The following is a 57,671-nucleotide window of genomic DNA, read 5'->3' as shown; positions in this document are numbered from 1 at the left end:
CGCAATCGTCGCTCCCGTAAAACGCGGCCAGCGCCCGCTCGAGGTCGCGCTGCACCGGACGCTCGCCCGCGACCATCCGGCTCGCGGACGCCGACGTGCCATAGCGGTCGATCGCGGCCTTCGCACGTTCGGATACGGTCGGATCGCCGGCGAGACCGAGGTAGTTGTAGTTCGCGAAGTTCACGTATTCGCGACCGCCGATCCGGGTGGTCGCGCCGGCAACGCCATCGTGCACGCGGAAGAACGGCGAGTCGACGCGCAGCTTCTCGCCCATCTCGCGCATGATCCTGACTTGCTGATATTGCGGCATCGATTCGAAACGGCTGCGCGCCGACGCGGCCTGCGCCGCCGGCGTACCGGGCACGCCGGGCGCCGCGGCGGCTTCCGTCGCGCGCTCGAGTTGCCGTTTCAGGGCTTTCGCCGCCAGTTGCTGGCGAAGGTGTTCTCCGAGTGCCATGTCTTGGGTTCCGGGCAGTCCGTCCGTTACGTCATTGCGTCCGCGTTACGCGGATACGTCGATCCATTCGTACGCGTCGGGCGTACCGAGCAACGCGCTGAGGAGTCGGTAATTCATTTCGTGAGTGGGGCGATGCGCGGTGACGCGCCCAAGCAGCGGCGAGCCCGAGAGCGCCAGATCGCCGACGAGATCGAGCACGCGGTGACGCACGAATTCGTCGGGCGCGCGCAGTCCGCCGATCACGTGATTGCCGATGATCGACGCCGTGCACGACGGCCTCGCGCCGCGCAGGATCGGCGTGCCCGTCAGGTAGCCGACGGCGATCGCCGGCACGGCCCACTTGATCCGCCCGTACGAACGCGACGACGAAATCTCGCTGGCGAACGTCTCCGGCGTGAGCTCGCCGTCCCACTGCATGTCGCCGAACCCCTTGAGATCGTCGCGCACGCTGAATTCGTATCGCTCGGCGGGCTCGACGCGCAATTCGCGCCGTGACGCGCCCTCGCCGTCGGCCACGCCCACCGGCTTCAGCACCCGGAGAAAGCGCTTCGAACGCCGCAATTCGGCACGGCCGCCGGCCGCGATCGCGTCGATCCACGGCCGCGCGCTGCCGTCGAGAATCGGCACTTCTTCCGCATCGAGTTCGACGATCGCGTGATCGATCTCGCAGGTCAGCAGCGATGCAAGCAGGTGCTCGACCGTACGCACGCCCATGCCGTCGTCGGCACGCAGCATCGTGCAGAGCGGCTGCGCGCGACGCACCGCCGGGCCGGCGGCAAGCATCCCCAGTTGATGATCGCCGCGCATGCGGCGAAACACGATCCCGTGCCGTTCGTCCGACGGCGTCGCGGGCAGGATCCGCACCTGGACCCGGCGGCCGGTGTGCAGACCATGTCCGGTCATCGTCACCGGCCGGGCGACCGTGCCTTCGCTCGCCTGCCACCCCTGCGGTGCTTTCACCCGGCATGCACCGGCGTCGACTTGCATGTTGCTGCCCCCTGGTTTTTTTCGTGATCCTGATGACGTGCGAGCGTCGCCCGCGCCTCATCGCCCAATGCATGCCGCGCGACCAGCGCTTGCGCCAGCTCGTCCGCTGCCGCGGCCTTTCCGTCGCCGTGCCGATCATCGAGCAATTCGACGATGCGCTCGGCCAGCGTATGCACCGTCGCGCCTTCCGCGATCGCCATGATCGACAGCTTGACGCCGAAGGTCTCCTCGACGGCCATGCCGAGCTCCATGCCCATCAGCGAGTCCATCCCGAGATCGAGGACCGACCGGCCGGCATCGACGCGCTCCGGCGACATGTGCAGAATCCGCGCGATCTGGCCGCGCAGCGCCGTCTCGACGAGGGCGACCGCCTCGGCAGGCGGCAGCGCACGCAACTGTTCCGGCAACACGCGATCCTCGCTCGACGTCTCGGCCACTCCACCCGTCTGCAACGCCGTGTAGCGCCGAGCGTGCGCGGCCGGCATGCCGCGCGAAACGGCCCCCCAGTCGAGGCGCACGACCGCTTCGCCGGCGGTCCCTTGGGCAAGCGCGCGCTCGAGCGCGGCCATCGCTTCGTCCGACGTGATCGACGCACCGCCAATCCGCGACTGCAACGCCTCGCGCGTGCCGGCGTTGCGCGCGAGGAAGCCGACGTCCTCGATCGGCCCCCAAGCCATGAACACGCCCGGCTGGCCGGCCGCGCGACGATGCGCGACCAGCGCTTCGAGAAAGCCGTTGGCGGCGACATACGCGCCCTGCCCCGGGTTGCCGAGACAGGTCGTCGCCGACGAATACACGACGAAGAAATCGAGCGTGCAACGCTGCGTCGCGCGATGCAGGTTCCATGCGCCCGCCACCTTCGGTTCGAGCACAGCCGCGAAGCGTGCGTCGTCGACGTTGCGCAGCAGCCCGTCGTCGATCTGCATCGCCGAATGCAGCACGCCCTTGAGCGGCGTTCCGCGACGCTCGATCTCGTCGACGAGGCGGTCGAGCGCCGTGGCGTCGGTCACGTCGCATCGCGCGACCGACACGTCGGCGCCGAGCGTGTCTCGCCAGCGGTCGGCTTCGGCCTGCATTGCCGCGCCCAGTGCGCCGCCGCGACTCGCGAGCGTCAGGTGCCGCGCGCCGCGCTCGATCATCCAGCGCGCGGTCGCGAAGCCCAGCCCGCCGGTGCCACCGACGATCAGGTATGCCGCCTGCGGGTCGAGCCGCAGCGTCGGCACCGCGACGCCACGCGTCGGCGCCGGCGTGCCCGACGGATAGGTGACCAGCACCTTGCCGATCTGGCGCGCCTGCTGCATGTAGCGGAACGCTTCCTCCGCACGTGCGGCTGGGAACGCGCGGTATGGCAACGGATGCAGCACGCCGGCGGAGAACAGGCGCATCACTTCCTCGAACAGTCGCGTCGTCAGCGACGGCAGCGCGCCCATCAGCTGGTCCGCGTCGATGCCGAAATAGCTGATGTTGTTGCGGAACGGCCGCAGGCCGATCTGGCTGTTTTCGTAGAAGTCGCGCTTGCCGAGTTCGAGGAAGCGGCCGAACGGACGCAGCGTATCGATGCTGCGCACCATCGCTTCGCCCGCGAGCGAATTGAGCACGACGTCGACGCCTTCGCCGTGCGTGCGCGCACGAATCTCGTCGGCGAACGCGAGGCTGCGCGAATCGAACACGCGGTCGACGCCGAGCAGGCGAATGAACTCGCGCTTCTCGTCGCTGCCCGCAGTGGCGAAGACTTCCGCGCCGAGATACCGCGCGATCTGGATCGCCGCGATGCCGACCCCGCCCGCGCCGCCGTGCACGAGCACGCGCTCTCCGCGTCGCAGTCGCGCCAGTTCGCACAACGCGTAGTACGCGGTGAAGAACGTCGTCGGAACCGTGGCGGCCTCCTCGAACGACATCGTGTCGGGCTTGCGTGCGATCGCGGTCGCGCGCGTGACCACGCGCGTCGCGAACGATGCCGGTGCGAAACCCAGCACCGCGTCGCCCGGTGCAAACCCTTCGACGTCCGCGCCGACCCGCGCGACGCGTCCCGACATTTCCATGCCGATCGTCGCGCCCGCGAAGCCCGTCTCGACGGCTTCGTCGGACAGCAGCCCCATCGCGTACATCACGTCGCGGAAATTGAGCCCCGTCGCCATCGGCTCGATCTCGACCTCGCCCGCGGCGAGATCGCGTGCCGGCATCGCGAACCATGCGAGGTTGCGCAACGAACCCGGCGTGTCGAATGCGAGCCGCGCCCCCGCCCGGTCCGATGCGCTCGACGACGCGTCGTCACGCTCGGCCGCCTGCGCGGCCGGCAGCATGCGCGGCACGTAGCGGCCCTGCGGCGCAAGCAGCACTTCTTCCTCGCCATCGTCGCCGAGCAGCGCCATCGCAAGCTGCGACGCCGGTTGTTCGACGGCGCGATCGACGTCGATCAACCGGAGCGGCAGCGTCGGATACTCGTTCGCGATCACGCGGCCGAGACCCCACAACGTTCCATGCTCGGGGTGTGACGACGTGCCTGCGGCGAACGGCGCGCCGCCACGCGTCACGACGCACAGTCGCCCGCGCTCCGTCGCGCCCGCGGCATCGAGATCGCGCACGATCGATGTCAGCGCGAGCGCGCCACCGTGCTGCGCGCGCATCATGGCCGCACCGTCGGCGGTGTCGAGCGATGCAAGCGGCGCCACGAACACGACATGCGCCGGCTGCCCGGCCGGCTGACGCGCCGCCCATGCCGCGGCGTCACGCACCGCTGCCGACTCGACGCGGCAGCCCAGCCGCTCGAGTTCGCCCGCCAGGGCGATGCCGAACGCATCGTCATCGTCCTGCACGATCAGCCAGTGCGCGCCGTCACGCTGCACCATGCGCGCTCGATCCTCGTCCCGCGATGCGCCGGCCGCCTGCTCGCGGGCAGCCGGCTTGCGCGCGACGACGAACGTCGGCGTGCCCTCGAGATCGAGGCCTTGTTCGGTATCACGCACCACGTCGACCAGTCCGGCGCGTTCGCACATCGACTCGATCGCGCCAGGCGCCAGCGTGCCGTACGCGCCGGCAGCGCCCGCGCCACCGGCCGTGCCGAACACGATGTCGGAGAAGCGGCTGCGGCGCGCATCGGCGATGACGACGAGCCCGCCCGGCGCGAGCCGTTCGGCGATCGCCGTCAGCGCGGCGAGTGGATCCGGATGATCGCCCAGCATCCGGTTGACGATCACCACGTCGAACGGCGTCGTATCGCGGCATTGCGAGAACAGCGGCGCGTCGGTCGCGAACGCCAGCGTCCGTACGTGCGCATGCGCTTCCGCATCGAACCCGGCGAGCTGCTGCGCCGTACCCGCCAGCAGGTATTCGCAGCGACCGGCCGGCACGTCCACGTCGAGCGGCTGCAACACGTCGCCGCTCGCGGCACCGAACTCCAGGACACGCAAGCGGCGTGCGTCCGGCCACGCCGCGACGGCCTGCGTCACGCAGGCGGCGAGCAGTGCGCGCGCATGCGCCCAGGTCGGCGATGCATCGAAGAACTGCTCGACCAGACTGCGCCCGGTCGACGACAGCAGCGCGCCCTCGGGCGACGTGTCGCGCAGCATGCGCGGCAGCGCCGCGCCGACGTGCGCCAGCAGCGTCAGCTCGGCGACATGGGCCGGCGATGCGGCCAGCACGTCGCGCCACAGCGCGTCACGCGCGGGCATCGCCTCGCAGGCTTCGTCGTCGCGAACCAGGCGATCGCCTTCGAAGCGCGCCAGCCCGTCCTCGACGACGATTTCCGCCAGTCGCGCGACCTGTTGCGGATGCGTGTTCGTCAGCAGCGCCGGCTGGGCGAACACGCCGAGCGCATCCAGCGCGTCGAGCGCATGCAGACCGGCAAGCACGTCGAGCAGCGGCAACGTTTCGGTCAGATGCTGCGTGCGGCGCGCGAGGTCCTCACGCGCCATGACATGCGCGTTCGCACGCTCGACGAGCACGCCCGGCGGCGGCAACGCGTCGGCCGTGTAACCGGCCGGCAGCGGCCTCGCTTCGAGCACGTAGGCAAAGCGCGCGGGCGCGCCTTGACGGCGCCCGGCGAGATCGACGCGACGGAAGCGGCACGCGGAAAGGCGCGCGACGATCTTGCCGTTTGCATCGATGAATTCGAACGACGCGACGATCGAATGTGGGCTGCGGCGATGAATGCGCGCCAGCACGCGACGAATCGCTTCGCCGCTCAGGAAATCGACACGACCGATCTGCACGGGGACAAACGCCGAATGCGCATCGTCCGGCGTGGCACCGGCCTGCGCCAGCACCGCGAACAGCGGATGGAAGCCGCTGTCCATCAGCGCGGGATGCAACAGATAGTCGGATCGCGCATGCTCATCGGCAAGAACCGACGGCACATCGAGCTCGGCAAGCGCGTCGTCGCCCGACACGCGCAGCGACCGCACCCAACGGAACGCGGGCCCGTAGCTGAGGCCGATCGCCGTCGTGCCCGCATACAGCGCGTCGCCGGAAAGCGCCGGACGCGACTGCAGACGGGTGACGACGGACGCATCCGGCATGCTGCACGCATCGAGCGTATTGCCGCTTTCGAGCAGGCGCCCCGTCACGTTCAGGTTCCACGGGCCGTCCGACATCCGGTCGCGTGTCTCGATCGTAAATGACGCGGTGCGCACGTCGATCGTGAACCGGAACAACTTCGCGTGCTGCGGCTGGAACACGACCGGCATGCGGATCTCGACGTTCTCGATGGCAACATCCGGTGTGCCGAAGAACCTGCGCGCCGCCGCGAGTGCCATTTCGACATAACCGGCGCCCGGGAACGCGACGCCGCCGTCGACCACGTGATCGGCGAGCATCGGCACGCGCTGCGGATCGAGCTGGCTCTCCCACGCGAACGCATGCTCGTGCAGGCGATAGCCGAGCAGCGGATGATCGACGCGACGATTCACGAGCCCGTAGCCCTCGACGCTCGGCACGAGCCAGTAACGCTCGCGCTGCCACGGATAAGTCGGCAGCGCGGCGTGCGGGACATCGGGAACGAGGCGGTCGAGATCGACGCGCGCCCCCTGCGCGACCGCCGACAGGATCGCATGAGCGAGCATGTCCGCGCTGTCGTGCTGACGCTTGAGCGTCGGCACGACGACGCCCGGCGCGACGCGGGCGGCAAGCGTCTGCTTCACGTAAGTGCGCAGGATCGAATGCGGGGCGATCTCGACGAACACGCGCACGCGATCGTCGGCCAGGCGCGCAATGGCATCGCCGAAACGAACCGGTTCGCGAATGTTGCGCCACCAGTAACCCGCGTCGAGCGCGGTCCCCGGCAACGTGTCGCCGGTCACCGTCGACACGAATCGCGTGTGCGTATCGCGCGGCGCGAGATCGGCCAGCCCGTCTCGTACGACCGGCTCGATCGCATCCATGCGACTGCTGTGGAACGCGTAATCGAGGCCGAGCATCTGATAGAAATGGCCGGCGTCCGCGAGCGCCGCGCCGATTGTTTCGAGCGCGGCTTGCGAACCTGCGAGCGTCACCGAGTCGGGGCTGTTGGTGCCCGCGATTTCAATGGCAGCGGCGAGATCGAGACGCGCGATCCAGTCGCGCGCCGCGGCTTCGCCGATGCCGGCCGCCGCCATCCTGCCCGCGCCGCGCGTCAGGCCCTGGGCACCGCTGCGAATCCGGATCACGCGCACGGCCTCGGCGAGCGTGAGCGCGCCCGACACCCAGGCCGCCGCGATCTCGCCGACACTGTGACCGACCGCCGCATCGAAGCGGATGCCGCGCGCGGTCAGCACACGCGTGATGCCGACCTGCATCGCGAACAGCAGCGGCTGCGCGTTCTCGGTCGCGGCGAGCCATTCGGCATCGACACCTTCGCACATGACTTCGACGAGCGATGCGTTGCCGTCCGCGCGCCACAGCGCATCGACTTCGTCGAGCGCCGCGCGAAACACCGCATCCTCGGCATAGAGCCGCTTGCCCATCCCGGCCCATTGACAGCCGTTGCCCGCGTAGACGAACGCGACGGGCGCGTCGCCTTCGATGGCCTGCCCCTGCACGGCGCATGCCGGCAGCCCATGCTCCGACGGCTCCACAAGTGCTGCGAGCGCCGCCAGGCCTTCAGCCTGATCCGCGGGCGCGACGACCGCGCGATACTCGAGCCACTGGCGACGCCGTGCGGCGGCGGCCGCGAGTGCGGCCCAGTCGGCCCCCGACTGCAGGCGCGCGAGATGGCGTGCGGCGACGGCTGCCAGCGCGGCCGGCGACCGCGCGGTGAGGACGAGCGGCGGCAACGGAGCATCGATCCTTGCCGCCGACTGCGCGACTGGCGCCGGCGCCGGCGCTTCGGTGACGACGACGTGCGCATTCGTGCCGCCAAAGCCGAACGAATTGATGCCGATGGTCAGCGGTGCATCGCCGCGCGCGAGCGGTGTGAACCGATCGACCACGCGCAAGCGGCCGCCTTCGAAATCGATGCCGGGGTTGGGCGTGTCGAAGTGCAGCGAACGCGGCACCGCGCGATGCTTCAGGCACAGCACGGCCTTCAGCAGACCGGCCATGCCCGATGCCGTTTCGAGGTGTCCGATATTGGTCTTGACCGAGCCGATCAGCAGCGGATCGGATTCCGGCCGGCCGCCCGACACCGCGTCGATCAACGCGCGCGCCTCGATCGGATCGCCGACCGCGGTGCCCGTGCCGTGCGCCTCGAGATACGCGAGCGTGCGCGGATCGATGCCCGCGCGCCGATACACGGTGCGCAGCAGGTCCGCCTGCGTCGCGGCTGCCGGCACGTTGATGCCGCCGTGCGAATGGCCATCCGAATTCACGCCCGATCCGGCGATCACCGCGTGGATCGTATCGCCGTCGGCCACCGCCTGGTCGAGCGGCTTGAGCAGCACGAACGCCCCGCCTTCGGCGCGCACGTAGCCGTCGCCGGTCGCGTCGAACGCGCGGCAACGACCGCGCGGCGATAGCATCGACGCCTTCGAAAAACTGACGAATCCGAACGGATGCAGCAGCAGGTTGACCCCGCCGGCAAGCGCCATCGCCGTCTCGCCGGACTGCAACGCGCGGACCGCCTGATGCAGCGCGACGAGCGAGGACGAGCAAGCGGTGTCGACCGACATGCTCGGGCCGCGCAGGTCGAACAGGTAAGACACGCGGTTCGACGCGATGCTGAGCGTGTTGCCGGTTGCCGAATACGGATCGATCGTGTTCATGTCGTCCATATTGCGGTTGCCGTAATCCATGCCCGCCACGCCGACGAACACGCCGCAGTCGCGTCCGCGCATCGCGGCCGGACGCACGCCGGCGTCTTCGAACGCCTCCCACGCGAGTTCGAGCAGCAGCCGCTGCTGCGGATCCATTTGCGCCGCCTCGCGCGGCGAGATGCCGAAGAATTCGGCGTCGAAGCCCGCGACGTCGTCGACGACGCCCGCCGCGAACGTGTAGCTCTTTCCCGGCTCCCGTTTCGATGGGTGCTGATAGAACGCCGTGCCGAATCGGTCCGGCGGAATGGCGGTCACGGCATCGCGCTCGTCACGCAGCAGTTGCCAGAAGTCGTCGGGTCCCTCAACCCCACCGGGAAAGCGGCACGCTATCCCAATAATCGCAATTTTTTTTTTCATCATCACGCCGGCGTCTGAAGCATCCCGGTCGGCGAAGCGGCGCGAGTGCAGTCGACGTGCACCATCGCGCGCTGTATCGCAGCACCGAGACTCTCGACGCGAAGGTTTCGGTGCTCGCCGAAATCGTTCGCGAAGTTGCGCCAAATAAAGTAATCGCTATTGGTCGGTTCGGTTTCGAGCGCGTCGAACACCGAAGTCAGAGCGGGAACGTGATCGCCGTAAAAGCACAGCACGGTCGGACGCTCCCGCTTGCGGAGATAATCAGTCAGCTTGCCGATCATGCCGTCGGCATTCTCGACGTGTCGAAGATAGGCGGTCAGATCGCGCCAGCGCGCGTCGTCGCCGAGCGTATGCCGCGATTCGGATTCGCCCGGCCCGACCGGTTCCAGATGCAGCGGGCCGTGGTTCTCCATCGTGATCGCAAACGCGAACACCGGCCCGTCGCCGTGCTCCTGGAGGGCCGCGATGATTGCATCGGCCACCGGGCCGTCTCCGATATAAGGCCCGACTCGCGCGGCACCGCCGAAATCCCGAATATCCAGAAAACGGTCGAAATGCATGAACCGGAATGCCCGGTTGCGCCCGAAGAAATCGGCGTGATACGGATGAATCGCGAGCGTGCGATATCCGCCTCGCTTGAACCAGCCCGCCAGCGACGCACATGCGCGGCGCACATACATGTACGGGTAAAAGCGCGAATAGCCGAGCGCCGCCGACGGCAATCCCGTCAGCATCGCGAATTCGCTGCGCATCGTATTGGCGCCCCAGGCGGGAACGTCCAGGCTGCCCTGCGTGAATGCCTCGCGGCGGGCGCGATCGAAATTCGCGTACGGCTCCGACGACACGCATGCGCCGAGGCGTCGCGCGTCGAAATAGGATTCGCTCTGGATGACGATCACGTCCGGCGTGCTGTGCGGACGGCCGCCGGCGAACGGCCCGGCGTCGACCGCGCGAAAGAACGCGTTACGCTCCGCACTCCGCAGCCCGTTGACGAGGTAAGCGACGAATGCCGCGAAGAAACCCGTCCGGCGCTGGTCCGCCATCGGGTCGAGCGTCAGCGGCACGCAACGCGACAGCGCGACACAGACCGGCGCGCAAGCGACCGCGATCAGTGCGGCGGCGCCACGCGCCAGCATGCCGGCCGGTTGTTCGAGCAGAAACCCGACCGTCGCGACCGCCACGGCGGCAACGATGCCGAACACCTTACCCGCACTCAGAAACGGCAGATAAAGACGCGGATGAGCGAAAACCTGGCTGAACAGGCTCAGGTCCGTAAAGACAAAGGGTTCGCGCAGGGATTCGTATTTTGCGTTGCTGATGACGGCCAGCAACGCGATCAGCACGAGGGCGACGGATGCCGAGACAAGCGGCCGTGCCGTCACGGCGAAAGTCGCGCCCGCCACGATCGCGAACGCGCAGACATGCAGAGCGATCGCCGCCGGCGAACGGACGAACGACGCGCGCGGATACGCGATGGCCTCTACGAGAAACGAGAGTGCGGCTGCCGCAGCCGCGAACGCGAATCCGGGCAGCACGTCACGCCTTCCCGCGCGGGAGATAGGACAGACGACCGAGAATGGCATCCGCCAGCGTGGCCGGCAGCAGGCGCAGCAACTTGATGCCGAAGGCAAGACTGAACGGAAAGGCAATTTCCACGCGGCGTCGCGCGAGGCGCTTCTTGATGTAACCGGCAGCCTTGTCCGCACTCCACATGAACGGCTTGCTGCCCGGGAAGACGTCGCTCATCGCCGTGCGGACAAAGCCCGGCATCACGACCGACAGGCCGATGCCCTCGCGTGCGAGGATCGGGCGCACGGAATCGCAGTAAGCGACCAGCGCCGCCTTGCTCGCGCAGTAGGCGGGCGAGATGGCCATACCCCGCAACGCGGCGAGCGAACTGACGACCGCGATCTGCCCACACCGGCGCATGCGCATCCGGTCGATGGCCGGCAGCACCGCATGCAACGCGCCGTACAGGTTGGTATCGACGACATCGGCGGTGCGCGCCATGTGCTCCCAGTCGTCCGCGGACTGCAGCGTGCTGGCCACGCCGGCATTCGCAATCATCAATTCGATTGGATACCGCGTATCGAAATCGACCATCCAGTCCTGGACGGTGGCCGAGTCGCGCACGTCCATGCAGCCGATCACGACGCGGGCGCCGCGCGCACGGCACTCCGCGGCGACGGATTCCAGCCGCGCCGAATTTCTGCCGATCAACCCCAGCGTGGTATCGGGCGCGGCATAACTCAATGCCAGCGCACGTCCAAGCCCGGCACTGCTGCCGGTTATCACGATTGCTCGTGGCCCGCTTGCGCTCACCTGCCCTCCCCGGTTGCGAATATTGCTGCTTTCCATCGTTTTAAACAGACATTATTTTTCAGCGGTGTCTGGTTATCGATCTTCAAGCGCGAAGCGCTGCCTGATATTTCGATCAAGCAGCAGACAACATTATCGATTTATTGCGTTCGATTATTTCGTATGATTTGACTACGTCCGCGACACATCACGCATTGGCACGGAACATCGATGTAACGATGTGCGACCGCCCGAATCAGGGTTGCGAAAAAAATGTGCGGGCCATGCAGCGAAACGACACCGCATGGAAATTTGCGCGACGCGAAAGGTTGTTGGCCACGAGCTTACAACGCGCCGACGCGATCATACATCAATATTAATATTCGAGTAATACCTTGCATGTTACGACCGCATACGCCGCACTTGCTCTCGCCGATCGGGACCATGCAAAACACGAAACTCGCATTGCTTGCAATCGTCTGGCACCGGTCGCACGCCGATCCGCGAAGTGCAAACATCGGAAAAAACTGCCGAATCATTTCATTTGACCGTCCGGTAGCGGTCCATTCGCACGACGTTTTAGTCGCGTCGAATGCCGATGATCGCGTCACCGTTCGGCCGGCTGCATACGGCAATCCTGCAAGCCGTTGTTAAAGTTGCCTGGCCATTTGTCAGACATGAATCTCCGACTTGGCGGGTTCGATGAGAGACTGTCTGGTGGCATTCTGCCCCGTCCAATTGGGACGGACAGAATTCCTCGAATCTTCTTTGCAAATCTTGATGATCCTTCGACTCGCTTGATTCGCCGAGCCACGTATGCAAATCGTCAGACGGCACCGCCAGATCGGCGCCGGACCGGGGACGGGAGCGAAGCCAGGCGGCCGCGCCATCGGTAAAAGTGAACGCACGCCCCGATTCGATCGGGCGAGCACCGCCGGTCAACGCATCGGCGGCCTGCGGCATTCGTCGTACAACATCGCTCGTGATCTTGCGCTCCCTCGTCGTGCAAACACCTGCGTTTCTTTCGATGCTGACAATCAGCTTTACGCGAACCATATGCGAGAAAGGAAGGCACCCTTAACAAATCGGCAATCCGTGCCCGCCATTCGGGTCGATTGGACTGCGCTCACGCGGAAATCACGATTGCACGCGGGCACGATGCTCTTGCCATGACCAAAAGAGAACCATACCGAAGCCGACGCAAACCGTTACGTTGAGCGGAATCAAAACATAGTTCTTCTTCTGAATCGCCAGCAAAACCGTCATGAGTGAATAGGCGAACGTGGCGATTTCGCCGGCCAGCAGAACTGCGTTGATGCGAGGCATCGTCGAGCGATAGGCTTCCTTGCCTTTTGGCGTGCGATGAAAGCCGCTATACACACCGAAAACCGCGCGCACGCCCCCCGCGAAGTAATACCAGGCCATCGGCAAAAACATCGCAATATAAAGGTAGGTATCCCATACCGTTTTCAGAACACTCGGCTTGTCGTCGAATCTCGCGCCCTTGCGCGAACCGAACGCATTCGCAAGCGCCCAGATTGCCACCAGAACGAAAAAGACGAATGCGCCGAGATGAATCCCCTCGCCGTCGAAATGCACCAGGCAAGTCAACGGCATGCTGAGCAGTATCAGCACATAGATCGAAGCCAGCAGCACGGACGAGAACATCACCGAGATCGCGTGCATCCGCTTCATCAGCGGCATGCTTTGCGACAGCATCTGTCCGACATGCTTGAACCCGCTGTGGATCAGGCCGCGCCCCCAGCGTTCGCGCTGAATGCGAAACGCGCTGATGGTCTCTGGCAGCACCGACATGGAAACGACTTCTCGCAGATACGCGTACTTCCATTCGCCGAACTGCGCGCGATAGCCCAGGTCCACGTCTTCGGTGACTGTCGACGCATTCCAGCCGCCCAGCGCATCGACGCACTCCTTGCGCCACACACACGAGCTGCCGCTCAGCGACGCCATGTCGCCGTCCTCGCTCAGCCCCACCGTCACGTATTGCTGGTGGCCCATTTCCATGGCCTGGAAGCGTGTCAGGAACGACGCGTCGCGATTCTCGTAGCCGATGCCGGTCTGAAGGAAGCCGAGCTTCGGATCGGTGAAACACGGAATGGTCTTCAGCAGGAAATCCGCAGGCGGCAAGAAGTCCGCATCGAAGATCGCAAAGAAGTCGCCGGACGACTGCTGGATGCCGTTGACCAGGTTGCCGGCCTTGTAGCCCGTTCGCGACTGACGCTTGATGAGCCGGATGTCGATTCCGTCGGCGGCGTAGCGATCGACCTTCGCCCGCGCGAGCTTCGTCGTCGCATCCGACGAGTCGTCGAGCACCAGGATCTCGATCTCGTTGGACGGATAGGTCAGGCGGCAGGCCGCATCGATCAGCCGCTCGACCATCTCGGACTCGTTGCAGATCGGCAGCAGCACGCTGACCCGAGGATGAAACCCGTCTTCGGATATCCGGACGGGCTGCGCCAGGTCGGTCAGCTTGCGCCGTTCGACCTTGCGGGAAATCAGCAGCACGCGCAATTCGAGCAGCACGTACAGCGCAAAGTAGAGCACCACCAGCAGGAAGACCAGTTGGGCAGCGTAGGAAAGCAGCGCGAGCATCGTGGCCACTTCCCGTCAGATCTTCACGACGGCGCAGATTTCTTCCAGCCGGTGCGCCCACGTATGGTTCTGCCGTACGTAGCGTGCGCCTGCCTCGGCCCGGTCCAGATCATCCTGCGACGGGCCGTGCCGAAGCCGCGAAAACAACTCCCGCGCCTCGTCATGCGTATCGATCACGTGGCAGAACTCACGGAAATACCGGTCGACCGCGCGGCTCGCGTTGGTCACCGCGATGCCGCCGCACGCGAGAATCTCGAGCAGGCGTCGCGAGAACATCGTCTCGGAGCCCGTCACCGAATTCACGTTGATCGAGATCGCATGGGACTTGTACACCTGCGCGGTTTCCCGATGCGGCACCTTGCCGTGCACGCGCAGCCCGTTCCGCTTCGGATAGCGGAACTCGAAAAAGCGCGACAGGCGATCGTGATTGCGATCGAATACGTTGAGCTGCAGATTGCTCTGCTCGCAGGTGTCGAACACCATGTCGAGAAAACGGCGGCGCTCGTTCAGGATGCGCCGGTAGTAGCTGCCCGTGAAGCACGCTTCGTTGCGAACGAAATTGAAGCCCGAGAAATTATGCGACGCCGGCTGATACGGCATCACCAGCGTGTTGACCGGCACGTGCGCGGGCACCTGCTGCCGATATCGGTCGAGACATGCCTCGTCGGTCGTGAACACGTAGTCGAACACCTTCGCCACGTCGATGAACGTGTCGAAGAACGCGCCGTCGTCCTTGTTCCAGAATACGGTCGGAACGCCCGCGCGCCTGGCGAAGTCGACCAGGCGAAAGATCGCCGTCGGCTTGCTCAGCCGCATCGGCGGCGACTGTCGCGCCAGCTCGTAGCGCCAGCTCCCGTCCACGCCGTGAAACGCCGATTCCACGAGCACGAGATCCGGTTTCCAGTTGCCGATCACGTCCGCGTAGTTGGCAGGCGTCATGGTGCGCACGCGACATTCCGCCGACAAGCAGTCCGCCGTGAAGTAATCGGTGACGAGCGCAATCTTCAGGCACCCGAAGCGTCCGACTTGCTCCACATCCTCCGCAACCGTCGGATAGTCGTAGACCAACGAACCCAGTTTTCTAATGATCCTGCCGACCATTTAACCCCTCACCCTGCGACATTGGCAGTGCGTTCATGACAAATTCGCGCCAGCGGCGCTGTGTGGTCGCGTATTCTCTCGCCTGGCCACGGAGCGCCGCGAGCGTACCGCGATCGGACAGCGCCGCATCGATCACCCGTGCCAGGTCGACCGCATCGCCGGCCTTGAAAAACCAGCCAGCCGGGCTCGGACCCATTTCGTCGCGAAACACCGGCAGATCCGGCACGACCACCGGCTTGCCCATCGCGAGCGCTTCCACGAGCTTGATCGGCGGCACGATCTTGCAAACCTTGAACGGCTTGCGCGGGATGCACACCAGTGCACAACGACCGAGCGTCCTGCGCGCCTGCTCGGGCGAGGTCCGGCCCAGAAAGCGAATCTGCTCCGACAATCCGAGGCGCCGCACCTGCGCCTCAAGCGCCGGCCGTGCCTCGCCTTCTCCGACGATCTCGACCCGCACCGCGCGCCCTTGCCCGCTCAACCGGCCGACCGCATCGATCAACGTGTCGAGTCCTTCATAGCCGATCAGCGAGCCTGCATATCCAATCGTGTCGGCGTCGATCTCCTCGGGCGCCGAAGGTGTAAACCGTTCGGGATCCACACAATTCGGCAGCAAATACATCCGCTCGCCGGCAATCCCCCAGCGATCGCGCGCGAACCGGCCCAGTTGCGCCGAGATCACGAACAGCTTGTCCGCGTGCCGGGCCACCAGACCCTCCAGCTGCAGCCCCTGCGCGAACCCCTGCCGCCTTTCGTATTCCGGCATGCGCGAGATGCGCGTCAACTCCCACAACCCGCGCATCTCGTACTGGAACGGAATGCCCAGTTGCCGCGCCGCCAGCAGCGCCGGCAGCGCGTTCACGTGATTCGACGCCGCGTGGATCACCGACGCGCGATGCTGCATGGCCACGCGCGCGATGACGGGCGCCGCCTGCAACGCATACATCAGCACCGGCCGGTTGTTGAACGGCGCGCTCGCATGCAGATACCGGACCTCGCTCACCTGCGTCTCGCTTCCGGCGGCGTCGGTCAGGCGATCCGCGCGATCGCCGGGATAGCCGGGCCGCGTCAGCGGATGCACGCGACCGCCCGCAGCCGCCAATGCGCGAACGACTTCGTGCGTGCGCGTCGTATAGCCGCTCGTGTGATACGGCAATGCGCTCGCCGCCACGTACAGCATGCTGTCCGGATCGCCGACGAACGGCGCGCCGTGCGAACGCTGCTTCAACTTGCGCTCGAGCACACGCGCCGTCAGTCGACGGCTCATCGCGAGCAGCGGCTCGGTCAACGCCGTCTGCAACGAATCGAGCATCGTGCTCATGCTTTCGCCGCCCCGGCCGTCTTCAGTTCGGCACAGGCGAGATCGGTCGTATGCGTGGTCCGGATCCTGCCGCGGGCCTGCAAGTCGAGGAATTCCGACGTCGTGATCACGTCGTAGTCCTTCGTCAGGCGCGACAGGAGTTTCCGGTAGCCTTCGACACGCTGGTCGTCCCGATAGGTCGCATGCCCGTTCTCGTCCCAATACAGCAGCGACCACGAATGAAGCAGGAAAATCGAGAACGTCGGACTGCCGCTGAACGCGTCGAGCAGCAGCTTGCCCCACCACGGACGAAACCGGAAATACGGCGATTCAGGATAAGTCAGGCGTGCCCACCATTCTTCCTTGCCGACCTTCGGCAGGATCTTCTTTTCCGTCATCGGCACTTCGATCACGCCGTTCGACCACTGGAACGGCAGATTCGTGGGCTCGCTGTAGTTGCACTGCCCGGCATGGACCGCGCACAGGGAATTGTTGAACGACAGTTGTACGCCGGTGGACTTCAGCGCCCGGATCGTCGACGCGTTCCAGCGAAACGAACCGGCACGGTGCGCCAGCACCGGCTTGCCCGTTTCCGCCGAAATCAGCCCGCCGAAGTGGCGAATCACGAACTCCGCGCGCGCATCGTCCGTGTATTGATTCATGTATTGCGGCCGTCGCGCAAGGCCGTGCTCGGCCCAGAACGAGTCCGGCAGGTATTCCGGATGCGTATGCAGTTGAACGTCCTGCCCCGCGGCATCCAGCCGGCGCACGACCTCCTTCGTTTCGTCGAGGTATGCATACGCGCCGCACTGATCCACGAAGAACACGTGCTTGACGCCGAACTCGTCGCCGATGGAAGCCATTTCGGCAACCCCTGCCCGCCCCTTCTCGTGCACACCCCACATCAACCGTTTGACGTGATCCTCCGTGGCGCGCTTGGGCAGCGCCTCGGTATCCACCGTCAACATGGCATAGCGATTTCTATCCATCATGTTCAGTTCACTTCCACCAATGCCTTCCAGTCGGCGTCGCTGGCCTGCGCCGCGGCCGGCGGCACGATCCGCGCATCGCGATAGCGCCACGCGAGATACGCGCGCTTTCTTTCGCGATACGAACGATCGTCGCCGCTCAATTCCGGCAGGTATTCCACCAGCCAGCCCAGCCGCGAATAGAAGGCGAAATCGGCCACGTCGGTCACCAGTACCGGCGCCAGCGCATCGTTGCCTTTCAGTCGCGCGGAAAAGCCTTCGCACGCACGGCGCAGTGCATCGCGCTCCGTACCCGGCGCCCAGATCAACAGCGTGTTCGCTTCGGCCGAAACCGGCGCGTGCTTCAGGGTCGGCAGCCACGGATAGTTCGTCACGTGAGGCGTAACCACACCTAACGTGGCCAGCACGCGCCTGATGCCGCGCCACGCGCGCTCCTTCAGCGTGGCAGGCGGCTTCCCGGCGAGCAGGTCATGGCGCGTCAGCAACGTCCAGTCGGGCTTCGCCGCCAGCGTGCGCAATTCGTGCCTCAAGGCCCGGGTTTGGTCGATGATGCTCAATGCGTTCGCCTCTTGTCAGCAATCCTGGCGATGATCTCGTCCGCCGCGAGCGACGCGCCATTCATCGGCACCGCGCACCGCGCTGGCGCCGCCTCGGGCAACACGCCCAGCAGCGCGTCGACGGCCGCCTTGCGTTCCTGCTCGGTCTCACAAGCCGACACGACGGCCGGCATCGCGTCGGCGACCATCCGCGCGCGGCGAACCTGATCGTCCACCAGTTGCGCGTTGGGCACCAGCAGCGCGGGAATGCCCGACTGCACGAGTTCGCAGCAGGTGTTGTAGCCCGCGGCGCCGACAAAGGCATCGAACGCACGCAGATAGCGCGCCAACGGGTAGACCGAGATCGGCAGCACACCGGCCGGCAATTCGACGTCGCGCACCGAAATGGGCGCCCGCGCCCAGACCACCTGGAACCCGGCCGCCTCGAACGCGGCGATCAGTCCGTGCCCGATGCCGGCAACATCCTTCAGGTTGCCCGGGCCAAGAGAAAAGAGGACGAAGCGACCGGCCTGCGGCAGGCCCAGCGCGTTTCTCGCCGCTGCGCGGTCGAGCAACTCGTCGTCCTCCAGCAGGCAGACCGGTGGCACCGACAGCCGCGTGCCGCCGTTCGTCAGCGACGCGCGTGCTTCGGTCGCACCCAGTTCACCCGGCTGGATCACGAGATCGAACAGCGCTTCGTCCACCGGCACCGTCTTGGTATCGGCCTTGAGCAGCCCGCGATTGGACCACACGAGGACGGGCGATCCATACGTTTCGCATGCCGTCAGCAAACCCTTGAAGGGCCACGTTCCGTCGAATACGACCGCATCCGGGCGAACCCGCTCCAGCATCAGGCCCAGCCGCACGGCCAGTTCGCTGTTCCAGCCGAACGTCGAGCTGGACGACCAGTAATGGGAAACGAAATAGTCCGCCTCGAATCCCATCTCCTCGATGATCTCGATCGCCGACGCCAGCGAAAAGAAGAACGGGCGCGCGCGGCCCCGCATGCGACGCGCGTACGCGAGGCAACGGTTCAGATGGCCCATGCCCGAGCCGTTCACGTTGAAGAACAGGATGCGCGGCAACGCGCTCGCCGCGCGCGCCGGGTGACCAGGCTTCTGGCCGATCATGCGTCCCCGCCGAACAGGTCGCGCGTGTAGACCTTGCCTGCGACGTCGGTCAGGTCGTCGGTCAGGCGGTTGGCAACGATCACGTCGGCGGAGCGCTTGAATTCAGCCAGGTCGTGGACGACCGACGAGTTGAAGAACGTCGATTCGTGCAATGCCGGCTCGTAGACGATGACCTCGACGCCCTTGGCCTTGATGCGCTTCATGACGCCCTGGATGCTGGACGCGCGGAAATTGTCGGACCCGGCCTTCATCACGAGGCGATAAATGCCGACAACCTTCGGCTTGCGCTTGAGAATGCTCTCGGCAATGAAGTCCTTGCGCGTGCTGTTCGACTCGACGATCGCACGAATCAGGTTCTGCGGGACGTCGCGATAGTTGGCCAGCAACTGCTTCGTATCCTTGGGCAGACAGTAGCCGCCGTAGCCGAAGCTCGGGTTGTTGTAGTGCGCACCGATGCGTGGATCGAGACATACGCCGTCGACGATCTGGTGCGTGTCGAGACCGTGCTGCGCGGCGTAGGTGTCCAGTTCGTTGAAATAGGCCACGCGCATCGCCAGGTACGTATTCGCGAAGAGCTTGATCGCCTCGGCTTCCGTGCTGCCCGTGAACAGCGTCGGAATATCCTGCTTGATCGCCCCCTGCTTCAGCAGACCGGCAAACGCTTCGGCTCGCTCGGAACGTTCGCCGATCACGATCCGCGAAGGGTGCAGGTTGTCGTACAGCGCCCGGCCTTCGCGAAGGAATTCGGGAGAGAAGATCAGGTTGTCGGTGCCGAGTGCCGCGCGCGTACGCTCGGTGTAGCCGACCGGAATGGTCGACTTGATCACCATCACCGCGCGCGGGTTGATCGCCATCACGTCGCGGATGACGACCTCGATCGAGCGGGTGTTGAAGTAGTTCGTGTCCGGATCGTAGTCGGTCGGCGTGGCGATCACCACGTAGTCGGCGCCGGCGTACGCGTCTTCCTTGTCCAGCGTCGCGCGGAAGTTCAGGTTCTTGTGGCGCAGGTAGTCCTCGATCTCGGCATCCTCGATCGGCGACTCCTTGCGGTTGAGCATCGCCACCTTCTCGGGGACGATGTCGAGAGCCACGACTTCATTGTGCTGCGACAGCAGGACGGCGTTGGACAGGCCGACGTAGCCTGTGCCGGCGATAGCGATTTTCATGCGTGTTTCTCACAGGCAAACACAGGAACTTTCATCTCTTATATCTACCCTTAATTTCATTGGCTGCTTGATATGAGCAGCCGAAAATATCGAATCCCGAGCTCCGGATCGAGCGAGTATCGTTCCGATCCGACGCTCACGACAGGCCAAAAACCCATCAAGGCGACCTACGGTCCGTATGCAAGATCAGATCTGAAGTGAAATCGCACGGGACGGCGGCGTTATCACAATTTCGCGGCTTGTCCCTGTTATCGGCCGGCAAGCTGAACCACGTTACGACATGACTCTCCTTCGATTCATGTGCCGCCATGTTCTCGAATCTCACCACCTGAACGTTGGGCACTGCGCCATTAGGTGCCTTCACCTTCCGGACAGCCGGAGACGGACTCCACACATTGGGAGAAAGCGCCTCCGCCACCTTCATCGATTTATCGTCGTAGACAAGTGTCTTGGCGCCGATTTCCGGCTGGCTGACCTGTTCGATCAGGTGGCCATCACTCACCTTCACGCCCGAGAAGTTGATTTCACCCTTGATGGTGCCTCCGCCCCTCGGATCCCAACGGTAGGTCCATTGCGTTGCCGGCGCCGTTTTCCAGATTCCGTTTTCAAGGCGGGCGTGGAACAGTTGCGTCGCCCCCTTTGCATCGAACTTCAAGTATGAGATGACGGGCCGCCCGGCCTCATCGAACCCCAGCCGGATGTTATTCAACAGGCCGCTTCTTTCTGGGATCTCGTCCACGACTTCCGCCGTCCTGGGTGTAATCGGCAAAGGAATGACGTCGCCCGCACTGTTTTGCCACGTCTTGAGGTCACGACTCTTCGCGTAATTCACGTTGAAGTTCGTTTCGACGAAGTAATTTTCCCGCCAGACCCACGCAACGTGGAAGAAGCCATCCGGGCCGCGAACGTAATTCGTATGGTACGCATTCACGGGCTTCTTTTCCGAAGTGGGGGCAAAAATCGGGCGATTTGTCCAACGCACCCAACCGGAGTTATCGAGCCGGTTGATAAATTCCTCGCCGTCTCCGCTGTGCCCGGAGCGGTACGAAAATCCCAATGCACCATCCATGAACCGGAAAAAATAGGGATACGTCGCCTGCACCTCGTCTGATCCGATCATCGGCCGAACCGCTTCAAGACCGGCCAACTTGTCCGGAGCGTCCATTCGTGCATATACAAGCGGTGAGGCGTGCATATTCCCGGAAACATGAAGGCGATTCGACTTGTCGAGCGCAAGGACGATCGAGTTGTGGGCATCCCACCCGCCAAAGCGCGATGCAACCCTCGTCTTCGCAACCTCCCCGGTGCATTTATTGACCTGTGCAACCGACAACCATCGATCCGCGTCGTAGTACGAAACATAAATAAATTTCTGATCTTCCAGTGCATCGAATTTGACACGCGAAGCGCCCCACACCCGATCTATCGTCAGATCCAGTGACATCCCCGCACACTTCGCATCAGTGGCCTCGGCCGCCCACGATGCCGAAGATGCCGAGACACTCAGCAAGACCAGCAATCGAACAGCAAACTGCTTCGTTTCCAAGGCCACCTCCTCTCCGAATTACTCAAAGCCGCACCGTACAAAGAACCCACCTGAAGCGGCGCTCCCCCCTAGCCGCACGTTTCGTCAGCGGCCACCGCAGCTCACTCAGCGTCTCATCACAGCCCCGGCCGCTTCGCGCACGCGTCCCATTTCAACTCCGGCAAAGGCCGCCTTTACGAGCCCCGCGTATTCCGGATATCGTCGGGTGACCACATCCACGCCCGCTTTGACCAATGCCGTTTTTTCGCCCTTGAAGCTGGCCGTTCGAATGTGATAGACAAACGACCAGGGAGAAATCAGGTTGCGCCAGCCAGCCTTATAAGCACGCATGCAGAAGTCGTTCTCCTCGCCGTAGCCTCGCGGGAAGCCCTCCTCGTCAAACGCCCCGCATTCGTCAATGAGCGCTCGGCGAATATACATACAGAATCCCGACCCGGTCGGCACTTCCGGCGGAACACATGCCTGTGTTGCTTGTGTCACGAGGAGTGCGTATTCGTCGTGGCTCAGATGCGGCGGACGCGGACAATATTCGTTGAACTTCGGGAATGAAAACGCTCCTGCGTTATCACTCATCGCGGTAACGGTCGCCACCTTCTCTCGACTATAGGCGGCGGCCCGCAACCCCTCGAGCCAGCGCGGCGTTACGACCGTATCCGAGTTCAGCAGTACGACGTCGTTGTCGCCCGCCTCGCGAATCCCGCGATTTATCGTCTTGGTATAGCCGATATTCACGTTGTTCTTGAGAATAAGAACACCCGGCACGTCCTCGAACTCTTCCAGCATCGGCGTGATGCCCGGATCCGGACTCCCGTCGTCGATCACGATCAATCGGTCCCGAGTCAGATCGGTATGCTGGAGCACCGATCGCAGGCAGTCGCGAACGGCAGTGACCGCGTTATAGACCGGCACAATCACGGTCGTCGGCTTTGCATAGCCGATCGCGCGCGCCGCGACAGCGGCCGGTGCGTTACCCGTCGCGATCAAACCCTCACGCTCGAAGATCTTTGCATAGCCATCGGAAAGCGCGGCCTTCAAATTGTCTTGAGTGAAATGCTGCTCGACAAACATGCGTCCGGCCTGTCCCATTTCGGAGACGAGCTTGTCGTTTTCGCAGAAGCGCACCACCGCGTCCACGACTCCGTCGATATCGCGGTAAGGCACAAGAAAGCCCGTCTTCCCGTGCTGCACCAGCTCGCCCAGCGCACCCCAGTCATAGGCAATGACCGGGCGGCGGGCGGCCATTCCCTCGGCAACCGTACGGCCGAAACTCTCGGCAAAGTGCGAGAGATTGAGCAGCACGTTCAATTCCGACATCGCCTTGCGCGGATGTTCGGCATAGCCGGCAATGATCAGATTGTCGGGACGCGCACCGGACGCGACCTCTTCCTGCCACTTTTTGACCTGGGCATTCACCGGACCAACCACCACGAAGCGGGCTCGCGGTGTGCGTTCCGCGGCTCGCCGCGCCACCTCGACGAAATCTTCAACACCCTTCTTCGGAATATTCGAACTGACAATGCCGAACTTGATGGTGTTACCGAACTTGTTTCCCAGTTCGAAATCGCTCAGCGTCACCGCATTGGGTACGTAAAGCGTCTTTTCCGGACGCGAAAACAATTGACTCGTGGCGCGACTGTTCCCAATCACCCAATCCGAACGTTCGAATACACGCCCGATGATTTCGCTGATCGTCAAACCAAGTTGTTCACGCAAAGGGTCATCCAGCGAAATCAGTTCGCGCGAGTGAACGACCCGGGTCCTGCCCATGCGCGTCGCGGCCTCCAACGGCTCAAGCAGCACGATTGTGTTCGCATGCACGACATCGACCGCGTGACGCGCGATGATGTCTGCAAAGGTCACCGTCAACCAGGCCTTGCTGGCGCGGTTGTTCTTCCATTGCGGATAGGGAAAGCAATACACACCGAGGCTGCGCTCACATATTTCGCGAATGTAGGCCTTGTTTCCGCCGGACGGCAGGGTCATCACGACGTTGACGGATTGTTCGGCGAACGCGCTCAGCACATCCAGGAGACTCCGCTCTCCGCCAAACAGATGATGGCCGGAGATGTGCGCACAGAGCATCACTGTCGGCCAGTCAGGGTTCGGCTGCCTCTGTCCTTCATGCCAGGCAACCGAAGGCAGCGGCTTTCCGTCCGTGATGGCGTCTTTCGTATCCGCAAGCGAATTTTCCGGCAGCTTGAGTACGTCCGCTTCTTTCGAACTAGCCGCGATCCCCGCAGGCAATACTTGCGGCGTAACTCCAGCGACCGATTCAGCGGCCGAAGCGAAGGCCTTCAGATACGAACGACCCCACCGCTGATCTGGCTCAAGATAGGTGCCCTCCGCCCACTCGTTCCAGGCGTTGATGAAGACGAGCGACTCGTTGCCTTGGTTGAAACGCTGCTCTTGCTCGAGGATGCGCTGCATCCAGCGACGGAAGCCATATGGCGTCGCTCCGTGGAACACTCGCGCATCCGTCAGGCGGCGAGCGGTATTGTCCCAACCCAGCATGGTTCCTCGGTGAACCGGCCACGAATAACCATCCTCAAACTTCGCGATATCACCCTCGACCACTGCCGAGTAATCGAAGATCTGGCCGCCAAAATTCTTGTGCAGGTCGTGCACCTTGTCACGCAGATCCACGCGCTCCGCTTCGTGAGGCGGAAACAGGACATAACTATCGAGCCGGTAATCCTCCGGGGAACCTTGCAGCGTTTCCAGCCCGAACCGAACAGCGCACAGGTGAATCTCACCCAGCCCCGCCTTCCGGCACTCCTCTCGCCACGCAGCAGCGGTTTCCAGCCAGTTCGGAATGATCGAGATTCGATATACCATCATCACCGGCTTGCCGTCGTACCGAATCCAGCGCGGGTCCTTCATCATCGGGATCAGTTCCCGAATCAACGCGACATTGCTCTCGAGCGTATAGGTCTGCTCCATCAGCACATGCCGGTTCTGCCCATCCCAGTTCCGTGACCAGTTCTCGTTGGCCCAGCAAACGCAGAAGCCCGTGTCGACGCTCTTGGATCGAGCCATCTGCTCGATTGGATGATTCAGCAGTTTCTTGCCGTCGAACCAGTAGTAGTAGTAGCAGAACCCGTGAATCCCGAACTCGCTGGCCAGTTTGGCTTGCGCGACCTGTGTTTCCTCGAGACGCAGATCGTAGTATCCGAGCTCGGTCGGCACTCGCGGCTGATAATGGCCTCTGAACAACTGTCGAGCCCGGGTGACGTTGGTCCACTCCGTGAAACCTTTCCCCCACCACAAATCGTTTTCCGGAATCGGATGAAACTGCGGGAGATAGAACGCGATCGTCTTCAACGTCCGAGGACGAGCGGGCTGAATCGCTTGAGCGCCTTTTCTCGCTTCTGACTGAACAAACAGATTCCCGAGTTTTGCCAGTACGGACAACACGCCCAGAACAGTGGGTCGTCCCGGAAACCCGTTGGCAGCATTCTTGTCGCCGACAAGCTCGCTCGCCCAGAGCGCCGAAGCCAGCCCTCTCAACAGCAAAGGTTTGAGCCACACTTCGGCGCCGACCGGCACCGTGACCGTCTCGTCTGAAAGGCTCAGCCCCATGCGGGACAGTGCAATCTTCACGCCGTCGATCACACGATGATTGCCGCCCTCCTTGGAAAGCGAGACGAACCGCTTCGCACGTATTCCCCAGTCAGAATCCGCCGTAAATTCGACTGCCCGGCTCGCGACGTCCGACAATTCGTCGTCACCCTCGCCGGGCGCAAGCCACAGTACGGCCTGATAGTCATCGAATACATTCGATCCGGCCAGTCGCAGAAAATTCTGGGCGTTCCCTTCGCCATCGCCGTCACCAACGATCGTCACGGATGCGGTCAAGTTGCCGAAATTGACGTGCTCGACATCGGAGAACCCAAGTACAAACAAATCGTGTCGGTGGCCCAAAATGGGAAGCGTCCTTCTCACACGCTCCCACGCTTCGTCGTTCATCACGTTTGCCACGATCGCGATCGAGGCCATCGGACGTAGTCCGCGCAACATGAATGCGTCCTTTCCCAACCTGAACATCGGTTGATCGGTCCGATGGCTGACGTTCGACTTCGCCACCACGTCGTTGGCCGCTCGGTCCGCCCGAATCGTATCGACGGTTGCTTCGCGCTCGCGCCCGCGATTGATCAAATGACCAAAGAGTCGAACGATTTCCGAATCGTTCGAACAACGAAGGTCCGCCACCCAGTTTCGCAATTCCTCGGCATTAGCCCCCACGGACAGGATGTCTTGAAACAGCGTGCTGCGCCTCTTGCCCTGCTGCGAGTTTCCGTCGACGGCACCCAACACGGCTCCGAGCGCAGGTGCAAGCTTGTCGATAGAAACCATCGAGACTTCGTCATACTTGAACAGATCCGCCATTGCCGGCGAGTCGCAAGCCAGTACCGGGACCCCCATCCCGACAGCATCGGTAAGCTTTGCCGGAACCTGAAACTGCGCAGCCAGCCCACCGTCGTGCAGGAAAACGCAGACATCAGCCATCGAGACGACGGCCGGAATTTCGGCGAATGGTTTGTTGGCGATGAACGCCGTTTGGCAACCGCGAACTTGCTTGAGCGTCTCCTTCAGCGACTGATCCGGGAAGTCTCCCACGATTGCGAACAGGACGTCGTCCCGCCCGAGCTCGGCGATTGCCTCGGCGGTCTCAACCAGCCCCTTGTGCGGCCGGGGGGTACCAAAAAACAGCACGATTTTCTTGTCCGCGGGCAGGCCGTATTTTTTCCTGCTCCTGCTCTTCAACCCCGGCGACGGAACAAAGGCATTTTCGTCGCGAGCGTGACGAATAATCAGACCACCATATCGATTCTGCAATGCAGGGTTCGAAACGGTGACACCATCGAACAAATTCACCAGGCCAACGGCAATGCGCGTCCAGTCCTGGCCGGCCAAGTTCAACCTGGGGAACTGCTGATGCCTGTCCAGATACTCCCCGATGCCGATAGCGGACTCTGCCTGGACAAACGCCAACTCCTCGTCGTCGATGTCCATCAATACCTTCGCATCCCAGATCAGCTTGTACAGCGCGCCGAACAAGACATTCGGCCCGCGCGGCTTCGAGAGATGCACGATATCGTAGGGATGCGCGACAACCAGTTCGATAGCCTGCTCGACAAATCGCGACTCGTCCTCTACCAGGATTGCGTGCTTCGCAATTTCGGTTTCCTGTATCGGCCCCCAGATCTCCCGCCCGAACTGTGGAAAGAGGCTGCCGATGATCTCCACGTCGGCAAATCGCTCATACACCATCGCCAGCGTGTAGGCTCGCCCCGCCGAATTATGTGCGAGTTCCCAACTGCAGACACCCACTCGCGGCCTGCCAGCCTCTTCGCGACTCTTTCGATATCTTTGCTTCGCGAGAGCGAGGTTCGTCGACGCGATCCGGGCGAGCCCGGGCGTGGTGATCAACACCTCGGCATATTTCCGAATGGCGTCTTCGTACTTCCCCGAACGCATGTATTCGTTGCCAAGTGCGAGCGGCGTTTTCATATTCTTGTTCATCACATTTAGTTATTTGTGAATTTGATGTCCAACAACGTGACTGCAGAGCTCACAACCTGGCAGTCAAGGTCATGCGCCGGCTGCTCGTTACGCTGCAACAACAGGCTGAGAACACTCTCATTTTCCCAACGAGTTCGATCGATGATTGGTTCGGCAAAGCCGAGATCCTCATCCAGAATGAATCGCATGTTTTTTTCCGACCACATGTAATCGGGTGCCGCAAGCAAAGTCGCAGCCATTCGACCGCGGCTATGATCTCCGCGAGCGATGACATATACATTGTCGAATCGATCGATGACCACTTCCGGGCGACTTATCGGAATTTGCAGCGTCCCCTTCCCTCTCAATGCAAAAGGCTGAGTGCGCGCAGAAATGGTCTGATGCCGCCACTTCGCGCCATCGAAGTACAAATGCTGATACTGCGGAACCCCATCCGAATCGTCCGCATAGAAAACAATATGCGGACGGTTTCGGCTGTCCAATGCCATGCTGCACTGATTGATCAGATTACTTCCGGGCGAGATCGGGCAAATTATTTCAGCATTAACCTGAGTGATCGGAAGTTGATAGTCTCGACCCTTTGACGTCTGCCAACTGGCGCCATTATCGAATGAACATGCATATCCGATATTCACATTGTTGATGAGATCGTCGTCACCGAGCGTATGCGTGCGCCATACGAAGCTGAGATGCAAGCTTCCGTCGTTCCCGATGGCCGGATGGTTCCAGTAAGCGTTGCTCGTCCAGGGCTTCGACTCACTGCCGCTGAGAATCGGCAAGGGGCGATCCGTCCAGCGCTTGGTCTGTTCGTCGTACGCCTTGAGGCGAGCGTTTCCGCTATCGTGCACGCCGTCACGATAAAGCAGGACGAGCGGAAATCCATGACGCGGCTGAATGAAGGTCGGATAGGTCACCCGTTCCTCGGACGTGCCCGTCATCGGAAGCTCATCCGTCCACTCGTTAATGTCGTTGGCCGTGATACTTCGGCGATAACGCAATCGCGTAGCGTGATGCCCGTAGCACAGGTGGATATGGCCATTCCGGTCAACGCCGAGGCTAATACTATTGTGCGCGTCATTCAGATCGTACGAACCTTCTACATCATGGCTCTCGATCGCGTCCGTCTTCAGATTGCGCCGAACAATGCGCAGCGTCCGGGAATCGACATAGAACGCAGTAACCTGCCAGTTCAGATGGGTCAGTATCCCGTGATGCCTGAAAATAACGGTATTGATGGTGTTACCTGCCCACGCATCACCGAGATGGAGCTTTGACAGCGTGACAACGTCGAAAGCGGAACTCGAATGAGCCAGTCCGCGCAATGCCGCGCTTGCGTCACTTTCGAGATGGGTCGACGTCATGCCAAGCTCCTGACATTGTTGACTGATTCGCGCTTTGGTCAACAACACCTTGTCCGACCCGGGTGCGCCGACCCTGATCGACGATTCGAAATGTTTCAATGCACGGGGGAAACTCCCTGCTACGACAGCGGCACGTCCCAAGCTGTTATGCACGCCGGCGACGAGGATCTGACAAAGATGACGCTCGCTGACGCCCCAGTCCCGAGCGAGCCGCACATAGAGTTTGGCTTCGGCGAATCGTCCGAGTTGCAGACGCCCCGATGCCGCGAGCAAGGCCAGCTTTGCACGCTCGGGATGGTGTTGCAGGGTGGCGCGCTCCAGTCGGGCGAGGCTTTGCCAATCACCAAACTGCCACTGGGTACGTGCTCGTTCGAGCAGATTTTCGTCGTAAGGCACGACGGTCTGCTCGGACCGAATCTCGACGATTTCGTTCGGCCGCACGCGTTGACTTGCCAGTGCCCTGTAGCGCAAGTTCACCGACTTCTTTCTCATAGCTCTGGCTCTCGAAGCAGGATGTCCTTGATCAGCTCAAGCTGTGCTTCCGCGCGAATCATCTCTTCCTGCACCATCCTCTGACGCGCCTTCAACTCCGCATCGCTCTCCTGCTGATTTTCGAGCTGCTGTTGCAACGCGTTGATGTGCTCGATGTGCTCCGTCACCAGTCGGGAGGACTCGCCATGCTGACTCATCAAGGTCGACTTTTCACCTTCCAACTGCTTTTTGGCTGCAACCAGAAGTTCGATCTCTCGTCTGCGTTCGCCCTCCTGTTTGACGGCATCCTCATACCGCACCGCCAACGTCTGCCGCTCACGCTCGGATACGGCATTGGCTTGCTTCAGCGCATCGAGCTCACGCGAGCGCTCGGCCGCATGCTCGCTGGCACCTTCGAGTTGGGTGGTCAATGCCGAGTTTTGTTGTTCCAGTTCTGCTTTGGCTTGCATGAGCAGTTCGATTTCACGATCGCGATCGATCGCGTGCCTGACGACGTCGTCGTATTGCGCGACCAGCGCCAGATTTTCGCGCTCGAGACGTGCCCGATCCTCCGCAAGAACATCGACCTCGCGCGCGCGTTCGGCCACCTGCGTCGCAATCTCCGCTTGATGCCGCGTGGTCAGATCCCTTACTTCCTGCTCCAGCCGCGCGACCATCCGCTCGAGATCCACGACGCGCCGCGCCTGCTCGGTCGACTGCCTGAGCGTCGCCTCATGCCGCCCCTCCAGTGCCACCTTTTCCTGTTTGAGGTGCATCACGACCCGCTCGAGCGCTTCGACCTGCCTTGTTCGCTCGGCCACCTGAGCGCTGATCTGGTCGTGTTGCGCCAGCGCCGACAGCTTTTCCTGTTCCAGTTGAGCCCACGCCTGCTTCATCGACTCGACTTCCAGGCTACAAGCGATCAACTGCTCGATCACCTCCTCGTGCATTGCGATCGAGGCAAGAAGTTCTTCTTCCAGTTGAGTTTTTGCCTCCGTCAGGTCGGTGACGTCCTGACAGAGTTCGCCGACATGCTCGACGTTTCTCTCGTGCTGCTCGACGAGCTCGGAGCGCTCTTGCCCCAGTCGCATTTCGGCCTGCTTCAGGGTTTCAACTTCCCGCGTACGCTCGGCGACCTGCCTGACGGCATTTTCGTGACGAGCCACAAGCTCGGATTTTTCTCGCTCGAGGTCAGATTTCGTCTGTTCGAGATCAGATTTTTCCCGCTCGAGGCGCGCGTTGGCCTGTTTAAGCGCATCGACTTCCCGATCTCGGGTGCCAGAATGCTTCAGCGCCGTTTCCTGGTGCTTTACCAACGCGGACTTTTCCTGCGTCAGTTGCGTATTGACCCGCGTCAGCGCCTCGACCTCGCGCGTGCGTTCGGCAAGCAACTGCGCGCTCTCGTCACGCGCTCGAGCCAGACTGACCAGTTGCTTCTCGATCTCGTCCCGACGCTCGAAAAATCCGGCACCCTGCTTCGCTTCGCGTTGGCGAGCTTGCTTGGCTTCATGGCGCAACTGGCTGGCTTGGCGAGCCTCCGAATCGCTGAATTTGGTATCCGATGGCAGGATGTCCAGCAAGGCCTCCGCTTCGACGAGACTGCCCACCTCATGAAGCCTGAAGGCGAGCCATTTCAGTCGAAAGGACTTCGGCTCCAACGCGTACGCTCGTCGCGCCGCCTCTGCCGCGCCGGCGCGATCGCTATTCATCAGATGACGCCCGAGCGTCGTATAGCCGTTCGCCCGAGTGACCGGAGAAATCGAGTCGCGAGCCATCAGCTTTTCCACCGCCTCGAAGCCTCCGGCACCATACGCGGCAATGACCTTCGTAAAGTCCTTCCCGCCGAGCGCTTCGGGGGGCGACTGGCGACGATAGTTGCGCCAGATCTTCCCAAGCGCACCAGGTACGGAGAACAGCGTCTTCGGCGAATCGACGCCTTGAATCAAAAGATTCCCGAGCTTGATATTCAGGGCGTTTTCCCTCTCAAGCCGATGGACCTTTCTCTGCGCGTTCACCAGCGCACGCAAGCGCTGATTTTCGGCCAAGGCATTGTGCAACTCGTCATCGACCTTGCTCGCGCTCGATCCGCGATTTACCAATGCCCCGCTCGACCACTCGTCTTCTGCAGCTCTCTCCTGCCGATAACGGTGTTCGAGTTCTTCCTGCACCTGGTGAAGCTGCAATAGCAGAATCTCGTTCTCCTCTTTCATTGCCTCGAGACGAGATTCAACATTGACCCGGATGGTCGAATTTTCTTGTTCGATCATTGTTTTATGCCCTTCCAAATGCCACGTGTATCGATGAGTACCTTTCCATCGATCCGATCAGGTTTCACACTTTTGAATTCAGTGTGATCAACCAGCAAAACCAATATGTCGGCTCGCGAAAGTGCCTCATCAAGCGTCACCAGATTCATTCCCAAAGTCGCCAAGTGTTCCGGCATTTCTTCGAGATTCGGCTCAACTATCATGATCTTGCCGGGATGGCTTTCGGCAAGAATCCCGGCGATTTGTAGCGCCGGACTTTCGCGCAAATCGTCGATATCCGCCTTGTATGTAACGCCCAGGCACGCGATGCGGATATCGCCACGAGTGGCGCCGGACGTCGTCATCTCGACAATGGCCTCGTTCACCCTGCGAATGACCCACTGCGGCTTGGCGTCGTTGACGTGACGAGCGGCCTGGATCAACGTCGATTCATCCGGCGCGCTATCCACGATGAACCAGGGATCGACGGCGATGCAGTGCCCGCCCACCCCACAACTGGGTTGCAGGATATTCACGCGAGGATGCCGATTTGCCAGCTTGATGAGTTCCCAGACATCGATTCCCTGCTTGTCGCAGATCATCGAAAGCTCGTTGGCAAAAGCAATGTTGACGTCACGAAAGCTGTTCTCGGTCAGCTTGCACATTTCCGCGGTGCGCACGTCCGTGACAATGCAATCACCCTGCACAAATGACTTGTAGAGTGCGACGGCTGCGTCGGAGCATCCGCGCGTCATACCGCCGATCACACGATCATTGACGACCAGCTCATGGACGATGCGCCCGGGGAGAACCCGTTCAGGACAGTAGGCAATTCGAATATCGGATTCGTCACCCACCTGCTGTGGAAAACTGAGGTCGGGGCGCATCTCCGCCAGCCAGTTGGCCAACATTTCCGTCGTGCCAACAGGCGACGTCGATTCGAGAATGACGAGGTTGCCTTTGGAAAGCACGGGAGCGATCGACTTCGCCGCCGACTCGATACAGTTCAAATCGGGCCGGTGATCCGCCGTCAAAGGCGTCGGTACGGCAATGACGAATGCATCCGCTGGCTCGGCGTGCGCAGCCGCTCTCAGATAGCCGGCGCCCACCGCTGCCTGAACCAGGATGTCCAGTTCAGGCTCGACGATGTGGATATCGCCACGGTTGATCGTATCGACGACATACGGCGATACATCGACGCCAATGACCCTCAGTTTGCGTGAAGCGAATAGCGTTGCGGTCGGCAAGCCGATATAGCCGAGACCGATGATTGAAATGGTGTTCAACGTGTACTCACTAGAATATCGCGGATGCGTTGCGCAGCCTTGCCGTCCCCGTACGGATTCGCCGCTCGCGCCATCGCGGCATAGCTCGCCGGGTCGTCGAGCAATCTGGTTGCTTCCGCAACTATCGTGGCTGAATCCGTCCCCACAATCTTTGCCGTACCGGCCGCAACGGCTTCCGGGCGTTCCGTCGTCTCGCGTGTCACAAGTACCGGCTTGCCCAAGGCCGGTGCTTCTTCCTGAATGCCACCGGAATCCGTAATGACCAGTGCTGCCCGGTTCATCAAGTAAACGAACGGCAGGTAATCCTGCGGTTCGATCAGGAACACGCCAGGAGCATTTGCAAGAAGTCGATGTACCGGCTGCTTGACCTTGGGATTGAGGTGCACCGGGAAAACGATTTCGACGTCGCCCCGCTGCGCGATTTCCAGCAGCGCGAGACAAACGGCCTCGTGCCCTTCGCCCAGATTTTCCCGGCGATGGCCAGTCACAAGAATCAAGCGCTTTTTCGGATTGAGGAAGGCGAATCGGGTATCCAGCGCTTTGCGCTGAGCGACATCCTCGCGCATGCCGGCCACGGTTTCCAACAGGGCATCGACAACCGTATTGCCCGTGATGTGGATGCGATCCTCCGAAACACCCTCTCGCAAAAGATTGTCACGCGCAGACGATGTCGGAGCGAAGTGATACTTCGCCAGAACGCTCGTAAGACGTCGATTCGCCTCCTCCGGCCACGGAGCTGACAAATTCCCGGTGCGCAGTCCTGCCTCCACGTGACCCACGCAGATTTGCCGATAATGTGCCGATAGCGCCGCGGCGAGCGTCGTCGATGTGTCGCCCTGTACCAGCACCAGGTCCGGACGAGCATCGCTCAACACGGAATCAAGGCCTGCCAATGCCTTGCTCGTCATCCCCAGAAGGGATTGATCGGGTGCCATGACGTCCAGATCGTAGTCGGGACGAACACGAAAGAACCCGAGCATCGAGTCGAGCATCTGCCGATGCTGCGCAGTCACGCAGACTTTCGTTTCGATCTCCGGATCCTTCTTCAGCACGTTGACCAACGGCGCCATCTTTATCGCTTCCGGTCGCGTTCCGAGCACGATCAAGGTTCTCATCGCCGTCCCCGATCTCAATCCACGTGGTCCATGATGATGCTTTCCAGCAGCTTCACCACTCCGGCCAGCGCGGCCGCAACCAGCAACGTGACAAAGGCGTTGTAGAGCCGCCCCGGCTCCGTCGGATAACCCGGCTTGGTCGGCGTCTGAATGATCGAAACCATTTTCAAGGTCCGCGCGGCATCCATTCGCCCCTTCTCCAATGCGGACAGGGCCGTCTTGTAAAGATCCTGAGCGAATCCAACCTGCATTTGGAGGCGCTGGAACTCCTCGACGGTGTAGTTGAGCGTTTTCCTCGACGGAGAAGCAAGTTCGGCGCGCTTCTGGGCGATCTGCTGCTCAAGCGCATTGAGCGTATTCCTTAGCATCACGACCGTAGGCTGATTTGGACTCAGGGATGCCGGCAGTGCCGACAGTTGAGTCTGAACATCGGTCTTTTGCGCTTCGAGCTTGTCGATGATCGCGTTCAGACTCTCCACCGTTGCCTGCGGAGCGACCAGGCCTTTGCGGTTCTGAAAGTCGATTACGGTATGCGTTGCATCCAGAAGCCGGTCGTGCGCCGCGGTCACTTGCCTCGACAGAAAGTCGACTTGCGATTGCGCCAGTTGATGACCGATCTGATTCATGTGGGCCTCGCCCTCGCGAACCATCAGTTTGACGATCGCCTGCGACATATCGGGATCGTATGCCTGCGCTCGAATATGCAATACCCCGCTATAGTCATCGTACTGAACGTCGACGCGCGACAACCAATACTGATAGAACCATTCGGTCGGCGCATTCTTGAACCACATCCGTGAAATGGGATCCCGGCGCCAGTTGCTGAAATGCGAGCGCAAATCCAGAGAAGCATCAAGCTTCTTGAGCATATCGAGCGACAAGAGATACTCCCGCAGCAGCAACTGATCGGCACGATTCGGGCCACCGGCACCCGGGACGATTGCAGATACGTCCACGCCCGGATTACTGATTTGATCGGTTGTCTGAATGATGACGTTAGCCTCGGACACGTAACGATCAGACGCAATCAACAACCAGTACGGAATGGACAGCACCGCGTAAATAAAAATCAGCTTGATAACCAGCCTAAAAATCCTGAGAGAGCACACGACATCCTTGGCCCTTCGGAAAATGGCCACTAGCCGAGCGACGCCGCCCTCTTCCCCAATGGATAGCTGCTTTTTCATGCAAAAATACTTTCCTTGTACGCTCGCAATGCCTCGTCGAGTTCATCGAACCAGGAAGCGCGACCTTCGTTTATCCAAATTCCGGACTGACAGAACTGCCGAAGCGTGCTTTCATCATGAGAAACCATGATCACGCTCGCCTGACTTGTTTTTCCCTTGAATGCGTCCGCAGCTTTTTTTCGGAACTTCGCATCACCCGCAGCCGTGACCTCATCTGATATATATACGTCGAAGTCGAATGCGAGCGACAATGCAAATTGCAAACGCGATCTCATCCCCGACGAATAGGTTTGAACCGGTCTGTCGAAAGCCTCGCCCAGCTCGGCGAAATCCTGAATAAAGGCGAGCCGATCCCGAAGTTCGTCCTGTCGACCGTGAATCCGGCAGACGAATTTTGCGTTCTGCCGTCCGGTCAGCGTTCCCTCAAGCCCGCCCGCTCCCATCGGCCAGGACACACGGCACAGCCGCTCGACGCGCCCCTTGGTGGGATGGTCGACGCCACCGATGATGCGCAATAACGTCGACTTCCCTGCTCCGTTCACGCCGATCAGTGCAACGCTTTGTTTTGGCGGGATCGTCATGTCAATTCCGCGCAGCACCCATTTCCCGACGCCGTGCTCGGTCATGTAACGCTTGTGGACGTCCTCGATGCAGATCATCGCGTCACCAACTTATTAGAAAAGCGACGGTAAAGCGCCAGTCCCAATAACATGGCGCCAAGAGCCCACCCGTAGAGATAAGTCAGACTGATTCCGGGTGCCGTGTGATACGACGGCAAAAAACCGGTCCGCACCAGTTCCAGACCATGCACGACCGGGTTGATCAGCAGAATGTCCCGATATGGATTAGGTATCGACATAATCGGAAACAAAGCCCCGGAAATGTAATAAAGCGGCAAATAAAACAGCTTGAAAATGTGATCCACTTCGGGGACGAAATTCATCGCCACCGACGTTACCAGGCCGAGCCCCAAGCCAAACAACCACAAACCCAGAAGACTGGCGATAGCCAATAACGGATCCGCCGGAAGCAAAATCGGATTGAGCAGGTCAGGTGTTATCACGCGCCCCGTAGCAAGCGCCGCCGCGATTATGATGATCGAAATCGGGACCATCAAAAAAAGCTCCAGCACCGCTCTCACGATCGCCGCGTCAAACGGCTTTACCTGCCGGTAAACAAAGAATGCGTAGTTGCAATCGATCCCGTGCAACACCTGAATCCACGTGCGCCGCCAGAGGAGGAAGCCAACGAATCCCGCGATGATCCACATCGTTATCGCAATTCCTCCGACTTCGTGAATCCGGAAAGTCGTATATCCGAAAGCGTGTATCGCGATATAGATCACGGGCTCCATCAGCAACCACAACCACGCCGCACGCGCCTCGAACAACCGATCCAGCGCCTCGCGCAGGAACATGGCTCTCCAGACGGAGACCGTGACCTCGAACGGAGTACGCACCTTTGCCGACATCGCGCCTTACTCCAGTTCCCGGTTAATGGTCGCCGTCGGGCTGGCCACCATCACGACGAGCGTCAGGAACTTCTTGAACTCGACCTCGGGCGAGTTCGAGACGTAAATCACGTCATGATTCTGAATCGGGAAGTTCTGCGTCACGAAGAACGCGGCGGGATCCCGCAGGTTGATCTCGTAGACCACCGGCACCGTGCCATTGATGGCCCTCACCGTCTTGTCCTGCGCATCGACCAGCTTCGCGTCTTCGAACCGGAACACGAACACGCCGCGCGCGTCGGCACGGTTGTCGTTGAGGCCGCCCGAACGCGCAAGCGCCTGGGCCAGCGAAATGCCTTGTGCCTCGAACGGAATCTCGTCGTTCTTGCCCGTTGCGCCCAACACCGAGAAGCTTTGCGACTGGAAGAGCGCCGTCACGACATCGCCCGGCTTGAGCACGATGTTCTGGCGCGGATCGCGAATGACCGAATCGAGCGGCATCGTCGCAGTGACACTGCCTCGCGATAGCTGTACGGCCATGCGGTTGACCGACTGCTTCACGCCGCCGGCGAATGCCAGCGCATCGAGCAGACGCTCGCCCTTCGGGGTCAACGGCATCAGTGCGCTCGTGTTGACCTCACCCACGACCGTGATGTTCGACGCATTGTTCTTGGTGACGCTGACGAGCACCTGCGGCAGATTCGCCTTGCCCTTGAGATGGCTGACGATGCTCGCCTCGATCTGCTCGGTCGTCCGCCCCTTGACGGCGATCCGCCCCGCGAACGGGATGGTGATCGTGCCGTCCGAGGCCACCATCTGGTTGGGCAACGTGACGCTATTGGCCGTGGTCGTCGTCATCGGCTGCGCGGGCGCCAGCGTGCTGAACAGCATCGCCGGCGGCGCCTCCCAGATCGTCACCTCGATGACGTCGCCCGGGCCAATCAAGTAGTTATTGGTAACCGCGCTCGGAAAGATGGTCGCGAACTGGCCCAGTTTCTTGCTATCGGCAAGCTTCCTCGCCAACGTGTCGTTGACGTCCACCAGTTGAATGCCTTCGATCCGCCCGCCGGTTTCGGGTGCTTGCTGCACCTTCTGGCGAGACGCACCGGAAGCAGGTATCCAATCCGGATAGGTCCCACACCCCGAAAGCGCCAAAGCGGCAAGCACGGAAATTGCCAATAAACTCTTTTTCATGGATCTTGAGGTCAAGACTTTTTACTATTGATTTGCCAGCGTCATTTCCCGGGCGTTCAATCAACGCATCCCCCGAACACCCGGCCGCTTTTCATCAGTCGATTGGCTCGATCAGGCCATCGACCTCTCAAAAATTCTTCACTTAAATTTGCATTCTTTCGGCCATTGGCGACCGGAAAAGCAACAAACCCACCCTCTGTGACAGCAGAAGAAATGGTTACTGCATGTCAATTTCCGCCACGGATTCAGGCTCGATGGCGAACGAACTTCAGAAATTCATGGGAAATAACCGAAACGACAGCACGTCTTAAAACCGCGCCCGGCCTTGCCAGCCGGCCGTCTGCGCCTGTTATCGGGGTGGTCGATCCCTCTCCGGCAATCGCACTGTCCGCTCAGGTTCTCGCAACTTACAGCGCAGGTCTCCCAAACGCCGGCATTATCGCATGGAATTAGGACATGTCCGAATTCAGTCCGAAAACCATAGGATCAGTCCGCATCCGCGATCTCACGGTAATAAGCGGTAATTAACTCGGATTGCACTCCGGAATTAACAATGTCCGTGTCTCGGCAAACGACGCACGTCGCGCTGATTGAAACGTTTTCGATACCGGCGCCCAGGCAGTCGCGGCGGTTGTCTCGGTCTCACAGGTCGGTTATAACCGTGCGATGAATATCGGCCGCAGGCCGTTCTTTAAACCCGTCTTGGAGCCCTCATGCCGAACCTGGAATCCGCCCAGCAATTCCTGATGACCCGCGGCCTCGACTTTGGCCTCAATCTCCTCGCCGCGATCGTGTTGTGGTTCGTCGGCCGCTGGGCGATCCGCATCGCCACGCGCCTGCTCGGCAAGGTCGTGCGCCGCAGCGGCAAGGTCGACCCGACGCTCACCGACTATCTGACCTCCGTCGTCAGCGTGCTGCTGACGATCCTGCTGATCCTCGCGATCCTGCAGATCTTCGGCGTGCAGACCACGTCGTTCGCCGCGCTGCTCGCCGGCCTCGGCCTCGCGATCGGCACCGCCTGGGGCGGCCTGCTCGCCCACTTCGCCGCCGGCGTGTTCATGCAGGTGCTGCGGCCGTTCAATATCGGCGACGTGGTCAGCGCGGGCGGCGTCACCGGCACGGTGAAGGAGCTCGGTCTGTTCGGCACGACGATCATCACCGCCGACAACATCGTGACGATCGTCGGCAACAACAAGATCTTCTCGGACAACATCTCGAACTACAGCGCGACGCCGCATCGCCGCGTCGACCTGACCGCCAAGATCGCGAACGGCGTGGATGCGGTCGATGCGATCAACCGCCTGAAGTCGCAGATCCAGCAGATCCCGAACGTGCTGCCTCAGCCGGCACCGGACGTCGGCGTGCTGCAGTTCACGCCGGAAGGCCCGCTGCTGTTCGTGCGCCCGTCGACGCAGCCGGAGAACTACTGGCAGGTGTACTGCGATACCAATCGCGTGATTCTCGAGACGTTCCGCGACGCGCAATACCCGACGCCCGAAACGCCGATCTTTCATCGCACGACCTGACGGAACGATGGCGCCCGACGGTCCGCCGGATTCTGGCTGAAGCAGCCTGCATCGAGCAGCCGGAACGGCCGACACCGCCACTCGGCAATCGGCCGGACCGCACGGACGAAAAAAAAGCGTGGCAGCCGCCACGCTTTTTTATTGCGCCGAAGCGAAAACGTTCGGCTCAGTGGCCGCCCGTATTCGGCGTACCGCCCGATCGCCGCCCGCGCACCAGCTTCCACAGCGCGCCCAGCGCAACCGGCACGATCGCCGCGCCGATCCCGGCCAGCACGATCACGTTCAGATACTGGCGGATGAACGGAATATTGCCGAAGAAGTAGCCGAGCAGCACAAGCAGCAGCACCCAGACCAGCGCGCCGATCACGTTGAACAGCTGGAAGCGCGCGACGCTCATCGACGACGCGCCGGCGACGAACGGCGCGAACGTGCGCACGACCGGGATGAAGCGCGCGAGCACGATCGTCTTGCCGCCGTGCTTGTCGTAGAACGTGTGGGTCTTCTGCAGCGCCGCGCGATCGAGGAAGCGCTCGAGCACCGGGATATGCGTATTGAACACCTTCGGCCCGATCCAGCGGCCGATCAGGTAGTTCACGGTATTGCCGGCAATTGCCGCGACCAGCAGCAGCACGATCAGCGCGCCGACGTTCATGTCGCCCGTCGCCGCGAACGCGCCGCCGATGAACAGCAGCGAATCGCCCGGCAGGAACGGCAGCACGACGAGCCCCGTCTCGCAGAACACGATCAGGAACAGCACCAGATACACCCACGCACCGTACTGCCGGATGAAGTCGCCGAGGAACGCGTCGATATGCAGGACCAGGTTGACGAAATGAAGCAGCGTATCCAAATGCGATTCCTCGAAAGCGAAAGGGCCGGAACGGCCGAAAAAGCGGAAGTGCCCGCCGGACAAGGCGGCGCGCAGAACGGAGCCATCATACCGAAACTACCTTAAGGCTCCGTGAAAAAACGTAACCAGCCGCGGCCCGGCACGCCCCCGCCGCCTCGCTATAATTCGGCCATGTCCGAAATCACCGAAACGGCCGCGGGCGCCGCGCCCGCCCCTGCTCCGCGCCCGCTGCGCGCGATCCAGCCCCTGCCCGACCAGCTGATCAGCCAGATCGCGGCCGGCGAGGTCGTCGAACGCCCGGCGTCGGTCGTCAAGGAGTTGCTCGAAAACGCGATGGACGCCGGCGCGACGACGCTGCGCATCGTGCTCGAGGAAGGCGGCGTCAAGCGCATCTCGATCACCGACGACGGCTGCGGAATCCCGCCCGCCGAACTGCCGCTCGCGCTGATGCGTCACGCGACGAGCAAGATTCGCTCGCTCGAGGAGCTCGAGGCGGTCGCGACGCTGGGTTTTCGCGGCGAAGCCCTCGCGTCGATCGCGTCGGTCGCCGAAATGTCGATCACGAGCCGCACGGCCGACGTCGCGCATGCGACGAAGATCGACGCGACCACGGGCGCGCTGTCGCCGGCCGCCGGCGCGGTCGGCACGACGATCGAGGTGCGCGAGCTGTACTTCAACACACCCGCGCGCCGCAAGTTCCTGAAAAGCGAGCAGACCGAGTTTGGCCACTGCCTCGAAATGATCCGCCGCGCGGCGCTTGCGCGGCCGGACGTCGCGATCTCGGTGCTGCACAACGGCAAGGCCGTCGAGCACTGGAACGCGACCGAGCCCGCACTGCGGGTCGCGAAGATTCTCGGCGACGGCTTCGCCACCGCGCACCTGCCGCTCGACGAGCAGGCCGGGCCGCTTGCCGTCTACGGCTGCGCGGGCCTGCCGACCGCGAGCCGCGGCCGCGCCGACCAGCAATACTTCTTCGTCAACGGCCGCTTCGTGCGCGACAAGCTGCTCACGCACGCGGTGCGCGCGGCGTACGAGGACGTCCTCCACGGCGATCGCTACCCGTCGTACGTACTGTTCCTCGACCTGCCGCCGGAAGCCGTCGACGTGAACGTGCATCCGTCGAAGATCGAGGTGCGGTTCCGCGATTCGCGCTCGATCCACCAGTACGTGTTCCACGCGGTGCAACGCGCACTCGCGCGCCACGCGGGCGCGTCGCCGGAAACCACTGCGGGCGGCCATGCCGCGCAACTCTCGCCGGCGCCGAGCGGCCCCGCGTCGTTCCTGAATACGCCGCTCGGCCAGGGCGCGGCCACCGGCACGGGCGGTAGCGGCTTCTCGTCGCCGCCGTCGTCGTCGGGCAGCACGTGGATGCGCCAGGCACGGATGACGCAGGGCACGCTGCCGGTCGCGCAGCCGCTCGCGCTCTACGACGCGCTGTTCGGCCGCAAGGACACGGGTGCGGGCACACCGGACGGCACGACGATCGTCGCGCGCGATTCGGCGGATGCGGCCAATGCGCCAGTCGCGCCGCTGCCGGGCTTCGCCGCGTCGCCGCTTGCCGCCACCGCACACGACGAGCAGCCGCTCGGCTTCGCGCTCGGCCAGATTCACGGGATCTACGTGCTCGCGCAGAACGCGCACGGCCTCGTGATCGTCGACATGCACGCCGCGCACGAACGGATCCTCTACGAACAGTTCAAGAACGCGCTCGCCGACCGCACGGTCGCGGTGCAATCGCTGCTGCTGCCGATATCGATGACGGCGACGCCGGTCGAGATCGGCACGGTCGAGGAAGAACGCGACACGCTCGAATCGCTCGGCTTCGACCTCGCGGTGCTGTCGCCGACGACGCTCGCGATCCGCGCGGTGCCCGCGCTGCTGAAGGACGCCGACCTGCAGTCGCTCGCGCGCGCGGTGCTCGCCGACCTGCACGCATTCGGCGGCTCGCGCGTGCTCACCGAGCGCCAGCACGAGCTGCTCGGCACGCTCGCGTGTCACCACGCGGTGCGCGCGAACCGGCGCCTGACGCTCGACGAGATGAACGCGCTGCTGCGCCAGATGGAAGCGACCGAACGCGCGGACCAGTGCAATCACGGCCGGCCGACGTGGTATCAGCTCACGCTGAACGATCTCGACCGTCTCTTCATGCGCGGCCAATGAACGCTTCACCGCAGTCCCGCCCAACGACGATCGCCTGCCTGCTCGGCCCCACCGCATCGGGCAAGACGGCCGCGGCGCTGGCGCTTGCCGCGCGCCGTCCGATCGAGATCGTCAGCGTCGATTCGGCGCTCGTCTACCGCGACATGGATATCGGCACCGCGAAACCGACGCGCGACGAGCGCGCGAGCGTGCCGCACCACCTGATCGACATCATCGACCCGGCCGACGCCTATTCGGCGGCCGAATTCCGCGCGGACGCGCTGCGCGTGATCGGCGAGATCGCCGCGCGCGGCCGCACACCGCTGCTCGCGGGCGGCACGATGCTGTACTACAAGGCGCTGACGCAGGGCCTCAACGATCTGCCGACCGCCGATCCGGCCGTGCGCGCGGAGCTCGATGCCGACGCCGCGCGCGACGGCTGGCCGGCACTCCATGCGCGGCTCGCGCAGGTCGACCCTGCGACGGCTGCACGGCTCGCGCCGAACGATTCGCAGCGGATCCAGCGCGCGCTCGAAGTGTTCCTGCTGAGCGGGCAATCAATGTCGGCGCTGCTCGCCGCGCCGCGCCGCGCGGACGATGCAGCCGCCGCGTACCGCTTCGTCCCGGTGGCGCTCGAGCCGTCGGACCGCGCGGTGCTGCACGCGCGCATCGCGCAACGTTTCGACGCGATGCTCGACGCCGGCTTCATCGACGAAGTCGAACGGCTGCGCCGCCGCGAGGATCTGCATCTCGGCTTGCCGTCGATGCGCTGCGTCGGTTACCGGCAGGCATGGGAATTCCTCGACGGCGACACCGATTACCGGACCATGCGCGACAAAGGCATCTTCGCGACGCGCCAGCTGTGCAAACGGCAGATCACATGGCTGCGCGCAATGCCCGAGCGGATTGTCGTCGACTGCGTCGCGCCGGATTCGACCGACCGCGCGGTTGACGCGCTCGAGCGCGTGCTGGACGGCCGTATCGAGGATCGCTAACGGGGCCCCATCGGCTCGCATCGGCCCTGCCCCAGAAAGAAGTTCTTCGTGGAATTTCGTGAACCGATGACGATGCGTGTGCCTCTGGCCGCGAAGATCCCGACTCTGTCGCCGCGATGACTGCGGTCATCCGTTGTGCGCGAATGCCAACACGATCGCGTTGCCCAGTTCATCAACAACCCTGTCCGACGCACCCGGGGCCGCGAACATCGTGAACTCGACATCGGGCAGCGCCGGCAGGCCGGCATCCGGGGGGACCGCACGCAAGCCGTGCGCCAGTTGTGTGTGCACGATTGGCGTCACCGCAAAGCCCGCGTGCGCGGCAGCGCACAGGCCGGCGCCGCTCGGGCACACGAGCACGATCCGGTAATCCACGCCCGCGCGGGCCAGTGCTGCCAGCGAGGCCTCGCGATACGGGCACGGTTCCGGCAGCAGCGCAATCGGCACCGGTACGCCAGGCGTGAGCGGCGCCCAATCCGCACCGGCCCACACAAGCGGCTCGCGCCACAGCACGCGTCCGGTGGGCCCGCCGTGACAGCGTCCACCCATCACCACATCCAGCTCACCGTGATCCAGCGCCTGGAGCAGTTCGCCCGGAATACCGACCCGGATGCTGAATGCGATGCGCGGGTACCGCGCGGCAAACGCCTGCATCACATGCATCAGCCTGACATTGGCGAGGTCTTCCGACAGACCCACACGGATCGTACCCGCACTCGGTTCGCGCAGCAGTTGCGCCCGCGCGTCCTGATTGAGCGCGAGGATGGCGCGCGCGTAACCCAGCAGCAGTTCGCCGTCCACCGTGAGCGTGACCGAGCGCGTGGTGCGCACGAGCAGGTCACGGCCGATCTGTTTTTCCAGGCGCCGAAGATGCGCGCTGACGGCGGACTGCGTCAGATTCAGACGGGCCGCGGCATGCGTGAATCCGCCTTCCTGGACGACGGCCACGAAAGAGCGCAACAAAACGGTATCGAACATGAGATGTCCCGCAATACAGTGCGAATGCTACTGAATATCGCGATGATACTTCGTTTATATTTCGAATCGAACTATGTTCTGATGAGGGCCGTCAACCCGTCAGGAGCCGTTCCATGTCGACCTTGCTGCATATCGAATCTTCCCCGCGCAAGTCGCGGTCCGCATCACGCGACGTTGCGCACGCGTATCTGGAAGCCTGGCGCGACGCGCATCCGGAGCATCGGGTCGACGTGCTCGACCTCTGGGCGACGCCATTGCCGGAACTCGACGGCGATGCGCTCGATGCCAAATACGCGGACTTGAGCGGCACGCCGCTCAGTGAAGGCCAGCAACAAGCGTGGGCAGGTTTCCGGCAGCTCGCGCAGCGGATGCACGACGCGGATACGCTGCTGTTCTCCGTGCCGCTGTGGAATTTCTCCATCCCATACAAGCTCAAGCATTTCATCGACGCCGTGTCCCACCGCGGCCTCCTCTTCTCATTCGACGAGCGTGGGTTAGCGGGATTGCTGAACGGCAAGAAAGCAGTCGTGATCTATGCGAGAGGCCTCGACTATTCGAGGCAATCGACCACGCCCGCCGAGTCGTTCGACTTTCAGCGGCCGTTTCTTGAAGCGTGGCTGCGCTTCATCGGTATCACCGACATCGAATCGATCATCGTCGAGAAAACACTGTTTGGACCTGAAGTCGATCACGTGGGCCGAGAGGCTGCGCGCGAACAGGCAGTGACGTTGGCACACGCAGCTTCATCATCCGCTTCGGCTTCGGTTGATGGCTGAACTCGCCCATGGCTGGAAGCATCAACAACGCCATCAAGGTCATCGAGCGTCGGGCTTAAGGGTATCCGGACGGGGAGTCCTTCTCCCCGGAGATTCGCGTCGCGTCCTCCGGTAATCCTCGAAGAACCGAAAAAAAAGCCGCCCGGATCGACTCCGGGCGGCTTTCCTTGCTGCATCTTGCGTGCGGCGCGTCAGACCACGACCGTCTGCGCCTCGCCTTCACGGCTTGCACGCACGGTGCCGATCTTCCACACCTGCTCGCCGGCGGCCGTGAGGTCGGCGATCGCTGCGTCGGCATCGGCCGCCGCGACGATCACGGCCATCCCGATCCCGCAGTTGAACACGCGGTGCATTTCGGCGTCGGCGACGCCGCCGTGCTCCTGCAGCCACTTGAACAGCGGCGGCAGCGGCCACGCGTTCTGGTCGAGCTCGGCCGTGAGGCCTTCGCGCAGCACGCGCGGAATGTTCTCGACGAGGCCGCCACCGGTGATGTGGGCCATGCCCTTCACCGACAGCTTCTGCATCAGCGCGAGCAGCGGCTTCACGTAGATGCGCGTGGGCGCCATCAGCGTGTCGGCCAGCGAACGGCCGTGGAAATCGGCGGACAGGTTGGGGTTCGCGCGTTCGATGATCTTGCGCACGAGCGAGAAGCCGTTCGAGTGGATGCCGCTCGAGGCAAGGCCGAGCACCACGTCGCCTTCGGCGATCGTGCTGCCGTCGATGATCTTGCTCTTCTCGACCGCACCGACCGCGAAACCGGCCAGGTCGTATTCGCCGTCCGGGTACATGCCCGGCATTTCGGCCGTCTCTCCGCCGATCAGCGCGCAGCCCGACAGTTCGCAGCCGTGCGCGATGCCCTTGACGACCGTTGCGGCCGTGTCGACATCGAGCTTGCCGCACGCGAAGTAGTCGAGGAAGAACAGCGGCTCGGCACCCTGCACGAGGATGTCGTTCACGCTCATCGCCACCAGGTCCTGGCCGACGGTGTCGTGTTTGTTCAGATGAAAGGCCAGCTTGAGCTTGGTGCCCACGCCGTCGGTGCCCGACACGAGCACGGGCTCCTTGTACTTCTTCGGCACTTCGAACAGCGCGCCGAACCCGCCGATGCCGCCGAGCACGCCATCGCGCAGGGTTTTCTTCGCAAAAGGCTTGATCTTGTCGATGAGCGCGTCGCCTGCGTCGATGTCGACGCCTGCGTCGCGGTAGGACAGACCCTGAGCGTCGGGAGCGGATTTCGGAGGATTCATGGGGGAATGCGAGAAGGTCGGTAAAATGCGATTTTACCCGAAGCCGGCCCGTTGGCCGGAATTCCCAGCACCGAATCGTCAGGGATTGCATCTTGGTCGACACGTCCCCGTTTTCATCGCCACGCGAGCCGCGCCGAAACCCGCGCGCCGCCGTGCGTGCGGCCGCGTGTGCAGGCACCGGAGCAGCCCCCCGCGCGTGCCCGGCGTACGGCGCGCGTTTCATCAACCGACCCGCATTGTGACTGTTGTGTCCCGTCAACTGACGCTCGATCTCGGCACGCCGCCGCCCGCCACGTTCGACAACTTCATCATGAATGAGGAGAACGACGAGCTCATCTCGCGGCTCCAGAAGCTCGACCTCGCGCTCGCGGCGGGGCCCGTGCCGGACCGGTCGTTCTATATCTGGGGCGAGCCCGGCAGCGGCCGCACCCACCTGCTGCAGGCGCTCGTGAGCGACGCGTCGTACGGCTACGCGCGCTACCTGACGCCGCAGAGCCCGCTCGGCGCGTTCACGTTCGACCCGCGCATCGGCATCTATGCGATCGACGACTGCGACCGGATGAGCGACACGCAGCAGGTCGCGCTGTTCAACCTGTTCAACGAGGTCCGCGCGCACCCGTCGAGCGCGTTCGTCGCGGCGGGCCCCGCGGCGCCGCTCGCGCTCGACGTGCGCGAAGATCTGCGCACGCGCCTCGGCTGGGGGCTCGTGTTTCACCTGTCGCCGCCGTCCGATGCCGGCAAGATCGCCGTGCTGAAGCTCGCGGCGAAGGAGCGCGGGATCGCGCTCACCGACGACATCGCCGCCTACCTGCTGACCCATTTCCGCCGCGACATGCCGAGCCTGATGGCGCTGCTCGACGCGCTCGACCGCTTCTCGCTCGAGCAGAAGCGCGCCGTCACGCTGCCGCTGCTGCGCCGGATGCTGGCCCGCCCCGGCGACGACATCGCACCACCGGGCACAGGCCCGAACCGCTTCGAGTAAAATGCGCATCCATGACTAATCTGGCACTCTTTGACCTCGATCACACGCTGATCCCGACCGATAGCGACCACGAATGGGGCCGCTTCATGGTGAAGCTCGGCATCGTCGACGCGGAAAGCTTCTCGCGTCAGAACGATCAGTTCTTCGCCGACTACAAGGCCGGCAAGCTCGACATCCATGCGTACCTGTGCGCGATGCTCACGCCGCTCGCGAAGTACTCGCGCGCGCAGCTCGCCGAATGGCACGAGCAGTACATGCACGAGGTGATCCGCCCCGCGATGACGCCCGCCGCGCTCGAACTCGTCCGCAAGCACATCGATGCCGGCGACCTGTGCTGCGTCGTGACCGCGACCAACGAGTTCATCACGCGTCCGATCGCGACCGCGTTCGGCGTCGACACGCTGATCGCGTGCGAGGTCGAAACGACCGACGGGCACCCCGACTCGCCGTACACGGGCCGGCCGACCGGCACGCCGAGCTATCGCGAAGGCAAGATCGTGCGCACCGAAGCGTGGCTCGCGTCGCTCGGCAAGCACTGGGACGACTTCGAACACAGCTACTTCTACAGCGACTCGCACAACGACATCCCGTTGCTCGAGAAAGTCACCGACCCGATCGCGACCAACCCCGACGACACGCTGCGTGCGCATGCAAGCGACCGCGGCTGGCGCATCCTCGATCTCTTCTGAACGTCGTGATCAAAAAATTCATTCGCAAGCTGCTCGGCCAGGACGGCGCCGAACAAACGTCGCCCGTCGAGGCGCCCGCCGCCGACACGGCCCCTGCCCAGCGCCCCGCGAAGGGTAGCCGCGGCGGCGCCGCCAGGAAGCCGCGCAGCAATCACGAACCGACCGTCGTGCCGGCCAGCGTGCATCAGATCGATCCGTCGCTGATCTCGCGCAATGCCGTACGCGTGACCGACACGCTGCAGCAGGCGGGCTTTCGCGCGTTCATCGTCGGCGGCGCGGTGCGTGACCTGCTGCTCGGCATCGCACCGAAGGACTTCGACGTCGCGACCGACGCGACGCCGACCGAGGTGCAGCGCCTGTTCCGCCGCGCGCGCCTGATCGGCCGCCGCTTCCAGATCGTCCACGTGCAGTTCGGCCAGGAACTGATCGAGGTGTCGACGTTCCGCGCCCTGGTCGACGCCCCGCCCGAAGCCGCCGCGGCCGAGCCGCCGAAGCGCCTGAAGCGCGACGAACTCGATCGCCGCACGCATGCGGTGGACGCCAGCGGCCGCGTGCTGCGCGACAACGTGTGGGGCGAACAGCACGAAGACGCCGCGCGCCGCGACTTCACGATCAACGCGATGTATTACGACCCGTCGACGCAGACGGTGCTCGACTACCACGACGGGATGGCCGACATGCGCGCCCGTCTGCTGCGGATGATCGGCGACCCGGCCACGCGCTATCGCGAGGATCCGGTGCGGATGCTGCGCGTCGTGCGTTTCGCGGCGAAGCTCGGCTTCGAGATCGAGCCGCACACGCGCGAGCCGATCAACGCGCTCGCCGACCTGATCAACAACGTGCCGGCCGCGCGCCTGTTCGACGAAATGCTGAAGCTGCTGCTGTCGGGCCACGCGCTCGCATGCCTGAAGCAGCTGCGCAAGGAAGGCCTGCACCACGGGTTGCTGCCGCTCCTCGACGTCGTGCTCGAACAACCGCAGGGCGAGAAGTTCATCACGCTCGCGCTGAACAACACCGACGCGCGCGTGCGCGCCGGCAAGACGGTGTCGCCGGGCTTCCTGTTCGCGACGCTGCTGTGGCACGACATGCGCCAGCGCTTCGAGCAATACTCGGCGGAAGGCGAATTCCCGGTGCCGGCGCTCCATCGCGCGATGGACGACGTGATCGACATGCAGACCGAGAAACTCGCGATCCACAAGCGCTACTCGGCCGACATGCGCGAGATCTGGGGCCTGCAGCTGCGCCTCGAAAAACGCTCGGGCCGCAGCGCGATGCGGCTGCTGGAACACCAAAGGTTTAGAGCGGGGTATGATTTCCTCCTGTTACGCTGCGAATCCGGCGAGCTCGATGCGGAAGTCGGACAGTGGTGGACGGATTTCATCGAAGGCGACGCGGCCGCGCGCGAGGCACTCCTCACGCAGGGCGGCTCGAAGGAAAAATCGCCCCGCAAGCGGCGCCGCCGCGGCGGTGCGCGAAATCGCAAGCCGGGCGAAGGCGCCGCCGAGCAGGCGCCGGACACCGCGGGCGGTTCCGACGACTGACGCGCTCGCCGGCGAACGACGTAGGAAGTGATGCCATGACGGTTGCATATATCGGACTGGGGGCGAATCTCGGCGATGCGCGCCAGACCCTGAAGGACGCGGTGGTGTGCCTCGCGCAGCAGCGCACCATCTCGATCCTCGGCAAATCGAGCCTGTATCGCACGGCGCCCTTCGAAGCGGGCGGCGACGATTACTACAATTGCGTCGTCAAGCTCGATACGACGCTGTCGGCCCGTGAGTTGCTCGCGCTCTGCCAGAAGATCGAACATCACTTCGGGCGCGAGCGCCCGTATCGCAACGCGCCGCGCACGCTCGATCTCGACATCCTGCTGTTCGGCACGGATTCGATCGACGAACCCGACCTGATCGTCCCGCATCCGCGCCTCACCGATCGCGCATTCGCGCTCGTGCCGCTCGTCGAGATCGAGCCCGCGCTCGACATCCCCACGCGCGGCCGCGCCGATGCGTACCTCGCCTCCGTCGCGGATCAGCGCGTCGAGAAGGTGCAGACCTGTCAGTGCCTGATGCAGAAGGCCCTTGCCGCCGGCGCTGACGCCGACAAGAACCGCTGCCGATGAACATCACTCCGCTGACCGTCACCGCGCCCGACCTGCGCGCCCCGCATCGCTATCTGGTGATCGAAGGGCCGATCGGCGTCGGCAAGACGACGCTCGCGCGCCTGTTCGCCGAGCGCTGGTCGATGCAGACGCTGCTCGAGCGCCCGCAGGACAACCCGTTCCTCGAACGCTTCTATCGCGACACCGCGCGCTACGCGCTGCCCGCGCAGCTGTCGTTCGCGCTGCAGCGCGCGCAGCAGGCGCGCGAACTGATCGGCGCGCTCGATACGGGCCGGCCCGTCGTCGCCGATTTCATGCCGCAGAAGAACGACATCTTCGCGCGGCTGAACCTGCCGGAAGACGAATGGCAGTTGTACCGGTCGATCGCGACGCACCTCGACGTTCCGCAGGCCCCCGCGCCCGATCTCGTCGTCTACCTGCAGGCGAGCCCCGAAGTGCTGTTCTCGCGCATCCAGAAGCGCGGGCTGCCGATGGAGTTGCAGATCAGCGACGCGTACCTGCGCTCGCTCGTCGATGCGTACAACGAATTCTTCTATCACTACGACCGCACGCCGGTGCTCACGGTCGCAGCCGAACACCTGAACCCGCAAGATTCCCCCGAAGACCTCGCGCTGCTGATCGAGCGCATCGACACGATGCGCGGCCGCAAGGAATTCTTCGTCAAGGGCGAAACGACGCGCTGACGCGTCCTCGCCCGTCGTTCCCCCTCCATCGAACCGGATTTCCCATGACCTATCTCCAGGAATCGAGCCGGCCTGCCGTCACTGTGCCCAAGCTGCAGGCAATGCGCGAAGCCGGCGAGAAGATCGCGATGCTCACCTGCTACGACGCGAGCTTTTCCGCGCTGCTCGATCGCGCCGGCACCGACGTGCTGCTGATCGGCGACTCGCTCGGCAACGTGCTGCAGGGCCACACCACCACGCTCCCCGTGTCGATCGACGACATCGCGTACCACACCGCATGCGTCGCGCGTGCGCAGCCGCGCGCGCTCGTCGTTGCCGATCTACCGTTCGGCACGTACGGCACGCCGGCCGAGGCGTTCGCAAACGCGGTCACGCTGATGCGCGCCGGCGCGCAGATGGTCAAGCTCGAAGGCGGCGAATGGCTCGCCGACACGATCCGCTTCCTCGTCGAACGCTCGGTGCCGGTATGCGCGCACCTCGGCCTCACGCCGCAGTCGGTTCACGCGTTCGGCGGCTTCAAGGTGCAGGGCCGCACGGAAGCCGGCGCCGCGCAGCTGCTGCGCGATGCGCGCGCGGTCGAGGACGCGGGCGCGCAGCTCGTGGTGCTCGAAGCGGTGCCGACGCTCGTCGCGTCCGAAGTCACGCACATGCTGAAGATCCCGACGATCGGCATCGGCGCCGGCCTCGAATGCTCGGGCCAGGTGCTGGTGCTGCACGACATGCTCGGCATTTTCCCCGGCAAGCGCCCGCGTTTCGTGAAGGATTTCATGCAGGGCCAGCCGAACATCCAGGCGGCCGTCGAAGCGTACGTGAGCGCGGTGAAGGACGGTACGTTCCCGGGCCCGGAACACTCGTTCTGACGCACGGCCGGCACCCGTTCGATACAAAAAAGCGCGGCACCCTTTGCAGGGCGCCGCGCTTTTTCTTTGGATGCCGTGTTGCCGAAGGTCAGCGGTGCCGGTTCTTCCGGCACGCGGCCCCGTCGTTCATCGCGTCATTTCAATACCGCATCGAGCGCGCCGCGCAGTGCATTGGTCAGCAGCAGCGCCTCGGCGCGCGCCAGATCGTCGAGCGTGACGACGCGCTCCTCGGCGCCGAATGTGCGGTCGTCGAGCAGCACGCCGCGCATCACGCCCGGCAGCACGCCGCTCGACAGCGGCGGGGTCACCCACCGGCCGCCGAGCTTCACGAACAGGTTCGAACGCCCGCCTTCCGTCACCTCGCCGCGCTCGTTGACGAACAGCATGTCGAAGCCGCCAAGCGCCTCCGCCGCCTGCCATGCGCGGTCGTATTCGGCACGGCGCGTCGTCTTGTGCAGCAGCAGCGTGTCGTCCGTGCGGGTCGGTGCGAAGCCCTGCGCGGACGCGAGCATCACGCCGACCGGCCCGGCGGGCAGCGGTTTCAGCGTCGCGGTCGTGATGTCGACCGTGCCATCCTTCGCGAGCGCGAGCTTCATCCGGTACGGACCGTCGCCGTCGAGCGCCGCGCAGCGCGCGTCGATCTCGCGGCGCAACGCATCGGTGTCGAGGCGGAAGCCGAACGCATCCGCGCTGCGCCGCAGCCGCGCGAGATGGCGCTCGAGATGCCGGATGCCGTCCGCACGCGTCGCGGCGGTAGTTTCGAACAACTGGAAGCCGGGATCGGCGTCGGTCAGGAATCGCGCTTTCAATTCGCACTCCGCATATTCGTCGGCGGCGACGCTGTCGAGCACGATGCCCGCGCCGACCCCCATCGTGCCGCGCCGCCGGCCGGCGCCGACCGTTGCCGCGTCACGCGTGTCGATCGTTGCGGCGGCATCGACATCGACCGTCTCGAGCGTCAGCGTCCGGATCGCGACCGACAGGCAGAAATCGCCGCAGCCGGCCGCATCGTCGGGCGACGCATCGCCTGCCGATGCGCGTTCCGTCGGTGCGTCGAGCCAGCCGATCGCGCCCGTATAGAGCCCGCGCGGCGTCGACTCGATCGCGTCGATCAGTTCCATCGTCTTGTGCTTCGGCGCACCGGTGATCGATCCGCACGGAAACAGCGCGCGCAGCATCTGCGCGAACGTGGTGCCGTCGCGCCAGCCGGCCTCGACCGTCGACGTCATCTGCCATACCGACGCGTACGGCTCGACCGAGAACAGCGCCGGCACCCTGACCGTGCCCGTGCGCGCGATCCGCGACACGTCGTTGCGCAGCAGGTCGACGATCATCACGTTTTCCGCGCGGTTCTTCGGATCGTTCGCGAGGAACGCGGCGGCCGCCGCGTCGTCGCGCGGATCGGCCGAGCGCGGCGCCGTGCCTTTCATCGGCCGCGCGCGCAGCACGTCGCCGTGCTTCTCGACGAACAGCTCCGGCGAGCACGACACGACCCACGCACCGTCGGGCAGCGCGATCAGCGCGCCATAACGCACCGGCTGACGCGCGCGCAGCCGCCGGTACAGCGCGAGCGGCGTGCCGAACATGTCGAAATTCAGCCGGTACGTGTAGTTGATCTGGTACGAATCGCCCGCGCGCAGCGCGTCGTGCACTGCGGCGATCGCCGCGTCGAACGCGTCGCGCGACACGCTTTTCGCGACATGCGCGACGCCCGCGATCGACGGCGGGCCGCCGCCGTCCTGCTGCGCGAGCCACGCGTCGACTTCGTCGCGCGACTGGCGCTCGCAGTGCGCATACAGCAAAAAGCGCAGCGGGGCATGGCCCGGCTGCGCTCTTTCGAGATTGCGTCCGAATTCGTAATCGCCGACGACGACCGCATGCAGCCCGTCGCGCAGATCCTGCGCCACCGCCGCATCGAGCTCGTCGAGCCGTGCCGGATCCGTGCACACGCGTTCGCGCACGAAACCGGAATACAAACGACTCGACCGCGCGGACGCGGTCGAGTCGCAATCGTCCAAGAGCGCGAACGACGCGCTCTCGTTGCCTTCAGTCATGCCGTTACTCGAAGAAGCTCTTCACCCGGTCGAACCAGCTCTTGCTCTGCGGGCTGTGACGCGCACCGCCCTCGGCCAGCGACTTCTCGAACTGCTTGAGCAGGTCGCGCTGCTGGTCGGTCAGCTTCACGGGCGTCTCGACCTGCACGTGTACGTACAGATCGCCCGCGATGCTCGAACGCAGACCCTTGATCCCCTTGCCGCGCAGGCGGAACGTCTTGCCCGACTGCGTGCCTTCCGGCACCGGGAACGTCGCACGGCCGGCCAGCGTCGGCACCTCGATCTCGCCGCCGAGTGCGGCGGTCGTAAACGGAATCGGCATCTGGCAGTGGAGATCGTCGCCGTCGCGCTCGAACACCGAGTGCGGCTTGATGTGGATCTCGACGTACAGGTCGCCCGGCGGCCCGCCGTTGATGCCCGGCTCGCCGTTGCCGGCCGAGCGGATCCGCATCCCGTCGTCGATGCCGGCCGGGATCTTCACTTCGAGCGTCTTGGTTTCCTTCACCTTGCCCGACCCGTGGCAATGCGCGCACGGCTCGGGAATGTAGGTGCCGGTGCCGTGACACTTCGGGCAGGTCTGCTGGATGCTGAAGAAGCCCTGCGACATGCGCACCGTGCCCTGGCCGTGGCAAGTCGGGCAGGTTTCCGGCTTCGTGCCGGGCTTCGCGCCCGACCCGTGACAGACTTCGCACGACACCCAGCTCGGCACGCGGATCTGCGTGTCGTAGCCGTGCGCGGCCTGCTCGAGCGTGATTTCCATGCTGTAGCGCAGGTCGGCACCGCGATACACCTGCGGACCGCCGCGGCCGCCACGCGCGGCACCGCCCGCGGCCTGACCGAAGATGTCGCCGAAGATGTCGCCGAACGCATCCGCGAAGCCGCCGAAACCCTGTCCGCCCGCACCACCCATGTTCGGATCGACGCCCGCATGGCCGTACTGGTCGTACGCCGCGCGCTTCTGGTCGTCCGACAGCATTTCATAGGCTTCCTTCACTTCCTTGAAATGCTCTTCCGCATCCTTGCTGTCCGGATTGCGGTCAGGGTGATACTTCATCGCAAGCTTGCGATACGCCTTCTTGATTTCGTCGTCGCTCGCATTCTTCGCGACGCCCAGAACCTCGTAGTAATCCCGTTTCGCCATATCGATTCGCTGTGCCGTCGCGCGTCACGCACGCGGCGGCTCCTTTCGCCCGCAGTAAAGTCTCTCGACTCGTCTGGCGCTGCGCCGTCCGCGGACGGCTCGCGCAGCACCCGCCAAAAAACAAATGTGCCCGGAGGGCCGCGAAGCCCGCCAGGCGTGGAGTCGATCCGGCCATCCGGAAGGAAAGACAGACCGCTGTTCAGCCGCGCCGCGCGCGTGTCGCGCGCGGCGTGCGGTGCCATGGCAACCCGGCTTAGTCCTTCTTCACTTCCTTGAACTCGGCGTCGACGACGTCGTCCGCAGCCTGCTGCGCACCGCCCGCATGGGCCGCGCCTTCCGCTGCACCCGCCGCGCCGGCCGCACCGGCCTGCTGCGCCTGCATGTCGGCGTACATCTTTTCGCCGAGCTTCTGCGAAGCCTGACCGAGTTCCTCGACCTTCGCGTCGATCGCCGCCTTGTCGGCCGACGTATCCTTCAGCACGTCCTCGAGCGACTTCAGCGCCGCTTCGATCTTTTCCTTCTCGCCCGCGTCCAGCTTGTCGCCGTACTCGGTGAGTGCCTTCTTCGTGCTGTGGACCAGCGCGTCGCCCTGGTTGCGCGAATCGGCCAGCTCGCGCAGCTTGTGGTCTTCCGCTGCGTTCGCTTCCGCGTCCTTGATCATCTGGTCGATTTCAGCGTCGGACAGGCCCGAGTTCGCCTTGATCGTGATCTTGTTTTCCTTGCCGGTCGCCTTGTCCTTCGCGCCGACGTGCAGGATGCCGTTCGCGTCGATGTCGAAGGTCACTTCGATCTGCGGCACGCCGCGCGGCGACGGCGGGATGCCTTCGAGGTTGAACTCGCCGAGCAGCTTGTTGCCTGCCGCCATCTCGCGTTCGCCCTGGAACACCTTGATCGTCACGGCCGACTGGTTGTCGTCCGCCGTCGAATACACCTGTGCGTGCTTCGTCGGGATCGTCGTGTTCTTGTTGATCATCTTCGTCATCACGCCGCCGAGCGTCTCGATGCCGAGCGACAGCGGGGTCACGTCGAGCAGCAGCACGTCCTTGCGGTCGCCCGACAGGACCTGGCCCTGAATCGCCGCGCCGACTGCGACGGCTTCGTCCGGGTTCACGTCACGGCGCGGATCCTTGCCGAAGAACTCCTTCACCTTCTCCTGCACCTTCGGCATGCGGGTCTGGCCGCCGACCAGGATCACGTCGTCGATGTCCGACACCTTGACACCGGCGTCCTTGATCGCGATGCGGCACGGTTCGATCGTGCGCTCGACCAGATCCTCGACCAGCGCTTCCAGCTTCGCGCGGGTGATCTTCAGGTTCAAGTGCTTCGGACCCGATGCGTCGGCCGTGATGTACGGCAGGTTGATTTCGGTCAGCTGGCTCGACGACAGCTCGATCTTCGCCTTTTCAGCGGCTTCCTTCAGGCGCTGCAGCGCGAGCACGTCCTTCGACAGGTCGACGCCCTGCTCCTTCTTGAACTCGCCGATGATGTAATCGATGATGCGCTGGTCGAAGTCCTCGCCGCCGAGGAACGTGTCGCCGTTGGTCGACAGCACTTCGAACTGCATTTCGCCGTCGACGTCCGCGATCTCGATGATCGACACGTCGAACGTGCCGCCGCCGAGGTCATACACGGCGATCTTGCGGTCGCCCTTCTCGGCCTTGTCGAGGCCGAACGCGAGCGCGGCCGCGGTCGGCTCGTTGATGATCCGCTTGACTTCGAGGCCCGCGATGCGGCCGGCATCCTTGGTTGCCTGACGCTGGCTGTCGTTGAAGTACGCCGGCACCGTGATCACGGCTTCCGTGACCGGCTCGCCGAGGTAGTCTTCGGCCGTCTTCTTCATCTTGCGCAGCACTTCCGCCGAAACCTGCGGCGGCGCCAGCTTCTCGCCGTGCGCTTCGACCCATGCGTCGCCGTTGTCGGCCTTGATGATCGCGTACGGCATCAGGCCGATGTCCTTCTGGACTTCCTTCTCTTCGAAACGGCGGCCGATCAGGCGCTTCACCGCGAACAGCGTGTTCTTCGGGTTGGTCACGGACTGACGCTTGGCCGGTGCGCCGACGAGCACTTCGTTATCGTCCATGTAGGCGATGATCGACGGCGTCGTGCGCGTGCCTTCCGAGTTCTCGATGACCTTGACCTGGTTGCCTTCCATGATGGCGACGCACGAGTTCGTGGTGCCGAGGTCAATACCGATGATCTTTCCCATTTTTCCTAATCTCCAGAAATGCCTGTTTGCTGCGCGAAACCCCGCGTTTTTTGGCAGTTTCGCGCGCCAGAATTCAACTCTGTTCCCGAAATGCGTCCGGCCGATCCGTTTTCAAGACCCGCCAGGCGATGCGGATATTAAATTTTTTCAATCGACGCCGGTAGCCGGATCGTGCGGACCATCGTCGCGGTCCGACGGCGTGCCGGCCGCCGCGGCGATCTTCGCGCGCGCCGCCGACACCGCCGCCTGGAACTGCGCGAGGCCATGCCAGCCGGTCGCGCGGCCGAGCCGCTTGCCGCGGTGGAAAAAGACCCACGTCGGCACGCCGTGCAGGCCGAAGCGGCGCCCCAGCTCATGATGTTCGTACACGTTGCAATGGAACCACTTCAGGTCCAGCGCGCGGATCGCGTCCGGCTGGGCGAGCATCGCCTTCTTCGCGATCTCGCAGTTGAAGCAGTCGAGGCCCCAGAAGAACATCACCGCGAGCGCGTCGCCGGCGCCGGCGATCCCGGCGTCGAACGTGTCGGCCGCCAGCGCCTGCATGTCGAACGCTTCGAACGCGGCCGGATCGACGCCGGCGGGAACCATCGCGGCAGCCTTACTTCGGCTGGGCGACCGTGACGAGCGCCGGGCGCAGCACGCGGTCCGCGATCGTGTAGCCCTTTTGGAGGACGGTCACGACGGTATTCGGCTCCTGATCGGCCGGCACCATCGAAATCGCCTGGTGCTGGTGCGGATCGAACTTCTCGCCGACCGGGTTGATCGCGACGACGCGGCCCTTCTCGAGCGCGCTCGTCAACTGGCGCAGCGTCAGCTCGACGCCTTCGCGCACCTTCGTGATGTCGCCCGACGTGTCGCTGACGGCGGCCTCGAGGCTGTCCAGCACG

Annotated in this window: 40 protein-coding genes (2 of these 40 cut by a window edge); 10 read left to right on the top strand and 30 right to left on the bottom strand. The window is 63.4% G+C overall.

Translation table 11 applies throughout. The features are described from left to right. The 22 genes from HWX25_RS16510 to HWX25_RS16405 form a co-directional block, all read right to left on the bottom strand. On the bottom strand, positions 1 to 457 hold the 5' end (the start) of the coding sequence (locus HWX25_RS16510; RefSeq protein ID WP_175909181.1) for an aminotransferase class I/II-fold pyridoxal phosphate-dependent enzyme. The gene continues 872 nt to the left of window position 1, outside the view; the window shows 457 of its 1,329 coding nt (coding positions 1–457); it begins with the start codon at positions 455 to 457; its stop codon lies beyond the left edge, outside the window. A gap of 45 nt (positions 458 to 502) precedes the next feature. Beyond that, the gene (locus HWX25_RS16505; RefSeq protein ID WP_175909202.1) at positions 503 to 1,417 is read right to left on the bottom strand and encodes a UDP-3-O-acyl N-acetylglycosamine deacetylase; all 915 of its coding nucleotides are present in this window, start codon (positions 1,415 to 1,417) and stop codon (positions 503 to 505) included. Next, a complete protein-coding gene (locus HWX25_RS16500; RefSeq protein ID WP_175909178.1) occupies positions 1,414 to 9,027 on the bottom strand; it encodes a type I polyketide synthase in 7,614 nt (2,537 codons plus the stop codon). The genes HWX25_RS16505 and HWX25_RS16500 overlap by 4 nt, the downstream gene beginning before the upstream one ends. A gap of 2 nt (positions 9,028 to 9,029) precedes the next feature. Beyond that, on the bottom strand, positions 9,030 to 10,562 hold the full coding sequence (locus HWX25_RS16495) for an LTA synthase family protein (RefSeq protein ID WP_244135220.1): 1,533 nt from the start codon (positions 10,560 to 10,562) through the stop codon (positions 9,030 to 9,032). Between the two features lies 1 nt (position 10,563). Continuing rightward, positions 10,564 to 11,349, bottom strand: coding sequence for an SDR family NAD(P)-dependent oxidoreductase (locus HWX25_RS16490; RefSeq protein WP_175909201.1), 786 nt, complete (start codon positions 11,347 to 11,349; stop codon positions 10,564 to 10,566). A gap of 1,113 nt (positions 11,350 to 12,462) precedes the next feature. Next, complete coding sequence (locus tag HWX25_RS16485) at positions 12,463 to 13,938, bottom strand: glycosyltransferase (RefSeq protein WP_175909175.1); 1,476 nt, start codon at positions 13,936 to 13,938, stop codon at positions 12,463 to 12,465. Between the two features lie 15 nt (positions 13,939 to 13,953). Then, positions 13,954 to 14,877, bottom strand: coding sequence for a glycosyltransferase (locus HWX25_RS16480; RefSeq protein ID WP_244138776.1), 924 nt, complete (start codon positions 14,875 to 14,877; stop codon positions 13,954 to 13,956). 142 nt (positions 14,878 to 15,019) lie between these two features. Then, positions 15,020 to 16,360 carry a glycosyltransferase gene (locus HWX25_RS16475; RefSeq protein WP_244138775.1) on the bottom strand — a complete coding sequence of 447 codons (1,341 nt, stop codon included), beginning with the start codon at positions 16,358 to 16,360 and terminating at the stop codon, positions 15,020 to 15,022. Beyond that, positions 16,357 to 17,331: a polysaccharide deacetylase gene (locus HWX25_RS16470; RefSeq protein ID WP_059820500.1), complete on the bottom strand. Its 975-nt coding sequence runs from the start codon at positions 17,329 to 17,331 to the stop codon at positions 16,357 to 16,359. Before HWX25_RS16470 ends, HWX25_RS16475 begins: the two co-directional genes overlap by 4 nt. A 2-nt stretch (positions 17,332 to 17,333) precedes the next feature. Further along, the gene (locus HWX25_RS16465; protein ID WP_175909171.1) at positions 17,334 to 17,885 is read right to left on the bottom strand and encodes a hypothetical protein; all 552 of its coding nucleotides are present in this window, start codon (positions 17,883 to 17,885) and stop codon (positions 17,334 to 17,336) included. Then, on the bottom strand, positions 17,882 to 18,949 hold the full coding sequence (locus tag HWX25_RS16460) for a glycosyltransferase (RefSeq protein ID WP_208457045.1): 1,068 nt from the start codon (positions 18,947 to 18,949) through the stop codon (positions 17,882 to 17,884). Before HWX25_RS16460 ends, HWX25_RS16465 begins: the two co-directional genes overlap by 4 nt. A 41-nt stretch (positions 18,950 to 18,990) precedes the next feature. Then, the gene (locus HWX25_RS16455; protein ID WP_059689028.1) at positions 18,991 to 20,160 is read right to left on the bottom strand and encodes a nucleotide sugar dehydrogenase; all 1,170 of its coding nucleotides are present in this window, start codon (positions 20,158 to 20,160) and stop codon (positions 18,991 to 18,993) included. Between the two features lie 157 nt (positions 20,161 to 20,317). After that, positions 20,318 to 21,706 (bottom strand): BNR repeat-containing protein, encoded by a 1,389-nt coding sequence (locus tag HWX25_RS16450; RefSeq protein ID WP_175909167.1) that lies wholly within the window; start codon positions 21,704 to 21,706, stop codon positions 20,318 to 20,320. A gap of 105 nt (positions 21,707 to 21,811) precedes the next feature. After that, a complete protein-coding gene (locus HWX25_RS16445; protein WP_175909165.1) occupies positions 21,812 to 27,217 on the bottom strand; it encodes a glycoside hydrolase family 99-like domain-containing protein in 5,406 nt (1,801 codons plus the stop codon). 17 nt (positions 27,218 to 27,234) lie between these two features. After that, on the bottom strand, positions 27,235 to 29,082 hold the full coding sequence (locus HWX25_RS16440) for a BNR repeat-containing protein (protein ID WP_175909163.1): 1,848 nt from the start codon (positions 29,080 to 29,082) through the stop codon (positions 27,235 to 27,237). Next, the gene (locus HWX25_RS16435) at positions 29,079 to 31,328 is read right to left on the bottom strand and encodes a hypothetical protein (RefSeq protein WP_175909161.1); all 2,250 of its coding nucleotides are present in this window, start codon (positions 31,326 to 31,328) and stop codon (positions 29,079 to 29,081) included. Before HWX25_RS16435 ends, HWX25_RS16440 begins: the two co-directional genes overlap by 4 nt. Next, entirely contained in the window at positions 31,325 to 32,593 is a 1,269-nt protein-coding gene (gene wecC, locus HWX25_RS16430; RefSeq protein WP_175909159.1) for a UDP-N-acetyl-D-mannosamine dehydrogenase, read from the bottom strand. Before wecC ends, HWX25_RS16435 begins: the two co-directional genes overlap by 4 nt. Further along, positions 32,590 to 33,708 carry a UDP-N-acetylglucosamine 2-epimerase (non-hydrolyzing) gene (gene wecB / locus HWX25_RS16425; RefSeq protein ID WP_175909157.1) on the bottom strand — a complete coding sequence of 373 codons (1,119 nt, stop codon included), beginning with the start codon at positions 33,706 to 33,708 and terminating at the stop codon, positions 32,590 to 32,592. Before wecB ends, wecC begins: the two co-directional genes overlap by 4 nt. A 14-nt stretch (positions 33,709 to 33,722) precedes the next feature. Continuing rightward, complete coding sequence (locus HWX25_RS16420) at positions 33,723 to 34,895, bottom strand: chain-length determining protein (RefSeq protein ID WP_244138774.1); 1,173 nt, start codon at positions 34,893 to 34,895, stop codon at positions 33,723 to 33,725. Continuing rightward, positions 34,892 to 35,554 (bottom strand): ABC transporter ATP-binding protein, encoded by a 663-nt coding sequence (locus HWX25_RS16415; protein ID WP_175909155.1) that lies wholly within the window; start codon positions 35,552 to 35,554, stop codon positions 34,892 to 34,894. The genes HWX25_RS16420 and HWX25_RS16415 overlap by 4 nt, the downstream gene beginning before the upstream one ends. After that, on the bottom strand, positions 35,551 to 36,366 hold the full coding sequence (locus HWX25_RS16410) for an ABC transporter permease (RefSeq protein ID WP_175909153.1): 816 nt from the start codon (positions 36,364 to 36,366) through the stop codon (positions 35,551 to 35,553). The genes HWX25_RS16415 and HWX25_RS16410 overlap by 4 nt, the downstream gene beginning before the upstream one ends. A gap of 6 nt (positions 36,367 to 36,372) precedes the next feature. After that, the gene (locus HWX25_RS16405; protein WP_059820489.1) at positions 36,373 to 37,539 is read right to left on the bottom strand and encodes a polysaccharide biosynthesis/export family protein; all 1,167 of its coding nucleotides are present in this window, start codon (positions 37,537 to 37,539) and stop codon (positions 36,373 to 36,375) included. A gap of 713 nt (positions 37,540 to 38,252) precedes the next feature. Here HWX25_RS16405 and HWX25_RS16400 point away from each other — a divergent pair. Further along, the gene (locus tag HWX25_RS16400) at positions 38,253 to 39,065 is read left to right on the top strand and encodes a mechanosensitive ion channel family protein (protein ID WP_175909151.1); all 813 of its coding nucleotides are present in this window, start codon (positions 38,253 to 38,255) and stop codon (positions 39,063 to 39,065) included. Between the two features lie 166 nt (positions 39,066 to 39,231). Here the strand turns inward: HWX25_RS16400 and HWX25_RS16395 are convergent, their stop codons facing one another. Beyond that, complete coding sequence (locus HWX25_RS16395) at positions 39,232 to 39,915, bottom strand: DedA family protein (protein ID WP_175909149.1); 684 nt, start codon at positions 39,913 to 39,915, stop codon at positions 39,232 to 39,234. A gap of 171 nt (positions 39,916 to 40,086) precedes the next feature. Here HWX25_RS16395 and mutL point away from each other — a divergent pair, with 171 nt between their 5' ends. Both mutL and miaA read left to right on the top strand, forming a co-directional pair. Further along, positions 40,087 to 42,075: a DNA mismatch repair endonuclease MutL gene (gene mutL, locus HWX25_RS16390; protein WP_175909147.1), complete on the top strand. Its 1,989-nt coding sequence runs from the start codon at positions 40,087 to 40,089 to the stop codon at positions 42,073 to 42,075. Then, positions 42,072 to 43,049, top strand: coding sequence for a tRNA (adenosine(37)-N6)-dimethylallyltransferase MiaA (gene miaA, locus HWX25_RS16385; protein WP_175909145.1), 978 nt, complete (start codon positions 42,072 to 42,074; stop codon positions 43,047 to 43,049). Before mutL ends, miaA begins: the two co-directional genes overlap by 4 nt. A 126-nt stretch (positions 43,050 to 43,175) precedes the next feature. Here miaA and HWX25_RS16380 read toward each other — a convergent pair whose 3' ends face one another. Further along, the gene (locus HWX25_RS16380) at positions 43,176 to 44,027 is read right to left on the bottom strand and encodes a LysR substrate-binding domain-containing protein (protein WP_175909144.1); all 852 of its coding nucleotides are present in this window, start codon (positions 44,025 to 44,027) and stop codon (positions 43,176 to 43,178) included. Between the two features lie 113 nt (positions 44,028 to 44,140). On the opposite strand from HWX25_RS16380, the gene HWX25_RS16375 reads away from it, so the two are divergent. After that, positions 44,141 to 44,803, top strand: coding sequence for an NAD(P)H-dependent oxidoreductase (locus tag HWX25_RS16375; RefSeq protein ID WP_175909143.1), 663 nt, complete (start codon positions 44,141 to 44,143; stop codon positions 44,801 to 44,803). A gap of 191 nt (positions 44,804 to 44,994) precedes the next feature. Here HWX25_RS16375 and purM read toward each other — a convergent pair whose 3' ends face one another. Beyond that, the gene (gene purM / locus HWX25_RS16370) at positions 44,995 to 46,050 is read right to left on the bottom strand and encodes a phosphoribosylformylglycinamidine cyclo-ligase (protein WP_175909142.1); all 1,056 of its coding nucleotides are present in this window, start codon (positions 46,048 to 46,050) and stop codon (positions 44,995 to 44,997) included. A gap of 247 nt (positions 46,051 to 46,297) precedes the next feature. Here purM and hda point away from each other — a divergent pair, with 247 nt between their 5' ends. From hda to panB, 6 genes are read left to right on the top strand one after another with little or no spacing between them, the layout of a single operon-like run. Beyond that, positions 46,298 to 47,032, top strand: a complete 735-nt coding sequence (gene hda, locus HWX25_RS16365) for a DnaA regulatory inactivator Hda (protein WP_006760485.1) — start codon at positions 46,298 to 46,300, stop codon at positions 47,030 to 47,032. Positions 47,033 to 47,043: 11 nt separating this feature from the next. Then, a complete protein-coding gene (locus HWX25_RS16360) occupies positions 47,044 to 47,721 on the top strand; it encodes an HAD family hydrolase (protein ID WP_059535426.1) in 678 nt (225 codons plus the stop codon). A gap of 5 nt (positions 47,722 to 47,726) precedes the next feature. Beyond that, a complete protein-coding gene (gene pcnB, locus HWX25_RS16355) occupies positions 47,727 to 49,262 on the top strand; it encodes a polynucleotide adenylyltransferase PcnB (RefSeq protein WP_175909141.1) in 1,536 nt (511 codons plus the stop codon). A 35-nt stretch (positions 49,263 to 49,297) separates the two neighbouring features. Then, positions 49,298 to 49,840 (top strand): 2-amino-4-hydroxy-6-hydroxymethyldihydropteridine diphosphokinase, encoded by a 543-nt coding sequence (folK, locus tag HWX25_RS16350; protein ID WP_175909140.1) that lies wholly within the window; start codon positions 49,298 to 49,300, stop codon positions 49,838 to 49,840. After that, a complete protein-coding gene (locus tag HWX25_RS16345) occupies positions 49,837 to 50,523 on the top strand; it encodes a deoxynucleoside kinase (protein WP_059465459.1) in 687 nt (228 codons plus the stop codon). The genes folK and HWX25_RS16345 overlap by 4 nt, the downstream gene beginning before the upstream one ends. 44 nt (positions 50,524 to 50,567) lie before the next feature. Continuing rightward, entirely contained in the window at positions 50,568 to 51,383 is an 816-nt protein-coding gene (gene panB / locus HWX25_RS16340; protein WP_059535421.1) for a 3-methyl-2-oxobutanoate hydroxymethyltransferase, read from the top strand. A gap of 134 nt (positions 51,384 to 51,517) precedes the next feature. On the opposite strand, the gene HWX25_RS16335 is transcribed toward panB, so the two are convergent. From HWX25_RS16335 to grpE, 5 genes are all read right to left on the bottom strand, one after another. Beyond that, positions 51,518 to 53,437 (bottom strand): bifunctional anthranilate synthase component I family protein/class IV aminotransferase, encoded by a 1,920-nt coding sequence (locus HWX25_RS16335; RefSeq protein WP_175909139.1) that lies wholly within the window; start codon positions 53,435 to 53,437, stop codon positions 51,518 to 51,520. 4 nt (positions 53,438 to 53,441) lie between these two features. Next, positions 53,442 to 54,578 (bottom strand): molecular chaperone DnaJ, encoded by a 1,137-nt coding sequence (gene dnaJ / locus HWX25_RS16330; RefSeq protein ID WP_059820479.1) that lies wholly within the window; start codon positions 54,576 to 54,578, stop codon positions 53,442 to 53,444. Between the two features lie 253 nt (positions 54,579 to 54,831). Beyond that, entirely contained in the window at positions 54,832 to 56,784 is a 1,953-nt protein-coding gene (gene dnaK, locus HWX25_RS16325) for a molecular chaperone DnaK (protein ID WP_175909138.1), read from the bottom strand. Positions 56,785 to 56,931: 147 nt separating this feature from the next. Beyond that, positions 56,932 to 57,372 (bottom strand): thioredoxin family protein, encoded by a 441-nt coding sequence (locus HWX25_RS16320; protein WP_175909137.1) that lies wholly within the window; start codon positions 57,370 to 57,372, stop codon positions 56,932 to 56,934. A 10-nt stretch (positions 57,373 to 57,382) separates the two neighbouring features. Then, on the bottom strand, positions 57,383 to 57,671 hold the 3' portion of the coding sequence (grpE, locus tag HWX25_RS16315; protein ID WP_059465453.1) for a nucleotide exchange factor GrpE. It continues 257 nt past the right edge of the window; 289 of the gene's 546 nt are visible here — the last part of the coding sequence; the start codon falls outside the window, past its right edge — the gene reads right to left on this strand; its stop codon occupies positions 57,383 to 57,385.

It is taken from the genome of Burkholderia sp. BCC1640, assembly GCF_902833125.1.
Taxonomy (GTDB): domain Bacteria; phylum Pseudomonadota; class Gammaproteobacteria; order Burkholderiales; family Burkholderiaceae; genus Burkholderia; species Burkholderia diffusa.
The sequence above is the reverse complement of the archived record's forward strand: the minus strand, read 5'-3'. Positions and strand labels throughout refer to the sequence as shown.

Coding starts and splice junctions, on each gene's coding strand:
- panB (WP_059535421.1), top strand. CDS start 50,568: ATGACCTATCTCCAGGAATCGAGCCGGCCTGCCGTCACTGTGCCCAAG.
- mutL (WP_175909147.1), top strand. CDS start 40,087: ATGTCCGAAATCACCGAAACGGCCGCGGGCGCCGCGCCCGCCCCTGCT.
- HWX25_RS16420 (WP_244138774.1), bottom strand. CDS start 34,895: ATGAAAAAGCAGCTATCCATTGGGGAAGAGGGCGGCGTCGCTCGGCTA.
- HWX25_RS16375 (WP_175909143.1), top strand. CDS start 44,141: ATGTCGACCTTGCTGCATATCGAATCTTCCCCGCGCAAGTCGCGGTCC.
- HWX25_RS16345 (WP_059465459.1), top strand. CDS start 49,837: ATGAACATCACTCCGCTGACCGTCACCGCGCCCGACCTGCGCGCCCCG.
- HWX25_RS16320 (WP_175909137.1), bottom strand. CDS start 57,372: ATGGTTCCCGCCGGCGTCGATCCGGCCGCGTTCGAAGCGTTCGACATG.
- purM (WP_175909142.1), bottom strand. CDS start 46,050: ATGAATCCTCCGAAATCCGCTCCCGACGCTCAGGGTCTGTCCTACCGC.
- HWX25_RS16435 (WP_175909161.1), bottom strand. CDS start 31,328: ATGATCGAACAAGAAAATTCGACCATCCGGGTCAATGTTGAATCTCGT.
- HWX25_RS16405 (WP_059820489.1), bottom strand. CDS start 37,539: ATGAAAAAGAGTTTATTGGCAATTTCCGTGCTTGCCGCTTTGGCGCTT.
- HWX25_RS16445 (WP_175909165.1), bottom strand. CDS start 27,217: ATGAAAACGCCGCTCGCACTTGGCAACGAATACATGCGTTCGGGGAAG.
- HWX25_RS16480 (WP_244138776.1), bottom strand. CDS start 14,877: ATGACGCCTGCCAACTACGCGGACGTGATCGGCAACTGGAAACCGGAT.
- HWX25_RS16500 (WP_175909178.1), bottom strand. CDS start 9,027: ATGAAAAAAAAAATTGCGATTATTGGGATAGCGTGCCGCTTTCCCGGT.
- dnaK (WP_175909138.1), bottom strand. CDS start 56,784: ATGGGAAAGATCATCGGTATTGACCTCGGCACCACGAACTCGTGCGTC.
- HWX25_RS16335 (WP_175909139.1), bottom strand. CDS start 53,437: ATGACTGAAGGCAACGAGAGCGCGTCGTTCGCGCTCTTGGACGATTGC.
- HWX25_RS16475 (WP_244138775.1), bottom strand. CDS start 16,360: ATGAGCACGATGCTCGATTCGTTGCAGACGGCGTTGACCGAGCCGCTG.
- HWX25_RS16360 (WP_059535426.1), top strand. CDS start 47,044: ATGACTAATCTGGCACTCTTTGACCTCGATCACACGCTGATCCCGACC.
- HWX25_RS16415 (WP_175909155.1), bottom strand. CDS start 35,554: ATGATCTGCATCGAGGACGTCCACAAGCGTTACATGACCGAGCACGGC.
- HWX25_RS16470 (WP_059820500.1), bottom strand. CDS start 17,331: ATGATGGATAGAAATCGCTATGCCATGTTGACGGTGGATACCGAGGCG.
- HWX25_RS16455 (WP_059689028.1), bottom strand. CDS start 20,160: ATGAAAATCGCTATCGCCGGCACAGGCTACGTCGGCCTGTCCAACGCC.
- miaA (WP_175909145.1), top strand. CDS start 42,072: ATGAACGCTTCACCGCAGTCCCGCCCAACGACGATCGCCTGCCTGCTC.
- HWX25_RS16485 (WP_175909175.1), bottom strand. CDS start 13,938: ATGCTCGCGCTGCTTTCCTACGCTGCCCAACTGGTCTTCCTGCTGGTG.
- HWX25_RS16380 (WP_175909144.1), bottom strand. CDS start 44,027: ATGTTCGATACCGTTTTGTTGCGCTCTTTCGTGGCCGTCGTCCAGGAA.
- HWX25_RS16440 (WP_175909163.1), bottom strand. CDS start 29,082: ATGAGAAAGAAGTCGGTGAACTTGCGCTACAGGGCACTGGCAAGTCAA.
- HWX25_RS16400 (WP_175909151.1), top strand. CDS start 38,253: ATGCCGAACCTGGAATCCGCCCAGCAATTCCTGATGACCCGCGGCCTC.
- dnaJ (WP_059820479.1), bottom strand. CDS start 54,578: ATGGCGAAACGGGATTACTACGAGGTTCTGGGCGTCGCGAAGAATGCG.
- HWX25_RS16410 (WP_175909153.1), bottom strand. CDS start 36,366: ATGTCGGCAAAGGTGCGTACTCCGTTCGAGGTCACGGTCTCCGTCTGG.
- wecB (WP_175909157.1), bottom strand. CDS start 33,708: ATGAGAACCTTGATCGTGCTCGGAACGCGACCGGAAGCGATAAAGATG.
- folK (WP_175909140.1), top strand. CDS start 49,298: ATGACGGTTGCATATATCGGACTGGGGGCGAATCTCGGCGATGCGCGC.